The following is a 57,671-nucleotide window of genomic DNA, read 5'->3' as shown; positions in this document are numbered from 1 at the left end:
AACTCGTCATCGTCGCGGCCGGCGCCAAGTCCGACCTCGACGACATCGCCGGTGCGCGCCGACTCATCGAAGCCGAGGACTTCACCCAGAAGCCCGGCGGCGGACTGGTCCGTCTCATGGCCGCCTACGCCGAGGTGCTGCGCATCGACGGCGAAACGGAACTCGCCGACAAGTACGAAGAGCTCTCCCGCCGGACCGCCAAGGCGACCGGCACCCTCTTCGGCGACGAAGAGCCCGACCTCAACGCCGGCGTCGAAATCGAAACGGTGGAAGAAGTCGAGGACGAGCCCGAAGCCGCCGAAGCCGAGGAGCCGCAGGTGGAATCCGACGCTGTTGACGCTTCCGCGGAGGGAGCAGAAGCTGGGGCCGACACCGAGGCTCCAGCCGCAGCGCCGAAGTCGAAGACACATGTCTCGGCAAAGGAACTGAAGTCGGTCAAGGTCTCCGACGATGAGATCGAAGCCGAACTCGACGAGATCCTCGCCGATGCAGAAGCCGACGCCGACACAGGCTCCGAGCCCGACGCAACAGCAGCCGAGGCCGACGGAGAGCAGTGACACTGACCGCCGAACAGCACAACTCAGCAGATGGGCGCCTGCCCGAATCATCGGGCACGCCCATCGACTGCGTCCTGTTCGACCTGGACGGAGTCGTCTACCACGGCACCCACGCCGTCGATGGCGCCGTCGACGGCATCAATTGGCTCCACTCCCAGTCGATCCCGGTCAACTACGTCACGAACAACGCCACTCGCACGGCCGCAGCCACCGCCGAGAAGATCACCGGAATGGGCGTCGACGCCTCTGCGGACGAAGTGACCACCTCGGCGCAGGTGCTCGCCGAACGCTTAGCCGAACGTTTCGGGCCGGGCGCCCGCGTCCACCTCCTCGGCACGACCGGACTGCGGGTCGCACTCGAAGAGGCGGGTCTCGAGATCACCGACTCACTCGACGCGTCACCCGTTGCCGTCGCTCAGGGACTCGACCCGGAGATCGACTACGCGAAGATCGTCCGCACCTGCGAAATCATCCGCTCGGGCGCCGAATGGTGGGCGAGCAACCCCGACTTCTCCCTCCTCACAGAAACCGGGAAAGTCCCCGGCAACGGTGCCTTCGTCGATCTCATCGCCCGACTCACCGACGCCGCCCCAGTCATCGTCGGCAAACCTGCACCGCACATGATGAACTTCGCAGCCGGCCGCCTCGGCGCGCACCGGCCCCTCATGGTCGGCGACCGCCTCAACACCGATATCGCAGGCGGCTGTGCCGCCGGCATCGACACCGCCCTCGTCCTCACCGGAATCCACGACATCCACGATGCCCTGCGTGCCGGCCCGGAGCGTCGACCGACGTTCATCCTGCCGAATCTGCGCGGACTCGAAGCGCTCATCACCGGCACCGACCGCGGCGAGTCCGCACGGATCGAAGCCGAACTCCGCCGAGTCTGGGCAGCCATCGATGCGGTGGACACCGACGCCGAGACGGTCCTGGCTGAAGGACGCCTGCCCCGCCGGATCGGAGGGGACGAATGAGCGAGACCCCGACACCCGGCCCAGGACCCGGAACGACTCCCGGCACGAACTCGACTTCGATACTCGGCCCTGCTTCTGCCCCGACGCCCGCCTCGGTGAGCGGGGACGTGCCGATCGAGACCTGGCGGTCCAGCCTCGCCGAGGCCAAAGAAGCACCGGCGGCCGAGCGGCACGAACTTCTCAACTCCCTGCTGGGCGACCTCGACGCGCAGGTGGGCTCCTTGTGAGCAGACTCGACCGGGCACTCGTCGATCGCGGGCTGCTGAACTCGCGCTCTCGCGCCGCCCGCGAAATCGCCGCCGGTCGCGTCAGCGTCAACGGCCGCACCGCGACCAAGGCCTCCCAAGACGTGAGAGCCACCGACGATGTCTCCGTCACCGAACCCGACCCCTGGGTCGCCCGCAGCGCCCACAAACTCCTCGGCGCGCTCGAGGCTTTCGACCTCACCGACCGACTCAATGATCTGACAGCCCTCGATGCAGGCGCCTCCACCGGAGGCTTCACCCAAGTCCTCCTCCATCACGGTGTCGCACACGTCTGGGCCGTCGACGTCGGCCACGATCAACTCGCGACTGTCCTCCGCGACGACCCGCGCGTCCACGTCCGCGAAGGACTCAACCTCCGCGAACTGACCGACTCCGACGTGCCGACCGTCGACCTCGTCGTCGCCGACGTCTCCTTCATCTCTCTGCGCCTGCTCATCGGACCGCTGCTGGCCGCGACCGCCGCGACGGGGGAACTCCTCCTCATGGTCAAACCCCAATTCGAACTGGCACGAGCATCGCTGGACAAACACGGCGTCGTCGCCAGCAGGGAGAAACGCCGCCGTGCCATCGACTCCGTCCTCGACGCCGTGAGACAACACGCCGGACGCGTCACCGACATCGCACCCTCACCGCTGCCGGGCCCCAGCGGGAACCGAGAGTACTTCCTGCGTGTTCGCCCAGGCCGAACACATCACCAGTCCGATAGGCTCGATCAAGCAGACATCCCCGCCCACCTGGACGAAATGATGAGAGGAGAGTCGTGACCAGACACATCATGGTGCTGCTGCACCCCCAACGTGATGAGTCGGCCGTGGCCGCCGTCAGCGTGTTCAAGGCCCTCCTCGACGACGGAGTCACCCCCGTCGTCCTCTCCGACGAGATCGTCGGCATCCGCGCCCGTCAGGCCGAGGCCGTCGACGACGAACCCATCCTCAACCACTGCGTCATCATCGACCCCTCCGAACTCGGTGAGTGGAAGAACGCCTGCGAACTCGTCATCGTCCTCGGCGGCGACGGCACGATCCTGCGCGCCGCCGAACGCTTCCACGGGTCCGGTGCCCCGCTCATGGGCATCAACTTGGGCCATGTCGGCTTCCTCGCCGAAAGTGAGAAGGAAGACCTCGCCGAGGCGGTCCACCGCGCCTCCCAACGTGACTATTCCGTCGAGGAGCGGCTCGCGCTCGACGTGTCCGTGTGGCACGAAGGCGAGAACATCTTCAATGCCTGGGCACTCAACGAGGTAACCATCGAGAAGACCTCGAAATCCCGGATGATCGACGTCGTCCTCGGCGTCGACGCCCGCCCCGTGTCCTCCTTCGGTTGCGACGGCGTCATCCTCGCCACCCCCACCGGCTCGACCGCGTACTCGTTCTCCGCCGGCGGACCCATCGTCTGGCCCGAAGTCGAAGCACTCATCCTCGTCCCGATCTCCGCCCACGCCCTGTTCTCCAAACCGCTCGTCGTCAACCCGACCTCCCGCCTCGGCGTGGAGATCTCCCAGATGAACCCCGAATTCTCAGCCGTGCTGTGGTGCGACGGCCGCCGCGCCCTCGAACTGCCGTCCGGGGCCCGCGTGGAAGCCACCCGCTCGAAGTCACCGATCCGACTCGCCCGCCTCCACACCGGCCCCTTCACCGACCGACTGGTCGCGAAGTTCCGCCTGCCCGTCTCCGGCTGGCGAGGACCGATCAAGGAGGCCTGAATGATCTCCGAACTGCGCATCTCCCACCTCGGCGTCATCGCCGAAGCCGCCGTCGAACTCGACACCGGCTTCACCGTCGTCACCGGTGAGACCGGTGCGGGAAAGACCATGTTCGTCTCCGCCCTGTCCCTGCTCATGGGCCGCAAGGTCGGCTCCGGAGTCGTGCGCAAAGGCGCAGAGAAAGCCGAAGTCGAAGGCATCTTCACCGATGTGGCCGAACCCGTGCGCGAACGCATCGAAGAGGCCGGCGGCAGCGCCGACGACGAAGCGATCATCTCCCGCACCGTCGCGCTCAAGGGCCGCGCCCGAGCCACGGCCGGCGGTCGCACCGTGCCGATCTCCGTGCTCACCGACATCTCCTCAGACCTCATCACCCTCCACGGCCAGTCCGAACAGCTGCGCCTCAAAGGCGCCGCCCAACAGCGTCACCTTCTCGACGCCGCCGGTGGCACTGCACTCGCCGAGGTGGCCGACCGTTACCGTGCCGCCTTCGAGAACTGGCGCGAGACCGAAGCCCGCGTCAGCCGCATCAAAGACTCCACCGCCGCCCGCCGCGAACGCATCCTGTGGCTGCGCGGCTGCCTGGAGACCATCGACAAGGTCCGCCCCGAACCCGGCGAAGACGAGACCCTGGCCGCACAGTCGGCGAAACTCGGCGCCGCCGCCGAGATCACCCGCGCCGTCGGCGCCGCCCACGACCTGCTGCTCGGTTCCGAGATCGACGATGCCGGCGCCGCCGTCGACCTCGTCCACCAGGCCATCAGCACGATCGCCGATGTCGAAGGCTCCGACAAAGAACTCGTCACCATCCGCGAAGCCCTCGGCGACGCCGTGCTGCGCCTGTCCGACTCCGCCGCGGAACTGTCCTCCTACCTCTCCGGATTCGACGAACTCGGCGAAACCTCGCTGGAAGAGACCGAAGCACGCCGCGCGGAACTCGGCACCCTGGCTCCCTACGGCCAAGACGTCGCCGAAGTCCTCGACTTCGAAACCCGCTCGGCCGCGGAGCTCGCCGAACTCGAAGCCGAGGACCGCGACCTCGACGGACTCGACGCCGAACTCGACGGGGCTCGCGAGACCATGGAGGCGGCCGCCTCGGCGCTCACCGAGATCCGCAAGGCCACCGCGGACGAATTCTCCGCAGCGGTCAGCGAAGAACTCACCGCCCTGTCGATGCCGAAAGCCACGGTCGCCTTCAAGATCTCTGAACGTGAACCCACCACCCACGGGGCCGACGACGTCCGGCTGACCTTCGCCGCCCACGAATCCTCGATCCCCGACGACATCGCGAAGATCGCCAGCGGCGGTGAGCTCTCCCGTGTCATGCTCGCCATCGAAGTCGTCAGAGCCGCCAGCGAATCCATCCCCACCTACGTCTTCGACGAAGTCGACGCCGGAGTCGGCGGCAAAGCGGCCGTGGAGATCGGCCGCCGGCTGGCCAAACTCGCCCGGAACGCCCAGGTCATCGTCGTCACCCACCTGCCGCAGGTCGCCGCCTGGGCCGACACCCATGTGACCATCGTCAAGGACGATGACGCCGAGACCGTGCGCTCGGGCGTGCAGGAACTGACCGACGAAGAACGCGTCGTCGAACTCTCCCGCATGTTGGCAGGCATGGACGACTCCGCCTCTGCGAAGGCCCACGCGGCCGAACTGCTCGACAACGCTCGGCAGGTCAAGGAGGCCGGCGTTGGCAGCAGATGAGAGAATGGGCGGACCATGAAAGTGCGCAGACACCGTGAGAACCTCACCGCACCGACCAGGTTCGGCCCCGCCCCTGCCCGCTTGGACCGACGCACGAAGAATCTGACGAAACGCCTCCAAGCAGGCGACATCGCCATCATCAAACACTCCGACATCGACCGCATCTCCGCCGAAGCCCTCGTCGCCTGCCGGCCGGCCGCGGTGATCAACGCCGACAAGTCGATCTCCGGCCGCTACCCGAACCTCGGCCCGAGCATCATCGTCGACGCCGGCATCCCCCTCATCGACGCCGCCGGAGCCGATATCTTCGACGCGGTCGACGAGAAAGCCGAGATCTCCATCGAGGGCGCCACCGTGTACGCAGGTGAAACCGAGGTGGCCACGGGAGTCCTGCAGACGTCGGAGACGATCTCCGCGGACATGCACGCCGCCGAAGCCGGAATGAACTCCGTGCTCGTGGACTTCATCGACAACACGATCGAATACATCCGCAAGGACTCCGACCTGCTCTCGGCCGAACTCGTCGTGCCGGAGGTGAAGACGAAGTTCACCGACCGGCATGTGCTCATCGTCGTCCGCGGGTACCACTACAAGGAGGACCTGGCGATGCTGGCCTCCTACATCCGCGAATACCGTCCGCTGCTCATCGGCGTCGACGGCGGAGCCGATGCCATCATCGAAGCCGGCTACCGACCGGACATGATCGTCGGGGACATGGACTCCGTGTCCGACACCGCCCTGACTTCGGGCGCCGAGATCGTCGTCCACGCCTACCGCGACGGCACCGCCCCGGGCACCGAGCGGGTCGAAGCCCTCGGAGTCGAATGCGTGGCCTTCGCGGCCTCGGGCACGAGCGAGGACATCGCCATGCTGCTCGCCGATGACAAGGGTGCCGAGCTCATCGTCGCCGTGGGCACCCACGACACCGTCATGGAGTTCCTCGACAAGGGCCGCAAGGGCATGGCCTCGACCTTCATCACCCGGCTGCGTGTGGGCTCGAAGCTCATCGACGCCAAGGGCGTGTCCCTGCTCTACCGGCAGCGCATCTCCAGCCTGCAGCTGGCCGTGCTCATCATCGCCGGACTCGTCGCTCTCGGTGTGGCGATGACCGCGACCTCGGCCGGACAGACCTTCCTCGGCCTTATCGGCGCCCAACTCGACGGCCTCTTCGGCTGGATCGGCTCCCTCTTCGGCGGCGACCCCGCAGCATCCACCGACTCCGCCGGACTCATCCAAGGACTGACCAGTGATTGATTTCCGCTACCACCTCGTCTCCCTCGTCTCGGTGTTCCTCGCCCTTGCCGTCGGCATCGTCCTCGGTGCGGGACCGCTGAAGGAACCGATCGGGGAGTCCCTGCAGAGCCAGGTCGACGCGCTGCGCTCGGACCGCGACAACCTGCGCTCCGACCTCGACGCCGCCAAGGGCAATATCGACAAGCAGAACGAATTCGTCACCGCCGCGGCCCCGGAACTCATCGACGGCACCCTCGACGGGCAGGAGGTGAGCATCATCGCCGCCCCCGAGGCTGACTCCGAACAGGTCGAAGAGGTCAGCAACCGGGTCAAGGAAGCCGACGGCACCATCGCCGGCGACGTGTCGTTCGTGCCGAACACGCTCAGCCTCGATGATTCCACCCAGTTCCTCAAGCGGCTGCGCACCGTCGTACCGAACCTGCCGAAGGACGACTCGACCGCGATCCGCGCCGCCCTCGTCATCGCCCTGACCGGTGACGCCTCGATGCTCGAAGACGAAGACGATCAGGCCGATGCGGAGAAGCAGGCGGCGAAGCTCTACGACGTCTTCGTCGAAGCCGACCGTCTGCGCACCGACACCGACCACAAGACCACTTCGCTGTTCATCGTCATCGACGATGAGAACTCGAAACTGGCCGAGGACACCGAGCCCAGCCCGAAGGCCACCGACGACAAGGGAACCCGGACCCTCGTCACCGACTTCATCACCGCACTCACCGCCGAAGCGAACTCGGTGGTTGTCGCCGGCGATGCCGGATCGGCGCAGAACGGACTCGTCAACGTGCTGCGGACGGAGAAGTCCCGCGCCAGCACCGTCGACGGGCTCGGCCTCGGCGCCGGTCCCGTCATCACCGTGCGAGCACTGGCCTCCGGAGAAGCCGGAAAGCACGGTCACTTCGGATTCGCCGAGGACGCCGAAGGCATCCTGCCGGGCAAGATCGAAGAGAAGTCGTCCGACGACACTTCGAAGGGAGACGAGAAATGATCCGCTCCATCGTCAGCACCGCCGTCGCCGGGCTCGCCGGCTTCGCCGCGACGAAAGCCGTGCTCAGATCACGGCTGCGCACCCACGATTCCGTGGTGCGCACCAACCACGCCGGACACGACGTCTCGCTCGCCGAAGGCCCTGCCGTCGCGGCGGGACTGGTGGCCGGCAGCCTACTCATCGAAGATACTCGGCAGCGGTCGGCGACCCTGTTGGCCACGGCCGCGGCGGGCAGCCTCGGTGCCGTCGATGACTTCTGCGAATCCGGATCCTCCAAAGGGCTGCGCGGTCATCTGTCGGCCCTGGCCCGCGGGGAGATCACGACCGGGGCCATCAAGGTCACCGGCATTCCGCTCGCCTCGATCGCGGCCGCCGCGATCCTGCGCAGCCGCACCCGCCCGTCCGGGCTCTTCGGCTCCACGCACTCAACTTCTGACCGACCCTGGTACGCGGCCACCGCGGATGTCATCGTCACCGGGGGAGTGATCGCGGGCTCTGCGAACCTGTTCAACCTCCTCGACCTGCGGCCCGGCCGGGCACTCAAGGCCGGAGCACTGACCCTGGCCTTCACCGACCACGATCGCCGCGTGTCCTGGGCACCGTCGGGAGCGATCGCCGGCGCCACGGCGGCTGCCTGGCCCGACGACCTCGCCGGTGATGCGATGCTCGGCGACACCGGAGCCAATGCTCTGGGAGCGGCGATCGGCGTGATCCTCGCCGAAACGGCCACACCGGCACAGCGAACCCTCATCCTCGCTGTGCTCGCCGGGCTCACCCTGGCCAGCGAGAAGGTCTCCTTCACCTCCGTCATCGAATCGACTCCGGGACTGCGGGAGATCGACTCGTTCGGCCGCGAGGATAAGTGAACAAGCTCGTTCGAGTCCTCGCCTCCACGGCGCTGCTCGTATCGATCATCACCCTGCTGACCCGACTGGTCGGCTTCTTGCGCTGGCTGGTGTTCTCGGCAAACGTGGGCGCCGGCACCGTCGGCACCGCCTACCAGAGTGCCAACCAGGTCCCGAACATCCTCTTCGAGGTCGTCGCCGGAGGTGCCCTGGCCGGCGCGGTCATCCCGCTGCTTGCAGTGCCGCTGGCCAGATCGGACCGGGAGACCGCCGGACGCATCGCCTCCGGCCTGCTGACCTGGGCGGTAAGCGTCACCTTGCCCCTGTCGATCCTGCTGGCCGTGTTCGCCCCGCAGATCGCGAGGATCCTCGTCGACACGAAGACGAGCGCCGCGGGAGTGCAGGCGACCGTGGAGCTGCTGCTCATGTTCTCCCCGCAGCTCGTCCTCTACGGAATCGGCGCCGTGCTCACCGGAGTGCTGCAGGCCCACCGGAAGTTCCTGTGGCCGGCGTTCGCCCCGCTTCTGTCCAGCCTCATCGTCATCGGCAGCTATATCGCCTACAACGCCGTCGGCGGCAGCGACGATACCTGGCAGACCCACCTCGGCTGGCTCGGCTGGGGCACCACCGTCGGCGTCGCAGCCCTCGCGCTGCCGCTCGCCCTGCCGATGGCCACGACCGGGCTGAAGCTGCGTCCGACCTTCTCCTTCCCACCCGGAGTCGCCCACCGTGCGCTGCGCCTGGCCGGAGCCGGAATGTCGGCCCTGCTCGCCCAGCAGGCCGCCGTGCTCGCAACCCTGAGCCTGGCCAACCATGTCGGTGGGGACGGCACGCTCGTCCTCTTCAGCTACATCAATGCCGTCTACCTGCTGCCCTACGCGGTGCTCGCCGTGACCGTGGCGACGGTGGTCTTCCCGACCCTGTCGACCTGGGTGGGACGATCCACCGACCCCGAGGCGACCGAGCACAGACGTGCGGAAGCCGGGGTGCGGATGCGGTCGGTGACCTCGACGACGACGGCGCTCATCATCGCCATCGGCGGACTCGGTGCCGTCATCCTGCTCTCGGCCGCGGGCCCCCTGCAGACCTTCTTCATCGCCATCGACGCCGAAAGCGAATCCGCCGCACCCTTCGACTCCATGGCCACGGCGATCATGGTCATGGCCTTGGCCGTGCCCGGGTGGTCCTTCGTGGCGTGGGGCACCCGTGTCTTCTACGCGGTGGAACGCTCCCGCTATTCGGCTGCCGCCACGACGACGGGATGGATCCTCGTCATCGTCGGCATGGTCGGAGCCATCCTCGTCACCGGCTCGAACGGCAATCCCGGACTGACCCTCGTCTGCATCTGCAGCGGATATGTGCTGGGCATGACCGTCGCCGGAGTGTTCCTGCTCGTGAACATGCGCCGCGTCCTCGGCCCCACCGGACTCGCTCTCGTCGGACGTCGGTCGCTGCTCGCGCTCGGGTCCGCCGTCGTCGCAGGCACCGCCGGGGTCGTGACCTCGCAGTGGTTCGGGGGACTCCTCGACAACTCGGCAAGCTCCGCGGTCATCGCCGGAATCGTCGCAGCCCTCCTCGGCTGCATCGTCTTCGGAATCATCGTGCTCGTCGTCGACCGCGGGTTCCTCGGCGAGGTCCGCGGCCTGCTGGCCGACCGAAACCGGGCCGTCGTCAATGACGAGACGACCGTGCATGCCGTCGAAGCGAATTCGGCTGCATCAAGCACCGACAGCAGACCCGGCACGCACAATGGAGACCACGGACCCAGCGACACCGACAGAACCAGCGACACCGACAGGTTCAGCGACACCGACAGGGAGGAAGACTCATGAGAATTGTCTTCACCATCGGCACCTCGACCGGGGGAGTCGGCACCCACGTGCACGCACTCGCCCGTGACCTCGCCGCCGCCGGACATGAGATCGGCGTCATCGGACCGGCCGCCACCGACGAACACTTCGGCTTCTCGCTGCTGCCCGGAGTCCGGTTCGGCGTCCTCGAACTCGGCACCGGAATCGGCGTTTCCGACGCCGCTCTTGTCCGCAGACAGCGCACACTGCTGCGCAGCTTCGCCCCGCAGATTGTCCATGCCCACGGCTTCCGCGCCGGGCTCATCACCCTGTTGACCCTGCGCACGCTGAAGACCCGACCGAAGTTCGTCCTCAGCCTCCACAACCAGGCCAGCGGACAGGGACTGCGCGGACGGGTCGAAACCCGAGTCGAGACGATGCTCGCCCGCGGGGCCGACCTCGTCCTCGGCGCGAGCACCGACCTCGTCGACCGCGCCCGCGAACTCGGTGCACAGACCGCCCGGTTCCTCCCCGCCGCCGCCCCCGAGGTGACCCAAGTGTCCACCGAGGCGGCCGCCGCCACGCGTGCGGCACTGGCCGAGGAATTCGACTTCGATCCCGGGGCACTCATCGTGCTTGCCGTCGGTCGCGTCGCCGAACAGAAGAACTACCCGATGCTCGTGCGCGCACTCGCCCGCCTCGGCGAGGAGAACCGGCAGGGCAAGATCGTCGCCCTCATCGCCGGTGCCGCCGACGAGGAGGTGCTCGCCGGTGTCCGCGCACAGTACGACGCCGTCGCAGCCGCCTCGGCGGTTCCGGCCCTGCATTTCCTCGGACCCCGCGATGACATCGCGGAACTCGCGGCGGCTGCGGACATCTACGCACTCACCAGCGTGTGGGAGGCTCGGGCGCTCGTGCTCCAGGAGGCGCTCATCTCCGGCAAGGCGATCGTGGCCACCGCCACCGGCGGCAGCGCCGAACTCGTCGGCGACGCGGGGATGCTGATCGACCTCGACGACGATGCCGCCTTCGCCGCAGCCGTGGCCGAACTCGCCGTCGATCCGGCCCGCCGCGCCGAACTCGGTGCCAGGGCCCGGGCACGCGGAGCGGAGCTTCCCGATGAGAGGGAAGTTGCCGGAGAACTCGCAGGTCTTTACACGGAACTCGTGCCTGCCCAGGTAGGCTAGAACCAGCGTCGAACGAAAGAAGAGGATGAGGAAATGAGCGAATCCGGCGAGGTCAACCCACTGAGCGCAGACACGAGGATTCTGCACGTGCTCGCCGATACCACCGGTCCCGTCGTCGAAGTGGCGAAGCTCGCCGTGCTCGGTCACCTCCGGGCCGGTTACAAGGTCGCCGTCGCCGCGCACCGGTCACTGCTGGGCACCTTCGGAGTCCCTGAGGAACTGGCCGGCGAATTCCGCGAGATCGAACTCGCAGCACGCAGACGCTTCTCGATGGCCGACCCCAACACCGCCTTCACTCTTCACAAGTACTACCAGCACGTGGACATCGTCCACGCGCACGGACTGCATGCGGCGACGCTCGCCGGACTGGCCTTCACCGGTCTGCCCGCCCGCCTGCACCCGAAGGTCGTCGCCACCATCGAATCCTTCGACTCCGCGAACGTCATCGAGAAGACCGGAGCCGAGATCGTCGGCCGCACGGCCACCGCGGTGCTCGGCACGACCGAACCCGTCGTCGACTACTACGGCGGCCGCGTCCCGGTCGTCGAACGCGCTGAACTCGTTCACCCGGACATCGACGTCGATCTCACCGTGCGCACCCCGCGCGCCGAGGTCCGTCGCGAACTCGGCCTGTCCGAAGGCACCTGGATGGTCGCCAGCCCCATCGCGCTGCGTGACCACACTGCCCTGGCGACGGTCCTCGACGCCGCCGACCAGATCAACCAGCGTCGCCGTGACCGCAAGGTCGTCTTCGTCCTCACCGGCACAGGCAAGGACCGTTCGACGATCTCCCGCGAATTCGCCGACCGCGGCGTCCTCGTGGCACCGGCCGGAGACCTCGTCGATGTCGCGGCCGCCTCGGACGTCGTCATCGCCAGCGAGACGATGACGGGACTGTCCCACGAAGACCTCATGCAGCTGTCGAAGCCCGCGGTCTTCATCGGCAGCGAACGCCGCGCCGGCATCTGGGGAGAGGCCGCGAAGGCCGTTCCCGCCGACGACACGGAAGCGCTGCTGCGTGAGATCAATCATCTTCTCGACGACCCGGCCGGACGCGGAACCTCCGCTGTGGCAGCAAAGAAGCGGGTCATCGACGTGAGCAACGGTGCGGCGATCTCCGAGACGCTGCTCGATCTGTACGCCGAGGTCGACGCCGTCTCGGATTCGTGAGCCGGACTTTGATAGAATCAAATTCCGTGGTGAATCGAACTGGCCCAGGCGGCACACATACGGCAAAGCACATCTTCGTCACGGGAGGCGTCGCCTCCTCGTTGGGCAAGGGTCTGACGGCATCGAGCCTCGGCCATCTGCTCACTCAGCGCGGCCTCACCGTGGCCATGCAGAAGCTGGATCCCTACCTCAACGTGGATCCCGGCACGATGAACCCCTTCCAGCACGGTGAAGTCTTCGTCACCGAAGACGGTGCCGAGACCGACCTCGACATCGGTCATTACGAGCGCTTCCTCGACAACGACCTCGACGGTGCCGCGAATGTGACCACCGGACAGATCTACTCCTCGGTGATCGCGAAGGAGCGCCGTGGCGCGTACCTCGGCGACACCGTCCAGGTCATCCCGCACATCACCGATGAGATCAAGGCACGCATGCGTGCCCAGGCCGAACGCCCCGAGGCGGACCGCCCCGATGTCATCATCACCGAGATCGGCGGCACCGTCGGCGATATCGAATCCCAGCCCTTCCTCGAGGCGGCCCGTCAGGTCCGTCACGACATCGGCCGGGACAACGTGTTCTTCATCCACGTCTCCCTCGTGCCCTACCTCGGGCCCTCCGGAGAGCTGAAGACGAAGCCGACTCAGCACTCGGTGGCGACCCTGCGCTCCATCGGCATCCAGCCCGATGCGATCGTGCTGCGCTCCGACCGCGAGCTGCCGGATTCGATCCGTGCGAAGATCGCCGGTGCCTGCGACGTCGAGACCGAAGCGGTCGTGTCCTGCGTCGACGCCCCGAGCATCTACGACATCCCGAAGGTCCTCCACGACGGCGGCCTCGACGTGTTCGTCATCCGCAACCTCAACCTGCCCTTCCGCGACGTCGACTGGACGAAGTGGGACCGGGTACTCGAACGCGTGCACAACCCGTCCCGGGAAGTCACCATCGGCATCGTCGGCAAGTACATCGACCTGCCCGACGCCTACCTCTCCGTCACCGAGGCGCTGCGCCACGGCGGCTTCGCCAACGACGCGAAGGTCACAATCAAGTGGATCCAGTCCGATGACTGCTCCACCGAAGCCGGCGCCGCGTCGGCACTGTCCGGCCTCGACGCGATCTGCGTGCCCGGCGGCTTCGGCATCCGCGGCATCGAAGGCAAGCTCGGCGCACTCGAATACACCCGCACCAACGGCATTCCGACCCTCGGTCTGTGCCTGGGTCTGCAGTGCATGGTCATCGAGTACGCACGCAATGTCGCCGGCATCGAGGCGGCTTCGTCGTCCGAGTTCGACCCCGAGACCACGGTTCCGGTCATCGCGACCATGGCCGAGCAGCTTTCGATCGTCGAGGGCGAAGGCGACCTCGGCGGCACTATGCGCCTGGGCACCTACGAGGCCAAGCTCACCGAAGGCAGCGTCGTGGCCGGCGTCTACGGCGACACGACGATCAGTGAGCGTCACCGTCACCGCTACGAGGTCAACAACACCTACCGGGATCAGCTCGCCGAGGCGGGGCTCGAGTTCTCCGGGACCTCACCGAACGGTGAGCTCGTCGAATTCGTCGAGCTTCCGCACGATAAGCACCCGTTCTACGTCTCCACTCAGGCGCATCCCGAGCTGAAGTCGCGTCCGACCTCACCGCATCCGCTGTTCGCGGGTCTGGTCGCCGCCGCGCTCGAGCGTCAGTGACCGTTGTCCATCTTCACAACGAATGCCGTCGGCCAGAGCGCCGGCGGCATTCGCCGTTCCACCACCGTCGAGTTTCGAGAGGCAGCCGATGAGCACTCAGCACGATGAGATCCTGCAGGACGATCCGGTGATCCCGCCGATCACCCACTCCGAGGTCGTCTACGAAGGCGCGGTGTGGGACATCCGCAAGGAGACCTTCGACCTGCCCGAGGCGCCCGGACTCGTCCGCGACCTCATGGCGCACACCGGTGCCGTCGGCGTCGCCGTCGTCGATGACCAGCAGCGGATCCTGCTGGCCCAGCAGTACCGGCACCCAGTCCGGGCCAGGCTGTGGGAAGTCCCGGCCGGTCTGCTCGACGTGCCCGGCGAGGACCCGCTCGAGGCGGCGAAGCGGGAACTCGTCGAGGAGGCCGACCTCACGGCCGACCACTGGGACGTCCTCAGCGACTCCTGCCTGACACCGGGCGGCAGCTCGGAGACGATGCGTCTCTACCTGGCCCGCGGGCTGTCCTCCGTTCCCGAAGCCGACCGTCACGAACGCGGCGAAGAAGAGGCGGGCTTCCGTTACGCCTGGGTCGGCATCGACGACGCACTCGAAGCCGTGACCGATGGACGGATCACCAACGCGATCGCCCAGCTCGCGATCTTCCAGGTCGACCGGGTGCTGCGCGCCGAAGCGGCGGGAGCACCGGTGGAGTTCCGTCCCGTCGATGCGCCGAGGCGACTCGTCGACGGCCGTCCCGAATTCGGTCGTGGTGCCACCGTCGAGACGACTGGTTCGGCGTCGGCGGAGACGACCGGTTCCGCTGGTGAGGATGGCCTGTTCACGCAGGTCGGCACGGGCGAGGACTGATAACCCGTGGCCCGGCACGGTGCTGAACTGCTGCCAGAGAATCTGCCTGACGATCTGCGTCGCGGTTTTGCGTCCTATCTGTCCTCCCTGCGTTTCGAACGGGGACTGTCGATGAACTCGATCGATGCCTATGCTCGTGACCTCGCCCGGTACGGAACCTGGCTGACCGAGGACGGGGTGAGCCGCCTCGGCGAGGTCGATCGACAGAAGGTGGAGAGCTATGCGCTCCACCTGCTCGATTCGGGATTGGCACCGCGGAGTCGTGCCCGCGCACTCGTCGCGGTGCGACGATTCCACACCTTCGCCCTCGGGGAGAACCTCGCGCCCTCGGACCCGGCCTCCGAGGTCAGCCCACCGCAGGAAGGACTGCGCCTGCCCAAAGCCTTGGCCCTCGACGAGATCGAAGCGATGATCGCGACCACCGACGGTGACGAACCCGTGCAGATCAGGGCCGCGGCCCTGCTCGAACTCCTCTACGCCACGGGAGCGCGCATCTCCGAGGCCGTGGGAGTCGACCTCGACGATCTCGACCTCGACTCCGGACTCGTCCGGCTCTACGGCAAGGGCGGGAAGGAGAGGATCGTGCCCTTCGGATCCCACGCCTCCCGAGCCCTGGGAGCGTGGGTGTCACGGGTGCGCCCGTCGATGGCGGCGAAAGCGAGATCCTCGGCTCCGGCCGGGGCGCTGTTTCTCAATGCACGCGGAACCCGGCTCTCCCGAGTCTCGGCGTGGCAGATCGTCAAGGACGCCGGAGAGGCTGCGAAGATCGACGCCGAGGTGTCTCCGCATACGTTCCGGCACTCGTTCGCCACGCATCTGCTCGAGGGCGGTGCGGACATCCGCGTCGTCCAGGAGCTGCTCGGCCATGCCTCGGTGACGACGACGCAGATCTATACGAAAGTCTCAGAGGAGACACTGCGGGAAGTGTACGCGACCTCGCACCCCCGGGCGCGGTAGGGTTGGACGTAGAGCAACGAAAGGTGGCCATCCGAGAGATGAATACGCAAGAGGCGTTGGAGATCCCCCAGCAGCGGACCGCAGACGAGCCCCAGGACTTCCCGGAGCCGGCACCCCTGGCTTCGCACGGACCCGCCCGCATCATCGCGATGGTCAACCAGAAGGGCGGGGTCGGCAAGACGACCTCGTCGATCAACCTCGGTGCGGCTCTGGCCGCCTACGGCCGCAAGATGCTGCTCGTCGACTTCGACCCGCAGGGCGCACTGTCGGTCGGACTGGGACTCAATCCCTATGAGCTCGACATCAGCATCTACAACCTGCTGATGAACCCGCGACTGGACCCGCACGAGGTCATCGTCGAAACGGAATTCGACAACATCGACATCCTGCCGGCCAATATCGACCTCTCCGCCGCCGAAGTCCAGCTCGTCGGCGAGGTCGCCCGCGAGCAGGTGCTCGCCCGAGCCCTGTCGAAGGTCGCCGACGAATACGATGTCATCCTCATCGACTGCCAGCCCTCGCTGGGACTGCTCACCGTCAATGCTCTGACCGCCGCCCATGGTGTCGTCATCCCGCTGGAGACCGAGTTCTTCGCCCTGCGCGGTGTCGCCCTGCTCGTCGAGACCATCGAGAAGGTCCAGGACCGGCTCAACCCCTCGCTCGAGGTCGACGGAATCCTCGCCACGATGTTCGACTCGCGGACCCTCCACTCGAAGGAAGTCATGTCGCGAGTCACCGAAGCCTTCGGTGACAAGGTCTTCGAGACCGTCATCAACCGCACCGTGAAGTTCCCCGACGCCTCCGTGGCCGCCGAACCGATCACGAGCTTCGCCCCGAAGCACGCCGGCTCCGAAGCCTACCGCCGACTCGCCCGGGAGCTCATCGCCCGCGGAGGCGCACCCTGAGCGACTCCGTAACAGATGTGGAGGAAGCGGCGTCTGCCTCGAGTGGTGGCGTCGCCTCGGAGGACGCACCCGCGAATGCCGACGTCGTCGTCGGCGATGGCGCTGATTCCGTCACTGACAATGTGCCCGGCGATGACACGGCGCCCGGCGATGACATGGCCTCCGAGAATGACTCTGCGCAGGGTTTCCAGGTGCGGTTGGACAACTTCACCGGCCCTTTCGACCTGCTGCTCGGACTGATCTCGAAGCGCCGCCTCGACGTCACGGAGATCGCGCTGGCCGAGGTGACAGATGAGTTCATCGCCTACACCACTGAGCTGAAGGATCAGGCGAATCTCGCCGAGATCTCCCAGTTCCTCCTCGTCGCCGCGACCCTGCTCGACCTCAAGACGGCACGCCTGCTGCCTCACGAAGACGGTGAAGAGGTGCTCGACCTCGAGCTGCTCGAGGCCCGCGATCTCCTCTTCGCCCGGCTGCTGCAGTACAAGGCGTACAAGTCCGTATCCGGGTACCTGGCCGAAGCGATGGCAGCCGGGTCGATCCGGGCCCCACGCGATGTCGACCTCGAACCGGAGTTCCAGGATGTGCTGCCGCCGCTGGAGCTGAACATCGGTCCCGGTGAGCTTGCCGGAATCTTCGCCACCGTGCTCCAACGCGACCACACCCCGCCGAGTGTGGCCGTCGACCACATCCACCTGCCGCTGGTGAGCGTCTCCGAACAGCGCGGGCACATCCTGTCCCTGCTGCGCGCCGGAGACGTCGACTTCCAGGATCTGCTCGAGTCAGCCGAGAACACCCTGGTCGTCGTGGCGAGGTTCCTCGCTCTGCTCGAACTGTTCAAGGTCGGCCTCTGCGACTTCGACCAGCCCGAACCTCTGGGACGGCTGCTCATCCACCGCACCGAGATGAACGAAGACGGAGTCGACCTGCGCACCGAAGGCGACTGGAGCGGAGACGAAGTGGCCGCAGACAGTGCGGGCGAACTCACTGCAGAGACAGGCGACGACGAAGCGGGCGACGAAGACGCAGATGACGACGACGATGGGGGAGCACAGAATGATCGATGACGAGATCCTCGCCGGCATCGAAGCCGTACTCATGATCACCGATTCGGCCGTCACTGCCGAAGACCTCGCAAGTTCCCTCGGCCTCGATGCGGACACCGTCGAAGAAGCAATCCAGACGCTCAAGGCCGACTACGACGGGGATGAGCACCACCGGCAGCGCGGGTTCGAGATCCGCCATGTCGCCGGCGGCTTCCGCATCTTCTCCCGCGGCGACTACCACGAGGTCGTCAAGGACTTCCTCACGGCCGGGCAGAGTGCGAAGCTCTCCCAAGCCGCGCTCGAGACTCTGGCAGTCATCGCCTACCGGCAGCCGATCTCCCGGCCCCGCATCGCAGCCATCCGCGGAGTCAGCGTCGACGGCGTCATCCGCACCCTGCTGCTGCGCGGACTCATCGTCGAAGCCGGCAAGGAGGCGTCCACCTCGGCGCTGCTCTATGCCACCACGCGTACGTTCCTCGACACGATGGGCATGAACGCGATCGACGACCTGCCCGATATCGCCCCCTACCTGCCCGAAGACGCCGACGTCGCCGAACTCGGCGCCGAGGACACCGAGGTGCTCGCCGAGATCGGCGGCGCCCTTGATGACGATCTCGACGAAGACTCCGATTCGGCCGCCGAGATGTCACGAGTCGCTGATTGATTTGAGAGAATGGAAGTATGAGTCCCTACCGTGATCACCGCGCCCCCGGCGGGCGCCAGAACCGACCCAGCCGAAAACAGCGCGCAGCGACGGCGAATCAGGCCTCCAGCAAGGGCGGTTCGGGAGCCGGTCAGACATCAGACGCCCACGTCAGCGGGGGTGTGCGGCTGCAGAAGGTGCTCGCCGAGGCGGGTCTGGGCTCACGCCGTGCCTGTGAGCAGCTCATCGCCGACGGCCGTGTCGAGGTCGACGGGTCCATCATCACCGAACTGGGCACCCGGATCGACCCCGAAACACAGTCCGTGTACGTGGACACAGTGAGAATTTCGACACAGACCAAGAAGGTCTACCTCGTGCTCAACAAGCCCGCGGGAGTCGTGTCGACCATGAGCGACCCCGAGGGCCGCCCCTGCCTGGCCGACTATGTGCGCAGCAACACCGAGCGCCTCTTCCACGTCGGCCGTCTCGACACCGAGACCGAGGGCATCATCCTGCTCACCAATGACGGGGAGCTGAGCAACCGCCTGGCCCATCCGCGCTACGAGATCCCGAAGACCTACCTCGCGAAGGTCAAGGGGCAGCTGGCGAAGGATGCCGGTGCCATCCTCAAGGCCGGAATCGACCTCGAGGACGGCTTCGTCAAGGTCGATGATTTCAAGCTCGTCGATTCGACTCCGGGGAAGTCCGTCGTCGAACTCACCCTCCATTCCGGCCGCAACCGCATCGTGCGCCGCCTGCTCGCCGAGATCGGCCACCCGGTGGAGCGACTCGTGCGGCTGAAGTTCGGTCCGATCGTCCTCGACGAGCAGAAGCAGGGCAAGATCCGCCCGCTGCGCTCCGATGAGGTCGGCGCACTGTTCGAGGCCGTCGGTCTGTGAGAGTCCACATCATCGGCACCGGCCTGCTCGGTGCCAGCCTGGGGTTGGCGCTGAGCGCAAAAGGCCATCAGGTGACCCTCGAAGACACCTCGCCGACCGCGCAGCAGCTAGCCGCGGACCTCGGTGCCGGTCAGGTCGGTTCACCCGACCACCCGGACATCGTCGTCGTGGCCACTCCGCCCGATGTCGCCGCACGGGTCATCGCCTCGGCGCTCGAGGACTACCCGAACGCCACGGTCACCGACGTCGCCAGCGTGAAGACCCGCCTCCTCGAGGCGGTGCGAGATTTGGTCACGGGACCTCAGCTCGATCGCTATATCGGATGCCATCCCATGGCCGGACGCGAGAAGTCCGGAGCGATCGCCGCCCAGTCGGACCTGTTCACAGCCCGCCCCTGGGTGATCTGCTCGGATGAGGACACCCCGGCCGACCGCCTCGGCGAGGTCATCGCCATGGCCGAGGACACGGGCGCCTCGGTGCTCCACCTTGATCCGCGCATCCATGATGCCGCGGTTGCCAAGGTCTCGCATGTGCCGCAGATCGTGTCCTCCCTCGTCGCCTCCCAGCTGCGGCACGCGCCGCTCGAGGAGATCTCGCTGGCCGGGCAGGGACTGCGTGATGTCACCCGTATCGCCGCTTCGGACCCGGGTCTGTGGACGCAGATCTTGACCGGGAACGCCGAAGAGGTCCGTTCGGTCCTCGTCGATCTGCGCACCGAGCTCGACGAGGTCATCGGTGCACTCGAACTCGGACCCGGGTCGACGGGGCTGCTCGCCAAGGCGATCGCCTTGGGAAACGAGGGGCACGACCGGATTCCCGGCAAGCACGGGCAGCCGCCGACCACCTATGCTGTTGTCACGATCCTGGTTCCGGATACGCCCGGAATGCTGGCCCGGTTGTTCAAGGACATCGGCGACCTCGGCGTCAATGTCGAGGACTTCCGGATGGATCACGCCTCCGGTCGGAAACTGGGCATGGTCGACGTGTCCGTGGTCCCGGCCATCCAGCAGGAGCTGGAGATCGGATTGCTGTCGAAGGGATGGCAGATCCCCGAATCCGCCATCGAGAAAGAAGGAACTGCATGAGCGTCGTAGCCATTGACGGACCGTCCGGAGTGGGCAAGTCGAGCACCGCCAAGGAGGTGGCGCGTCGACTGGGCTGCCAGTACCTGGACACCGGTGCGATGTACCGGGCGATGGCGTGGCTGTGCCTCAACCGCGGAGTCACCGACCCCGTCGACGTGCTCGAACAGGTGCGCGGAGCGGATCTGGAGATTTCGCTCAGCCCCGACGAATTCTTCGTCTCCGTCGACGACATCGACGTCACCGAGGACATCCGCGGTGAGGACGTCTCGGCGAACGTGCAGACGGTCTCCGGTGTCATCGACGCCCGCGAGGAGCTCATCGAGATGCAGCGGGCCTATATCGCCGCCGCACCCGAGGGCATCGTCGTCGAGGGCCGGGACATCACGACCGTGGTGGCCCCCGATGCCGATGTGCGCATCCTCATGACCGCCCGCGATGAGGTCCGCGTGGCCCGCCGGGCCAAGGAAGTGCACGGCAATGCCGACGCCGAGGCGATCGCCGCCACCCAAGACCTCGTCACGGGCCGTGACGCCAAGGACTCCGCCACGACGAGCTTCCTAGAGGCCGCCGACGGAGTGTTCACACTCGATACCAGCGACATCGACTTCGACCAGGTGGTCGAGACGGTGCTGCAGCTGGTGAAGGACTCACAATGAGCGAATCCGAATTCCACGAGACACCCGACGAAGACCTCGTCGATCGTGTCGAGAGCATCAGCGACGAGGAGGCCGAGCAGCGCGCGACCGCGCTCGAGGCCGGACTCGAAAGCTACGAGCTCGAAGACGAGGACCGTGCGCTGCTGCGCGCCTACGGCTTCGACGAAGACGACGATGAAACGCTCGGTGCCGCACCTGTGCTGGCCGTCGTCGGCCGTCCCAACGTCGGCAAGTCGACGCTGGTCAACCGCATCCTCGGCCGCCGCGAAGCCGTCGTCGAGGACGTTCCGGGAGTCACCCGTGACCGCGTGAGCTACCGGGCGGAGTGGAACACGAAGGAATTCACCCTCGTCGACACCGGCGGTTGGGACCAGGATTCGAAGGGCATGGCCTCGCGGATCGCGATCCAGTCCGAGGTCGCCGTGGACATGGCCGATGCCGTGCTCCTCGTCGTCGATGCCACGACCGGCCCGACCTCGACCGATGAGATGGTCGTGAAGATGCTGCGCCGGAAGAAGAAGCCGGTCCTCCTCGCTGCAAACAAGGTCGACGACGAGCGCGGCGAGCTCATGGCCGCCGAACTCTGGGGCCTGGGCCTCGGCCAGCCGTGGACCGTCTCGGCTCTGCACGGTCGGGGAGTCGCCGACCTGCTCGACGAAGTGCTCACGATCCTGCCGGAGGTCTCGGCCGTCGACACCCGTGTCGAAGAAGGCGGACCGCGTCGGGTGGCCCTCGTCGGTCGCCCGAACGTCGGCAAGTCGTCCCTGCTCAACCAGCTCATCGGCTCCGACCGGGTGCTCGTCGACAATGTCGCAGGCACCACTCGTGATCCTGTCGATGAGCTCATCGAGCTCGGTGGGAAGCAGTGGCGCTTCGTCGACACTGCCGGTATCCGCCGTCGTGCCCATCAGGCCAGCGGCGCCGACTTCTATGCAGCGCTGCGCACGCAGACCGCACTCGAACGCGCCGAGGTGGCTCTCGTCCTCATGGAGGTTCAGGATCCGCTGAGCGAGCAGGACGTCCGCATCGTCACGACCGCCGTCGAGGCGGGACGTGCCGTGGTGCTGGCGTTCAACAAGTGGGATCTGCTCGACGACGAACGTCGTTTCTATCTGGAGCGGGAGATCGAACGGGATCTCGGCCATGTGGCATGGGCACCGCGCGTGAACATCTCGGCGAAGACCGGACGTCATGCGGAGAAGCTCGTGCCGGCGATGGAGACCGCTCTCGAAGGCTGGGACACTCGCATTCCGACGGGACGACTCAACGCGTTCCTCGGCGAGCTCGTCGCAGCCAACCCGCACCCGGTGCGCGGAGGTAAGCAGCCGCGCATTCTCTTCGGCACTCAGGCGCAGTCGCGTCCGCCGAAGTTCGTGCTCTTCACCACCGGCTTCCTCGACCCCGGTTACCGCCGGTTCATCATCCGCCGCCTGCGCGAGACCTTCGGATTCAAGGGCACCCCTATCGAGGTGTCGATGCGCATCCGCGAGAAGCGTCGGGGACGCTGAATGAACGAGGACGAGCAGGCGAAGGCGTCGGGCGCCGCTGACGGTGCGGCCGGATCAGCCGGCGATGCCGCGCGCCCGGCCGAGCCTGCGCCGTCCTCACGATCGGCGGGGGACCGGACCGGTTCGGCCGCCTCGGTGACGGTGGGATCCACTTCTTCCGATGCAACGGCGGGCACGGCTTCTGGAACTGTGGCGGGCACGGCGGCCGATGAAGCAGCTGGTGCCGACTCCGGCGCAGCGGGCGAGGCGCGGCCCTGGCACACGCGGCCACCGGCGCGAGCGCTGATGATCGCGGTGACGCTGGCAGGGCTGGCGTACGCGCTGATGTTCTTCCGCGGACTCCAGGACATCGTGGCTCCGGTGTTCCTCGCGCTCAACTTCTACATCGTCGTCTACCCGGTGCAGCGGGCGCTCACCCGGATCAAGGTGCCGCGGGCGATCGGGGCGTGCATCTCGGTCGTGCTCGTGCTGTGCATGATCTTCGCGTTCTTCGGCCTCACGGCATGGTCTGTCGCCGAGCTCGTCATCCTCATCCCCAGCTACAGCAACGAACTCGTGGCCACCTACCAGAGCACTCTGGCGCTGCTGTCGGACATCGGGGTGACCTCCTCGGTGATCCAACAGCAGCTCTCGGCTTTTGACGTCCGCTCCGTCCTCGACGCCGTCTACCCGCTGCTGACGAACCTGTCGTCGGTTGCGGGCCTGCTGACCACGGTGATCATGGCGGTGTTCTTCGTGGCGATGGACTCGATGGGCATCGACAAGCGGATGGCGATGCTGCTCGATGTGAAGCCCTCGCTGTCGGCGTCGATCGGCGACTTCGCCAGTGGCGTCCGCCGCTACTGGGTGGTGGCCACGGTCTTCGGCCTCATCGTCGCATTCCTCGATGTCATCGCCTTGGCGATCATCGACGTCCCGCTCATCTGGGTGTGGGGAGTGCTCGCATTCCTGACGAACTACATCCCGAACATCGGCTTCGTCATCGGCCTGATCCCACCGGCTCTGCTGGCGCTGGTCGACAGCGGCTGGCAGTCGGCCCTGTGGGTGGTCATCGCCTACAGCGTGCTCAACTTCGTCATCCAGGCGATCATCCAGCCGAAGTTCACGGGTGAGTCGGTGGGTGTGACCCCGCTGATCTCGTTCCTGTCCCTGCTGTTCTGGGTGTGGGTCCTCGGTTGGCTCGGCGCTCTGCTGGCGCTGCCGGCGACTCTGCTGATCAAGGCTCTGCTGGTCGACGCGGATCCGAGGGCCAGGTGGGTCAATATCCTGCTCGCCTCCGATCCGCGCACTGGTCGAGCCGAACTGGTCAAAGGCCTGAAGAAACCAGTGACCTCGGCCTGACGAGGCCCGCGGGCCTGGGCAGAACGCCTGACGTTTCGCCTGGGCATGCACGTCGTTTCGGTCGGATGAGGCCTGCGATCCTGTGCTGTGGGGTCGGTCGTCCGTCAACCCCTCGCACTGTGCCGGCAGAGTGGTTAGCATGAAGTATGGCGACACTACTGAATATCCATCCGGAGAACCCACAGGACCGACTGATCGAGAAGGCCGCTGAGTCACTCAGGAACGGTGGCCTGATCGCCTATCCCACGGATTCCTGTTATGCCCTCGGCTGCGCTTTGGACAACAAGGAAGGCATCGAGCGGATCACCCGCATCCGGCACCTCGGTTCGAAGCACCACTTCACGCTGATGTGCCATGACTTCGCTCAGCTGGGTCAGTTCGTCATCGTCGACAATTCCGATTTCCGAGCCATCAAATCGATGACGCCGGGGCCGTACACATTCATCATGAAGGCAACGAAGGAAGTCCCGCGCCGGATGATGCACCCGAAGAAGCATTCGGTCGGCGCTCGGATTCCGCAGAACGTCACGGCACTCGCCCTCGTCGAGGCGATGGGGGAGCCGATCCTGTCCTCGACGCTGCTGCTGCCCGGCGATGAGGATCCGCTGACCCACGCCGAGGATGTCATGGACCAGCTCGGCAATGACCTCGACATCGTCATCGAGTCCGGTGTCCCCGGAGTCGTGCCGACCTCGGTCATCGACTTCACCGGCCGATACCCCGAGGTAGCTCGCGTCGGAGCCGGGGACGTCTCCCGGTTCCAAGACGAATGAGACAGCTGGAACGTTGGTCGCTTTGACCGGGTCGGGCTGAGGGCACCGACCGTGCCTGCCGGGCTGAAAATGCGTGACCGATATCCAGAACGACAGGACAGATCAACTCAATGAAATCTCGCCGAGGTGGCCAAGCCGCCTCGGCGAGATTCTTGTTCTGCGCTGCCTCCCTGAACGAATGGGTGGCGTTCACTTGTCAGAGACCGAGGTAGGCCGCCTGCACTTCGGGGTTGTCGAGCAGCCGGGAAGCATCATCAGCGAGGACGATCCGCCCCTCCGCAAGGACGTATCCTCTGTGGGCGATCGCCAGTGATGCCTTCGCGTTCTGCTCGCTGAGCAGGACGCCGATGCCGTTTCGATTGATCTGAGCGACTGACTCGAGGACCTGCTCGACGACGATGGGAGCCAGGCCCATCGACGGCTCATCCAGGATCAGCAGGCTCGGGTCTGACATCAGTGCTCGTCCGATTGCGACCATCTGCTGCTGACCGCCGGACAGGGAGCCTGCCGGCTGCTTCGCCTTCTCATTGAGGATCGGAAACATATCGAGTACCTCAGCGTAGACCTCTTCCGTCCGCGATCTGTTCCGGTGCGGATAAGAACCCAGACGCAGATTCTTCTCCACCGACATCTTGCCGAACAGATGGCGACCTTCGGGGCAGTGCGCGATACCGGCCTTGACGATGGCATTCGGGCGAGCTCGATGAAGCTGACGTCCCTCATAGGTGATCGACCCGGCACGAACACGCATGAGTCCGCTGATGGTTTTGAAGAGCGTCGTCTTGCCGGATCCGTTCGCACCGAGGACCACGGTGAGCTCTCCTGGGTTCGCCGTGATGCTCACCCCATGGAGCACATCGGTGGCATCGTACCCGGTGCTGACATTGTCGAGAGTGAGCATCAGTTCTCCTCCTGTGCTGTCGAACCGAGATAGGCGCGGATGACATCCGGATTCGATTGGATCTCCGCAGGTGCGCCGAGGGCCAGCTTCTGCCCGTGGTCGAGAACGAGGATCGTGTCCGCGAGGTCCATGATCATCGTCATCTTGTGTTCGACGAGGAGGACGGAGACGCCTCGCTGTGGCAACGACCGAATGAGATTGCCGAAATCGACAGTCTCCTCTTCGGGGATGCCGCCGGCGGGTTCGTCGAGCAGCAGCAGCTCGGGCTCTGTGGCCAGTGCCATGGCCACTGCGGTGCGCTTCTGCACCTCCTGAGGAACGTTGGACGCGAGATCGTGCCGATATTCCGCGACGCCGCAGAACTCAAGAGATTCCATCGCCTTGTCTTCGTTGATGCGTGATTCACGACGGTGGCGAGGCGTGTGGAAGACCGCGTCGAAGACGTTGGATTTCGAACGGACGATTCGACCAGCCAAGACGTTTTCCAACAGAGTGCTGTCATCGAACAGGTTCGTTGTCTGGAATGTGCGGGCAATGCCGCCGGCCACAGTCCGGTGTGGAGACGAATGTGTGATGTCCTCACCTTTGAAGCTGATGGTCCCGGCTGTGGGCCGATAGAAACCATGGACAAGGTTGAACAGCGTTGACTTGCCTGCTCCATTGGGACCGATCACTGCGGTGATCTGACCTGCCTCGACGTCCAGACTGACGTCCTTGACCGCATCGAGCCCGCCGAAGCGCTTACCGAGACCGCGAATTTCGAGCAGAGTCATTTCTTCTCCTCGGAGTGGGGGCCGACTGAGGCAGCTGATTCCGGCGATGTGGGCTCGTCGTGTTCCGAGCGGCGGGCTTCTGCGCTCCTGCGCCGTCGATTGCGTTTATCGACGAACCCGCCGAGGTATCCGACGATTCCCCGCGGCGCGAAGATCACGAGGGCGACGATGATGGGACCCAGCACGATGAATCGATAGGCCTGGAAGTCTTGGAAGAGTTCGAACAGGAATGTCACGATCATGCTTCCGAGCAGCGGACCCGCGACAGTGCCCATGCCTCCGACGAGAATGAACATGAGGAATTCGAAGGTCTTGTCGATCGATGCCGCATGGGGGCCGATGAATCCGACCACAGTTGCGTAGAGTCCGCCGCCGATTCCTCCGAGGACAGCCGAGGCGGCGAATGCGAGCTGTTTGCTGAATCCGACGCGCACACCTATCGCATCCGCCAGATCTTCGCTCGTCCTGATGCTCAGCAGTGTGCGGCCCACACTCGAGCGCCGAATCGCGTACGTCGTGTAGATGCACACGAGCAGGATGGCGAAGACGAGGTAGAACATCGCAACCGGAGATTCGAAGTCGATGAGTCCTCCGCCTTCGGGGAATTTCACGTTGTTGACGCCGGAATGTGCGTGGGTGACGGACTCCCAACGGCTGATGACGAGGAAGATGATGAAGCCGATGGCCATTGTGAAGATGGCGAAGTACTCATCCTTCGTCCGCAGGGCGATCAGCCCGCAGAGGTAGCCGATGACCGCAGTTCCGATGACGGTTGCGACGAATGCGGTCCAGAAGCTCCAATCGTAGTCGGTGGTGAGCAGCCCGACTCCGTAGGCGCCGATGCCGAAGAACCCGCCTTGGGCGAGGTTCAGCTGTCCGGTGAAGCCGAGGATGATGTTGAGGCCGTAGACAGCGATCGCCGCGCACATGCCGACGGTGATCACTCGCATCGCGTAGTTCTCCTGCGCAAACGCCAGGGGCGTCAGGCCGAGCAGGACGATGACGGCGATGGTGCCGATGATCCGAGGATTCTTCATTGAGCTCATCGCTGCACCGCCTTCGTGAACAGTCCATTCGGTTTGATGGCCAGCACAGCGACGAGAACGACGAATGCCACGGCTTCTCCGACGGCTGAGGAGATGTAGGTCGCCGTCATCGTTTCTGCGATGGCGAGTGCGAATCCGCCGACGATGGCGCCGGGAAGCGAACCCAGACCACCGAGGATGATGATGGCGAACACTTTGAGGTTGAGCGCATCGCCCATCGTCGGAGACAGGAGATTGATCGGTGCGACGAGGCCCGCCGCGATCGTGGCCAGCAGGGCGGACAGCCCCAGCGTCAGCATCGATACCATCGACGGGTTGATGCCGACCAGCGATGCACCGACGCGGTCCTGTTCGATCGCTTCGATCGTCTGGCCGTGGATGGACCGCTTGATGAACAGCGCCAACAGCGCCAAGACGATTACCGCAGTGACGATGATGACGATCCGCTGAGCAGAGATCTCGGCACCGAGGATGCGCAGTTCGCCGGTGATAAGTGTGTCCATACGTCGGAAGTCAGCACCCCAGATCGCTTGAGCCAGTGCTTGGAAGAAGAACATCGCACCGACGGCCGCGATCATGTGGTGGGTATGCGGGGAGTTGCGCAAGGGGTGGAATACGAGGCGTTCGAGCCCAACACCGACGAGGAAGAGCATGATCGCCGCGATGCCGATCGCGGCGATATAGGGAACGCCGACGGTCGTGAGGAAGAAATAGGTGATGTAGGCGCCGAGCATATACAGCGCACCGTGAGCCAGGTTGGGAATGCGCAGCACTCCGAACACCAATGTCAGACCGATCGCAGCGAGGCAGTAGACGCCGCCCAGCGCGAGGCCGTTGAAGAGCTGTTGGATGAAGAGGGTCATGATTTTCGGGTCCTCTGCAGGCATGAGTTCGGCCGGGTGAGGCGCACTCGTGCGCCTCACCTTCAATACAGCCGCTGACGGAAGTTACTTTTCGTCGGATACCTGTTCGATCGGCACCTTGGTGTATTTGCCGTCCTCATTGAGGAAGGTTGCCTCCAGATCGGGATTGAGGAGGTGTCCCTGTTCCGTGATCTCGTTCGGGAAGCCATTGACCTTGTACTTGTCGTCGACCTCTGGCAGCGCTTCACCGATGGCTTCGCGAATCTTCTCAGGGTCGTCGGTTGTCCCAGCGGTTTCCATCGCCTTCGCGATGATCGCAATTCCCTGGTAGTTCAGCGCCGTTTCACTGGTCGGAACCTTCTTCTCTCCGGCCTTCTCAGCAAATTTCTTCAGGAAGTCCTTGGTACCGGGATCCTCATATTCGGAGACCGGCAGGACGCCGACCGAATTCTTGAGATTGTCGAGCTTCGTCACCGTGGCCATTTCATCCAATTTCGCCTGGTCCATGACGAGGAAGCTGCCCTTGAAGCCCTGCTTTCGAGCTTCCTCCATGATCAGCGCCGTCGGTTGGGAAGGTCCGCCGACGAAGATGGCGTCGGGCTTCTCTGACAGGGCTTTCGAGACGGGGCCCGCAAAGTCGGACACGGTGGCGTAGTCGACGCTGTTGTCGCCGCCGATCTTCCCACCGGCCTCACTCCACGCATCCTTGATCGACTTGGTCCACTGTTGTCCGTACTCACTCTGAGTTCCCAGCAGAGCGAGCTTCTTGCCTCCGTGCTCCATGGCAGTTTCGGAGAATTCCTCGGCATAGGACTCGAAGTTCGGAGGAATCATCATCGTCAGAGGGTTGTCGGCCTGCACGATGGCCGGGTCAGAGGTGTAGGCGGAGATGAGGAAGTTCGACCTGCCGCTGTTGATCTGCTGAATCGCCTTGATGGCTCCGGCGTTCGGGGAGACGACGACCGGCGCCTTGTCCTGATCTGCTAATCGTTGAGCATTGCTGGCGGCAGTGGATGGTGCGTATTTGTCGTCGAGGGACTTCAACTCCAGAGTCACGGGATTGCCGTCGACCTCTACGCCGTCTGCATTGAGATCGTCGATGGCCATTTCGAGACCGATCTTCACGTTCTCACCGTATGCGGCGCCACCTCCGCTGAGCGGCCCGGTATAGCCGATGACGACCGTGTCGCCCTCACCTGATCCACCACCGCCTCCACAGGCTGTGGCAGTCAAGGCGATTGCACCCATAACTGCGGCTGCCGAAAGTCTGCGGCGGCGACTTCGCGAGACAGAGTTCATCTTTTCTCCTTTGAAAAGCTCCTGGAACGGGTTCGCTCCACACGGTGTCCGAGACGTCGTCAATGACAGTTCTCAGAGTCGTCGTCAATCCGAAATGGACTTCGACTGATGTGAACAATTCCAAATCATCCTGGTGAAGTCAATGGTTTTGCGCTAGATTTTTGAACGTTCGTTAATCTGCCGGGTCGAGCCGGAGAGGAGAACAAAAGGCGAGGTCGGGGTGCTTGCGAGCCGAGCCTCGCAGAACCGCGTCGAGGTTCTGAGGCGCTGGACTCGGCTATCTGTCTGAAAGGTGAGCAAACAATCGTTCAGTGGCGGAATTGGTCTACAGTGGCCTTAGCTGTATGGGAGAGCTGTGTCACATCGGTTCCGGTGCAGACGCGAACCGCAGTCGACCACTCGGTTCCCCACGGCAATGACGCAACATCAACTTTAGGAGCTTGTTCATGACTCGTACAGCAATCGTCACCGGTGGAGGCCGCGGCATCGGAGCCGCCATCGCCAAGCGACTCGGAGCCGACGGACTCAAGGTCGCCGTTCTTGATATGGGCCCCACCGATGAGACCGTTGCCGCCATCAAGGAAGCCGGCGGCGAAGCGCTCGGCCTCGAAGCCGATGTCTCCGACGAGGACTCGGTCAACGCTGCGGTCAAGCAGGTCGCTGAGACCCTCGGCGCGCCGACCGTTCTGGTCAACAATGCAGGCATCCTGCGTGACAACCTTCTGTTCAAGATGACGCACGAAGAGTTCAACAAGGTCCTCTCCGTCCACCTCGGGGGAGCGTTCCTCATGGCGCGGGCCGTCCAGTCCTACATGGTCGAAGAGAAGTTCGGCCGCATCATCTCGATGTCCTCCACCTCGGCTCAGGGCAACCGCGGACAGACGAACTATTCCGCCGCCAAGGCCGGTATCCAGGGAATCACGAAGACCTGGGCGATCGAGCTCGGCAAGTTCGGCATCACCGCGAACGCCATCGCTCCCGGCTTCATCGAAACCGACATGACCAAGGCCACCGCCGAGCGCGTAGGTATGGGCTTCGAGGAGTTCGTCGAAGCCTCGGTCCAGCAGATTCCGGTGGCACGATCGGGCAAGCCCGAGGACATCGCCCACACCGCATCGTTCCTCGCCTCCGAGGGTGCCGGGTTCGTCTCCGGTCAGGTCATCTACGTCGCCGGCGGTCCGAAGGACTGATCGCCACCGTCCTCACGACGAGTTCACGAACATCTTCGAAAGGTGAGTCCCATGAGAGAAGCAGTCATTGTGTCGACGGCGCGCACGCCGATCGGCAAGGCCTACCGTGGTGCGTTCAACGACACCCAAGCTCAGGAGTTGGCCGGCCACGCGATCAAGCATGCTGTCGAGCGTGCCGGTCTGGAAGGCGGTGAGGTCGAGGATGTCGTCTTCGGTGCCGCCCTCCAGCAGGGTAGCCAAGGTACGAATGTCGCTCGTCAGGCGGCGCTGCGAGCCGGCCTGCCTGTGACGGTTCCGGGAATGTCGATCGACAGGCAGTGTGCGTCCGGGCTGATGGGCATTGCGACCGCGGCGAAGCAGGTCCTCTTCGACGGCCAGGAGATCGCCGTCGGCGGTGGCGTGGAGTCGGTGTCGCTGGTCCAGAACGACAAGATGAATATGTTCCGGGCCAAGGATCCGTGGCTTGAAGAACGCATTCCGGGCATCTACTACCCGATGCTGGCCACCGCCGAGGTCGTCGCCGAACGCTACGGTGTCAGCCGTGAGGCTCAGGACGAGTACTCCCTGTCCTCGCAGCAGCGTACGGCCGCCGCTCAGGAAGCCGGCAGGTTCGATGACGAGATCGTGCCCCTGCCGACGACGAAGGTCGTCGTCGACAAGGAGACGAAGGAGACCTCGCGTCAGGATGTGCTGCTCGAAGCCGACGAGGGAAACCGCCCGTCGACGACTCTGGAGAGCCTGGCCGGACTCAACCCCGTGCTCGAGCCCGGTGTGGCGTCGAAGGTTCCGAGCATCACCGCCGGCAATGCTTCGCAGCTCTCCGACGGAGCATCCGCTTCGGTGGTCATGTCGAGCGATGAGGCCAGCCGACGCGGACTCGAACCGCTGGGCATCTATCGCGGCATGGCTGTGGCCGGTTGCGAGCCGGACGAGATGGGCATCGGTCCCGTCTTTGCCATTCCGAAGCTGCTGAAGAACCATGGTCTGTCGATCGACGATATCGGCTTGTGGGAACTCAACGAAGCCTTCGCCGTCCAGGCACTGTACTGCCGTGACCGCCTTGGCATCGACCCGGAGAAGTACAACGTCGACGGCGGTGGCATCTCCGTCGGACATCCTTATGGGATGACCGGCGCTCGTCTCGTCGGACACGCACTCATCGAAGGACGTCGCCGCGGAGTGAAGTACGCCGTCGTCACGATGTGCATCGGCGGCGGGCAGGGCGCTGCCGCACTGTTCGAAGTCTGCTGAGGGTTTCAGCCAGCCGTTCAGCCGGAACAGTGAAACTATGCCGCTGAGCTGAGAAGGCCGACGGTACTCGGATCGATTCTGATCCGAGTACCGTCGGCCTTCGTTGTGTCTGACAAACACGTGAGGTGAATCTTCGTCACTGTGAGACCCGGGTGAAGCGGTGCTCCTCGCCTCGCCGGATGAATGCCGCCTCAGAACGGCGGAGCTTCGCCCGAGTCCCAGAACCAGTCGCGCAGCTCGGAGTTGTCCTCGTCTGCTTGCCCGGCGCCGGATGCTTGATCGGGGGTGCACGTCGCAGGCTTCAGTGTGAATGTGTAGAGATCCCCGGCAACGAGTTCTCTCCAGCCGGGGGTTCCAGGGGTGGCAGCGGGTTCAGGGCATTCCCTCGCTTGCTTCCGGCCGCCGGGAACAGGGTGGTCCGCATCTGCTCTACCGCCGTGAGCACCAGATGGCTCAGCGTGAGCACTAGGCGGCTCCGCGTCAGATCCACGGTCAACGTCAGGTTCACGCTCGATGTCAGAATCGCGTTCGGGCGCCGGGACGTACTCGTGGGCAAGCAGATCCTCTGTGCTCGACCGCTCCGGTGTGACTGCTCGGACCTGTCGAGACAGGCCGCTGCCGAATCGTTCGAGGAACAGCCGCGCATGCTCGACGCTGATGGGGTTGTCCGGGGAGATGACCTCTGCGGTGACACCCTGCCGGAACACGTACTCGAGGTGGCCGGGCTCAGTCATCCGCACGTCGAAATTGCCGTTGGTCTTCTGCAGGTGGTGGGCCTTGCACAGGCAATGGAGATTTCCGAAGCGGGTGAGACCACCTTGGGTCGGGTCGGAGTGATTGAACGCATCAATATGGTCGACCTCTGTCACTTCAGCGGGCTGTGTGCACCCGGGGAATGTGCACGTCACGAACTGGGCGACGAGAGTTTTGCGCACACTGTTGGGAATCGCGTAGGAGGTTGCCTTCGCATCGAGCGGTGTTCCGGTCGCGGGGTCGGTCAGCAGCCTAGTCCAGGTGGTGGAGTAACCCGCGACCCGTCGTGCCATATCCGCAGGTATCGGTGAACCGTCTGGAAGCATGCCCGCCAGATCACACACCTCTTCTGAGGTCAGCGGTGCGTCGGGAGATGTCGACGCAGAATCAGACGGGGGATCTGTGAGCGGTGAAATTGGGTCGGTTGGCTCTGGTATCGGTGGTGTAGTGGGCGATGACTGCTGATCTGGGGGATCGACGGTTGGCAGCGGCGAACCCGATGGATCGACGGTCGGTGGTGGCGATCCATTGCCGTCCGGCTGGAACTGACTGAGCAGAGTCAGCATAGGAACCGTGATGAAGGTGCTGGCCTGATTCGCCAACCAATACTCGCTGGTCGGCATGTCGAGCAGGAATTCGAAGCTGATGCGGCGCTCGCCGGTATCGAGGATGGGATTGTCGAAAGCGTCGACACTATTCGCGGTTGCGGCAGCGGTGCCCTCGGCCGTGGGGCGAGCTCCGCTGGCACGCGAACCGACGAGAGCCGAGAGCCCGTCTGCCTTGACGCGATCCGTGGTGTTGTTGCTGCTGAGGATGGCCTCGAGCAGCTGTGATTCGAAGACGCGGTCGGCCGGTGTGGTGCGTGCGGGTGCCTGGTAGAAGGGATCATCGTGCAGCGGGCGTGCTGCGCGGTCGGAATCACCGTGCGACACGGGCGTCTGGCGGCTGGATCCATCTGTCTCGGCGATACGTGAACCGGTCGGTCCTTCGTCACCGTTCGTGTCCATATCGTCGAAGACCCGCTCGATGTAATCGAGCAGCGACTCGCCCTCGTGCATCGGCACTCCATCCGGTCCAGCGAAGAGTCCGTCGAGGGAGAAGTCGGAGCTCGTCGACGAGCCGTCTGCCTCGTTCGTGCTGATGATGCGCAGTTTCAGCTGAGGACGGGTGCGCGTGAGGATGTCGAACATCAGAGCGGAGACCGAACGCTCCTCATCAAAGCAGTCGCCTGCCTTGAGCTGGTTCGAGAACGCACTTGTATTGTTCTTGTGCACTGCACGAGCGAATGCATCGAGCCTCCTGAAACAAGCTTGAAGCTCCGGGGCGGGACCGGTCAGCGTGAGGTAGGCAGTTCCGTCGTCACCGGTGCAGAAGTCAACTCGGCGACGCAGCGAAACACTCTTCAACGTATCCTCACTCGGTTGAAGCACTGCAATGTGCAGGGCGAGCGAGCGCTTGAAAGTTTCGATCGTGATGTCGGCGCGCCTGTGCGCGAGGTAGTCGTCCATCGCAGGCAAGTGCTTGAAGTGCAGGTCGCGGCATGCACGAGTCACACAGTCGACATGTTCGATCGTGAAGTCTCCAGCCAGGCAGCGCTTGAGGAACCGCGGAAGACCATGCGCCAGCGTCATCGACGAGGTCATGTGTTGAAGCGACTTGCTCGTGGTCGTGCCGAGGAGACTTGAGTACACGCCTGCCTCGGTCGGCTCGATGCTGCCGCGCAGCCATGTGAAGAAAGTCAGTTCCGGGTCAAAACCGGGAAAGTCAGGCAGCAGTGCGGGGTCGGACAAGAGCTCTTCGGCCAACTTCCGGACTCGGCGGAGGCGGCGACCGGCGGCGCGGTCCTTCTTCGGACCGGCGCTGACGCCGATTTTCGTTCCAGATTCCGCTTCGACCTGAGCCGCAGCCTGGGCCCATGCCAGATTCTCTCTGTTGGTCCAGGTCCTGCGAGTGGAGAAGAGATCCTCGGAGGGAATGTCGACGGCGCAGATCTTCTGGTCGATGGCTTCGTCGCTGATGCCTTGGCGCGTGACGGGACTGCTGTCGGCTGCTTCGGTCTGAGCCTTCCTCTCGTGGCGAGCGGCAATTGTGCTGCGTGATTCTGGAGAGGAGTAACGGGTCGACGTTTCCGTGAACGACGCGAACTCGTAGACCGCGTCGAGCTGACCGTCCTTGAGCCCGAGAGCGTAGGCGACGTCCTGCGCCACGACATGACTGGTGGCGATCAGGGAATTGACCTGCGCGAGGCTGCTCCGCGTATAGGCATCCAGCAGGTCGACGAGTTCGTAATCCTCGGCGACCTCCACGCGAAGTCCGTGAGCGCGGCGGAACTGGGACAGAGTTCGGCCGTCCGCCTCCGCAGGGGGAGCGGCGGGCAGGCCGAATACCCGTCCGTCGCTGTCTCCGATGTTCTTCATCGGCCTCTCACCTCTCCACGCCTCTGTGGAAGTCAGTCGTCAGGGAAGTCGCCTGTCTCAATTATATGGTCTATCGCCATGAATGGATGTCACAATCCGATTACAAATAGAACAAAAAAACTATTAGGATTGTGAAAAACTAATTCGCTCTCAAAGTAATCAAGACTGATCTGTTTGTCCCCTGACTCTACAGTTCGGCACTGACATGACATTTCGATCGGGCTTGAACCCACAACTGCTGTGCAGTGATCCATCGCGACGGACTCACCGCACCGCCGGTTCGCGACAGGCTCACGGCACAACTGGTTCCTGACGGACTCACCGCACAACAGGTTCGCTAGAATCGGGGCGTGGCAGCGATCGACAAAGACATTCTCCGTTTGGCTCTTCCCGCACTCGGAGCCCTGATCGCCGAACCCATTTTCCTGCTCACGGACACGGCCATGGTCGGCCACCTCGGTGCCGGTGCTCTGGGATCGCTGGCGATCGCCTCGACGATCCTGCAGACGGTGCTCGGTCTGATGATATTCCTTGCCTATGCCACCACACCGCGGGTGGCGAAACGGATGGGATCGGGGGACCGACCGGGCGCAATCACGGCCGGATTCGACGGAATCTGGCTGGCACTGGGAACCTCCGTCCTGCTCATCATCATCGGACTGCCCCTGCTGAATACGGCGATCGAGGCCTTCGACCCGGATCCGACCATCACCGCTGGCGCACACTCCTATCTGGCGATCTCGTGGTGGGGTCTGCCGTTCATGCTCATGGTCATCGCGGCCACCGGACTGCTGCGCGGTCTACAGGACACGAAGACCCCGCTGATCGTCGCGGCCGCCGGCTGCATCGTCAATATCGGCCTCAACGCCCTCTTCATCTACGGCCTCGACATGGGAGTCGCGGGATCGGCGATGGGCACGGTCATCGCGCAGGCCGGAATGTGCGCGGTCTACCTCACCATCTCCATCCGCGCGGCGCGTCGCCTCCACGCCAGCATCCGCCCTGACTGGACAGGTGTGTTCACCTCCGCGAAGACCTCCGGATGGCTGTTGGTGCGCAACGCCTCGCTGCGCGCGGCCCTCATCCTCCTCGTCCTCCTGGCCACGGCGATGGGCACGACGGACCTCGCCGCGATCCAGGTCGCTCAGAGCATCTTCTTCGCTCTCGCCCTCGCCCTCGATTCCTTGGCCATCGCCGGCCAGGCGATGATCGGCCTCGAACTGGGGGCGAAGAACACCGAGGCGGTCGCCGCGATCAACCGCCGCCTGTGCCTGTGGGGGATCGTCTTCGGCATCGTGGTCGGCGTCGTCCTGTTCGCGGGCTCCGGAATCATCCCCCGCGCCTTCGCCTCCGACCCGGCGGTGGTCTCGGCCCTGGCCGCACTCCTGCCGGTCCTCGCCCTGAGCATGCCGATCGCCGGGTACGTGTTCGTTCTCGACGGAGTGCTCATGGGAGCTGAGGACGCGAAGTATCTGGCTCTGGCACAATTGGTCGCTGTGATCGGATACGCGATTCTGCTCATCCCGATCATCAACATCTGGCCGGGAGCACCCGGGCTCTGGGCCGGCTTCTGCATCGGATTCGTCGGTTTCCGCGCCCTGACACTGGGCTGGCGAGTACGCAACCGGGCGTGGATCGAACGCGCCGTCGAGAAAGGAATCTCATGAACGCTGCACACACTGACGCTCATGATTCTCAGAACACCTCCGCTGATTCGCAGGACACCTCCGCCGATTCGCAAAACCCTTCAGCTGATTCTCAGAACACTTCCGCCGAGGCGGCCGCCGCCTCCCTGCGCGGACGGATCCGTCCGCTCCCGGCCGAGACCGATGACGAGACTTTCCTGCCGTTCCTCGACCTGTGCTTCAACTGGTCGATGGACAGGCCCCGAATCGAACTCGAGGACCTCCGATACCGCAGCGATGCCGTCTTCTACTACCGCGGCTGGGGACGCGAGGGAGATATCGCCGTCGCCGTGCACGCCGAAGCCGATGCGCAGTCACCGATCGTTGGGCTCGCCTGGGTGCGACTGGCGAATATCGACGACGTTGTCGGGAAAGCCGACGAACGGGTGGGCGAAGACTTCGCCGCCGCCCTGGATAAGACCGGCAACGAGGTCGTCCGCAGCGAAGTTGTGCCCGAGGACGCGGCAGATGAAGCCGAGCACGATTCACGGACTGTGAAAAGCGCCGATAACTCCGAGTCAGCCGGAGAAAGCCCCGCAGCTGGTGATGCAGACGAGGGCACCGCATCGAGCACGGCCGCCGATCTGACGCCGACGGATGACCAGATGCCTTTCACCGGATATGGCTGGGTGGCGGCCGACATCCCTGAACTCTCGATGGCGGTGCTGCCCGACCACCAAGGCCAGGGAATCGGCGGCGCCCTTCTCGACACGGTCTGTGCTCTGGCGCGGATGAGCGGCTTCCCCGCGGTCAGTCTGTCCGTCGAAGACGGCAATGGGGCGGCGAAACTCTACGCCGACCACGGATTCGTGTCCGTCGGACGTAACGGTGACTCGGACGTGCTCGTCCGCAAGCTCGGCTGAAGTGGCAGTGCGGCCGGACCCGGCTGAGGCGCAGCCAGGCCCTTACTGAAGCTCCGGCAGCTTCGGGAGTTCGAGCTCCTCGAGCCAAGGACGGACCACCTCGGCGATGTCACGGTCTGCCGCCTCCGAGACGCACTGGATGAACTCCTCGGTGCTCACCGACGAATGACGGTACCGCTTCGTCCACTCGCCGACGGCGGTGAAGAAATCTGCATCGCCGAGTTCGAGGCGCAAGGCATGCAGACACAGGGCGCCGCGCTTGTACACGCGGTCGTCGAACATGTCCGGCCCTCCCGGATCACCGAGCAAGATGTCCTGCGGCTGAGAGGACAGCTCGTCCCACCACTGCCGCGCACGTTCATCGGCACTCGCACGCCCGGACTCCTCCGACCACAGCCACTCTGCATAGCAGGCGAAGCCCTCGTTGAGCCAGATGTCCTTCCACCGCGACGGCGTGAGCGAGTTTCCGAACCACTGGTGCGCCATCTCGTGGGCGACGAGGCGTTCGGCCTCCCACTCGGGCCCCAGATGATTGGGCCCGAGCACGGACAGCGGCTGCGACTCGAGCGGGATCTCGAGCACATCATCGGTCACGACCACGTCGTAGACGTCGAACGGGTACGGGCCGAAGCGTTCGATGAACAGGTTCATCATTCCGTGCTGAACGCCGAGGCGCTCGACGGCCACATCCCAATGATCGTCGGCATAGACGCCGAGGGGAACGGGGGACTCGGTCCGGCTGTGCGTGGTGCGCTGGCCCGATGAATCGTGAACAGACACGTCCTTGCCGGCAGCGCCGGCGACTCCTCGGACGGCGCTCGAGAGGGCATCTCTGGCCGATCCGGCGACGGCATCCTTCGCAGCGCCCCGCATCGCAGCACCGAATCCCGAGGTTCCGGAACTCAGCGGGATCTGCCCGTATTTGTAGCGACCGATCTGCACCGTCGCCAAGTAGGTCGCCAGGGGAGTCGTCGACTCATACGTCCAGCGGGTCCGCCCGGCCTTGCGGGTCTTCTTCGTCAGCGACCCATTGGACACCACCGTGTACTCGGACTCGACGAGCACCGAGATCCGGTACTGAGATTTGTTCGAAGGATGGTCATTGCACGGGAACCAGGTCGAGGCACCGACGGGCTGGCCGGCCACGAGCACACCGTCTTCGAGCTCCTCCCAACCGACATCTCCCCAGGTGCCGATCGTCGGTTCCGGATTGCCCGTATAGCTGATGTCGATGACCACCGGCTGGTCACTCTTCAGCGCCGGGGTGGTCAGCCGCAGCTTCTTCCCTTGTGCGGAGAAGCGGACCTTCTTGCCGTTGACGCTGGCCTTCGTCACCCGCAGGCCCGTGAGATCGAGGACGATCGACGAGGTGTCCGTGAGCACGCGGCCCTTGAGCACCGCCCTGGCCGAGAGACGGTTCGGACCGATCCGGTAGTCGAGGTCGAGATCGTAGTGGTCGATGTGAAGATCCGCGTTGCCGACGCCTTGCGTATAGGAGTCAAGCATGCGATCGGCTCGATCGGTCTTCGTCTCGGCCTTCTTCTTGGAGTGAGGGAAGTTCTGGGGCATCCACCCAGGGTATGACAGGATTGCCGCTGAAGTAGGCATGGGCCGGCACGAACTCGCCGCGCATGACCAGCGACGTCGCTCCCACCGTGGCGTTCTCGCCCAGGGTGGAGGCTGGGAGGATGACGCTGTTGGGCCCCAAAGTGGCACCGGGATCGAGCTGAACGGTATCGAGGCTCATCACCCGATCATGGAACAGGTGAGTCTGGACCACACAGCCGCGGTTGACCGTCGAGTTGTCCCCGAGATCGACGAGGTCGGCCTCCGGCAGCCAGTAGGACTCGCACCACACGCCGTGACCGATCTTCGCACCCATCGCCCGCAGGTACCACACGATCGCAGGAGTGCCCACGGCATTCCGGGCGAACCAGGGGGCCGCCACGAGCTCGACGAAGCAGTCGGCGACCTCGTTGCGCCAGATGAATGACGACCACAGAGGATGCTCCCCGGGCCGGATCGGACCGGCGAGGATCCATTTCGCGGCCACGGCCAGTCCCGCCGCCACCGCACCGGCAGCCATCATGACGATCCCCGAGGTGAGCAGGGCCAACAGCACGGAGGCGAGGAACGTCGTCGACTGAGCTGCCACCCCGCCCGGCAGACCGAGGAAGAACCAGATGGTGAGCACGACGGCGGTGATGAGCACACCGCCGGCGATGATCGATGAGATCCGCAGGGTCTCCCAGAAGGCACGGGCGGTCTTCACCCCGAAGGTCGGAGCGTAGGTGAGTGACTCGTCGGATTCCACGGCGGCGCGGCGCAGCTGCATAGGGGGAGAGCCGAGCCACGACGATCCCTTCTTCGCCTTCGCCGGAGCTGCCGAGAGCACTGCCACGAGGGAGTTCTTCGGCACCCTGCGACCTGGGGAGGCGATTCCCGAGTTGCCGAGGAAGGCGCGTTTGCCGACCTTTGCGCGACCGGCTCGCATCCAGCCGTGGCCGAGCTCGTAGCTGGCGACCATCGTGTCATCGGCAAGGAAGGCACCGGCCGCGATCGTCGTCATCTTCGGTACGAAGACGACCGTCGAGATCTCAGTGCCCGGCCCCACCTTCGCACCGAGGAGGCGCAGCCACCACGGGGTGAGCATCGACGCGTAGAGGGGGAACAGCAGGTCCCGCGCCATGTCGAGCAGCCGCTCCGTCGCCCACACCCGGTAGCCGCGGGCCGAGCGGACGGGGAACTCTCCCTCCTCCATGCCGATCGCCAGGATCCGCACCGCAATGAGGATGAACAGTGCAGTGGTGAAGAACCACAGACAGGCCACCACCGGTGACCACGCCACCAGCAGCCAGGGCGACTCGACGACCTCGATCCCGGACAGCGCGAGCATCAGGGCGACGCCCGGCACCACAGCGAGATACGGCAGCAGCGCATTGATCTGGGAGCCCACAGCATAGAACAGGAACGGCAGACGCCGCCTGGGCGGGGGAGCAGGCCAGGACTTCTTCGCCTTCCCGACGCGAACGGCCGGCGATCCCGAGTAGATCTGATTCTTCCGCACCCGACCGGTCACCGCAGACCCGGCTTCGACGAGGGCACCGACGCCCACCTCCGCGCCGGGCATGAGGGTCGACCTGGCACCGATCGTGGCATTGCGACTGATATCGATGCGTCCGATGCGCAGCAGATCACCGTCGACCCACCAGCCCTTGAGATCGACCTCGGGTTCGACCGCCGCACCCTCGCCGAGGGTGAGGAAACCGGTCACCGGCGGCACCGAATGCAGATCCGCATCGGGCCCGATGCGGTTGCCCAGCAGCTTCGCATACCAGGTCACCCAGGGTGCGCTCGCCACCGAGACCGCCGCAGCGAGATCGGCGATGTGCTCGGCCAGCCACAGCCTTTTGTGCACCCAGCCCGAGCGCGGATAGTCCCCGGGCCGGATCCCGATCATGAGCAGACGCGCTGCTCCCGCCGAGATGAGCATCCGTCCCCAGGCGGTGACGAAGACGAGGAAGAGGACGGCGACGACCGGCCACGGAGTCAGCGGCAGATCCGCGCCGAGTCCGACACCGATATTGGCTGCCAGCATCGCCAGCACCACCCACCGGATCCCGCCGAGGATGTGCACCGGGATCCCGAGCAGAACCTGGAAGGCCTGCATCCCCCGGGAGGTCCGTGTGATCGTGCGCTTGGGTCCCGTCGGTCCGATGCCGGACCCTTCTTCGCCGAGGCAGAGTCTGGACAGGGCGCCGAAGCGCGGATGGGCGTAGATATCGCCGACGGTGACGCTGGGATGGCGGGTGCGCAGTCGGGACACGAGCTGCGCCGCACCGAGGGAACCGCCGCCGGCGGTGAAGAAGTCCGTATCGCTGCCGGGGCGGGCACCGAGGACCGCGGCCCACTGCTCGGCGACCCACTCCGTGTCCTCGTCGAAGACCTCATCGGATCCGGCCGCCTCGGCGCCGTCATCGAGCGGCCAGGGCAGAGCATTGCGGTCGACCTTGCCCGAGGTCTTCGTAGGCAGGTCCTCGACGAGAGCCAGACGGGGAACGAGCGCGGCCGGCAGCTCGTCACGCAGTCGGGCCTCCCAGGCGGGAAGGTCGGCCTCGCCCGAACCGGCACCGGGGGCCAGGTAGCCGATGAGGACGTCCGTGCCGGCGGCGGTCTTCTTCACCGCAGCGGCAGCGCCTTCGACACCGGGCAGGGCCTGCAGTGCAGCATCGATCTCGCCGAGCTCGATGCGCCTGCCCCCGAGCTTGATCTGCTCGTCGGCGCGACCGACGAAGATCAGTCCTGCCGGATCATTGATGACGAGGTCTCCAGATCGGTACGCCCGCTCCCAGCCGAGACTCGGCATGGGAGCGAACTTCTCGGCGTCCTTCGCCGGATCGAGATAGCGGGCCAGTCCGACTCCGCCGATGATGAGCTCACCGGTCTCACCTTCGGCGACGGGCGTGCCCTCGGCATCGACGACGGCCAGGTCCCAGCCCTTGAGCGGCAGGCCGATGGGCACCGGCTCGGATCCGTCGAGCATGGCGGCACACGCGACGACGGTCGCCTCGGTGGGGCCGTAGGTGTTCCACACCTCGCGGTCATCGTCGCTGAGCCGGCGCCCGAGCTCCGGCGGACACGCCTCGCCGCCGAAGATGAGGAGGCGGACATTGTCGAGGCTCTCCGCCGGCCACAGCGCGGCCAGGGTCGGCACGGTCGAAACGACGGTGATCTGCCGCGACGACAGCCACGGACCCAGATCCATCCCGGACTTCACCAGCGCACGCGGGGCCGGGACCAGGCATGCTCCGTTCCGCCATGCCAACCACATCTCCTCGCAGCTGGCGTCGAAGGCCACGGACAGTCCCGCCAGAACGCGGTCGCCGGGACCCAATGGCTCCTCGACGCAGAAGAGGGCCGCCTCGGCGTCGACGAAGGCCGCGGCCGAACGGTGGGTGACGGCAACGCCCTTCGGGGTGCCCGTCGACCCGGAGGTGAAGATCACCCAGCAGTCGTCATCGGGAGTGGGGGACCGCAGCTCGGAACGGTCGAGGGGTCCGCGGTCGGTGCGGGATTCGATGTGTGGTCCGGCGGTGATCACTCCGGTCACGGCCGCCTCGGTGAACACAGTGCGCGCCCGCTCATCCGGATCGTCGACGTCGACGGGAACGTAGGCCGCGCCGAGCATGAGCGTGGCGAGGATCGCCAGGTACAGATCCACCGACCCCGAAGGGACACGGACGCCGACCTTGTCACCGGGGCCGATCCCGGTCTCGGCCATCTCCAGTGCGAGATCGCGAATCGCGGTGATGAGCTCCGAATAGCTGAGCACCCGGGTGCCGTCGTCGAGGGCCGGCTGATCGGGATGCGCGGCGGCCGACTCGAGGAGGACGTCGATGAGGGTGCGGTCCTCACGGGGCCGTACAGGGGACGGGAACTGCGGTGCGTATTCTCTCACGTGTCTTCCGGGTCGTTCGGGAGATGATCGGCGCCGGGCCGACCGGTACCGCCGGTGACCATAACCCAGGAAGGTGTCGCGGACGTGAACACGGGTCGGGGCGCGAACAGTGCGCGTTCCGGTTCCGATATCTGATCTTAAGTCACTGTTCTCCGTGTCACCGCCCTGATCGTCACGGAGAGGTCGTCCGTGATAGATGTGAGGGGACGGCCGTCCACGGTCGACCAGCTGATTTTCAACGATGAGGAGCACGCCCATGGTCACAGTTCTCACCCACGCCACGGTCTTCGACGGAACCCGCTTCCTGCCCGGCACCCGGGACGTCGTCATCGACGGCGGACGGATCGCCTCGGTGGCGGAAGGAGGGCAGGGTTCGCACAACGCCGGAGACGACCACATCGACTGCACGGGGAAGACGATCATCCCCGGAGTCATCGACTGCCACGTCCACCTCACGAGCAGCGGCGCGGCAGCCACCTCGAACTTCCACGACCCGTTCTCGCTCCAGTTCTATAACTCCGTGAAGAACATGGAAGCCACCGTCAAGGGCGGAGTCACGACCGTGCGCGACGCCGGCGGCACCGACCTCGGTGCGAAGGTGGCGGTGGAGACCGGAGTGGTGCGCGGGCCGCGGCTGACCATCGCCGTCAACATCATGTCCCAGACTGGAGGGCACGGAGACTTCCACCTCGTCTCCGGGGCGGAGTCTCCCTTCCTGGCCCCGCACCCGGGACGGCCGTCGGGAGTTGCCGACGGACTCGAAGAGGTGCAGAAGAAGACCCGTGAGCTGCTGCGAGCCGGGGCCGACCACATCAAGATCTGCTCGACCGGGGGAGTGCTCTCCCCGCGCGACGATCCGCGCCACTCCCAGTTCACCGAAGCCGAGATCGCCGTCATCGTCGCCGAGGCGGCCGCCCAAGGTGCGCATGTGATGTCCCATGCGCAGGGCGCACCGGGAATCAAGAACGCCGTCCGCGCCGGGGTGCGTTCGATCGAACACGGCATCTATCTCGACGACGAAGCCATCGACCTCATGCTCGAACACAGCACCTACCTCGTCCCGACCCTGCAGGCCCCGCAGGCCGTCATCAAAGCCTCCAATGCCGGTGCCGGACTGCCCGCCTCCGTCGTGGACAAGGCCCGGCGCGTCGTCGACGCCCACCAGGAGTCGATCGGCCGGGCCCACGAAGCAGGAGTCCCGATCGCGCTGGGCACCGATGCCGGAGTCGGCCCGCACGGGGAGAACCTCGAAGAGATCAGCCTGCTGGCCGAGGTGGGACTGTCCACGACAGAGGCGCTCGCCGCCGGAACCTCGGTGGCGGCCCGCCTGCTCGGTGACGATCGGGTCGGCCGAATCAGCGAGGGCGGACTGGCCGACCTCGTCGTCGTGGACGGCGACCTGCGCACCGCCGACGTCCGCGGAATCGAGAACCGGGTCGACGCGGTCTACCTCGACGGTGAGATCGTCTGAACGGTTCACCGCCTAGGTGGGTGAGATCGGTCTCGACCGGCCGCGCTGTGAGGGAAACCTAACCTAACGGGGCTATGATGGGAGCGACCGATCCGTGAAGCCGCAGCGCGGCCGCGCAGCCGAATGCCCAGAGAGAGGAGTGCGCCCCGACGATGAACCCGCTCGACTGGTCGTTTCCGATCGCAGTGACATGGCTGATCATGTTCGGCATCATCGTCGTCCGCGCCGGCGGCACCTTCCTCCTCGGCCGCTTCGCCCGCAAGGGGATCCGCAAGTTCCACCGGGTCGAGAAGATCATGGCCGGACCCAAGTACCGGCGGGCCGAAGACACCATCGACCGCTTCGGGGCGCCCGTCGTGGCCCTGAGCTTCCTCACCGTCGGACTGCAGACAGTGGTCAATCTGGCTGCCGGAACCACGGGGATGCGCTACCGCCGCTACGTCCCGGCGCTCGCCGTCGGCGGATCGCTGTGGGCGCTCATCTACTCGACCGTCGGGTTCCTCGGCTTCAAAGCAGTGGCCAAGGCCTACCAAGCCGAACCGGGACTGACCGTCGGGCTCGGCCTCGTCTTCGTCGTCGCGATCGGCGGTCTGCTCATCGGACTGCGCAAGGATCGCACTCCCGCCGAGGAGTCGACCTCCGCCTCGGCGAACTGACCGGCACCCCTGCTGACTGACCGGCACCCCTGCCAACTGACGGGCCGCCTCGGCGAACGTGCGTCCGCCCCTCTGTTCTCACCGCGCCCGTGAGTCAAGGCGCGTCCATTCGGCATAGCAGGTTCGGGGAGAGGACAATGTCCGCGTGGGAGACAATGTCCGTGTGGCAGACCGCGGACAGAGGGCCTTCGCAGGTTCAGTAGAGTGGGACAGCGGCAGAGTCGATTGGGCGAGGACGCTCGTCGACGGTGAGTAGAGGAGTCCCCGGATGGTTGTGGCTTGGTGGAGCATCATTCCGTTCGTTCTGCTGCTCGGATGCATCGCAGTGCTCCCGCTCATCCCGGCCACGGAGAAGATCTGGGATCGCAACCTCGTCAAACTCATCGTCGCGCTCATCCTCGGTGTGCCGATCGCGCTCTGGTTCCTGCTCAGTGGAGAGTCGACGACCGTCATCCACGCGCTGCTCGAGTATTTCCAATTCATCGTGCTCATCGGCAGTCTCTTCGTCGCCTCGGGCGGAATCTTCCTCGTCGGCGACATCAAGGCGACACCGCGGAACAACACGATATTCCTCGCCGTCGGCGGTGTGCTCGCCTCGTTCATCGGCACCACCGGTGCGGCGATGCTGCTCATCCGCCCGATCCTCAATACGAACCAGGACCGCAAACACCGCACACATACGGTCATCTATACGATCTTCATCGTTGCGAACTGCGGTGGTCTGCTCACACCGCTGGGCGACCCGCCGCTGTTCCTCGGCATGCTGCGCGGCGTGCCCTTCGAGTGGACGTTCGGGCTCTGGCCGTACTGGCTGTTCGTCAACGCTCTGCTGCTGATCAGCTACTTCGCCCTCGATAAGAAGATGTATGCGAAGGAACCGGCCGAGGCGCTGGCCAGGGACGCCGAGTATGCGACGAAGCTCGGCCTGCGCGGCGCCAGCGGTCTGCTGTTCCTGGCGATCATCATCGTGGCCGTCGCGTTCATCCCCTCGGTCGACATGCACGCGATCGAAACAGGACATGCGAGCGCCTCGGACTTCGTGCCGTGGCGTGAGCTCGTCATGCTCGGCTCCGCGGTGGCGTCGTTCCTCATCGGTGACCGCGGTGCCCGGTTCAACCTCAACAAGTTCACCTGGACGCCGATCCTCGAAGTCGGGTCGCTCTTCATCGGCATCTTCCTCACGATGATGCCGGCCCTGCAGTACCTGGGGCAGATCGCCCACAAGATCCCGCTGGGCGAGATCTCCCTGTTCATCTTCACCGGCGGCCTCTCCTCCGTCCTCGACAATGCTCCGACCTATGTCACCTTCTTCGAGATGGCGGCCCAAGTGCCGGGCGAACCGAAGGTGGCGGGAGTGCCCGAGACGCTGCTCATCGCGGTCTCGCTCGGCGCCGTCATGGGTGGAGCCATCACGTATATCGGCAACGGACCGAACTTCATGGTCAAGTCCGTCGCAGATTCGGCGAACGTGGCGATGCCGAGCTTCGGCGGCTACGTGTGGTGGTCGCTGCGCCGTCTGGCGCCGATCCTCGCCTCGATGGTGCTCATCTTCATGACCGGTTCACTGTGGTGGATTCTGCTCGGAGTCCTGGCCGCGTTCGTGATCCTCGGGCAGGCCGGGCGTGACCTGCGCGCGGCGAAAGCCGTGAAGGCAGAATGAGGGCCGCGGCCGGGGTCGGCCTCTACTTCACCGGCAACGGCGCGGTCTTCGCCGCCCTCCTGCCGTGGTATCCGCTGCTCGTCGACCGCCTCGGATTGAGTTCTTGGCAGTTCGGCCTCGTCGTCGCCTGCTTCGCCGTCGGATCGCTGCTGTCCTCGGCTCTGCCTGCCGCTCTCATCGCCCGATTCGGAGCCCACCGCGTCGTCATCGGCGGGACGGTGATGCTCGGTGTGGCCGCCTCGGCGACGGCGTGGTCGGTCAACGGCGTGATGATGGCGATCTGCCTGCTCCTGTTGGGATGCTGCGATGCGATCGTCGATGTCGCGCAGAACGTCGTCGGCATCTCCGTCCAGGAGCGGGCCGGACGCACGATCCTGTCGTCGATGCATGCGCTGTGGAGCCTCGGCGGTCTGCTCAGCGGAGCTGCCGCAACTGCGGCCGCCAGCTCCGGTGCCGACATGCGAATATGGCTGGGACTCATCGGCGTCGCAGCCGTGGTCATCACGATCGTGGGGCGCCGGCTGATCGGGGACTATGCCTCGCCGAGGCGGGTCGCCGATTCCGACGCCGCACCTGAAGGCCGTGGCGGAGACGGAACCGTGGGGCGATCGAAACGGATGGTCCTCTGGGCTGCGCTGCCCTTGGCGATCGTCGCGATCTGCGGGGCCGCGGTCGAAGACATTGCGAACAACTGGGCGGGGCTGGCCGCGGTCGAATTCGCAGGAGTTCCGGCCGCCTCGGCGGGGATCGCCTTCAGCGTCGTCATCGGCAGCCAATGCCTCGGACGATTCAGCGGGGACGTGCTCGTGACGAGGTTCGGGGCCGGTCGGATCGCACGCCTCGGAGGCGGACTCATCGCCGTCGGCGGAGTCGGCGTCATCGCAGCCCAGGAACCCGTTCTGCTGCTCGTTGCGATGGGAGCACTCGGATTCGGCTCAGCGACGCTCGTGCCCGGTGCACTGGGAGCGGCAGGTCGTCTGCCCGGGGTCGGCCGTGCCGGGGGAGTGACGCTGGTGAACTGGCTGATGCGGGTGGGATACCTCGGGACGAGTCCGACGGTCGGGGTCGTCGCCACGGGAGCGGGACTGCGGTGGGGACTCGGCATCCTCGTGCTCGTCGGACTCCTGACGGTGGTCTTTGCAAACCGCTTGGACGTGCGTCGGGCTTGACGGATGTGGGCGAGATGTTCCCTGGCTCGGACGGGGGATGTTCTCTGGCCTGAATTGAGTCCCCTGGCCTGAACTGAATTAGCGACGCCGCAACGCGGGTCTTATAGCTGCGGGGAACGAAAAATGTGCCGCTCCTTCGTCTCAGCGAAGTGGCGACACGTTCTATTGCAAGCGGGTGATGACCCCGGTGGTCGGGCTAGCGGGATTTGAACCCACGACCTCTTCACCCCCAGTGAAGCGCGCTACCAAGCTGCGCCATAGCCCGTTACCGTACTCCCTCGTGGGCAACGAGAACTAGCTTATACCGATCAGTGGCCAACTGCCAAAACCGCGTTCCGTGACCTTCGAAAAACAGGTATCATCCCAGGTAGATACCGAAGAAGCGGGACGTGCAGATGCCTGTCAGGGTGACTCAGTAACATTTCCGTTTCGTGATTGTTATGAAAGTGGCCCAGGCGGCTATGCTTGGTACACCGACAAACTAGAGGAGTCGACATGGCAGATCTGGATTATCCAGTGTCTTTGCGGTACTCGCGCGACCACGAGTGGGTTGCGACCACGGAAGACAACGCAGTAGTCCGTGTGGGTATCACTGATTTCGCCCAGGAACAGCTGGGTGACGTCGTCTATGTCGACCTGCCTGAAACCGGGGATTCGGTCACCGCAGGGGAGTCCTGCGGTGAAGTCGAGAGCACGAAGAGTGTCTCCGACCTGATCGCACCTGTGTCGGGGACCGTCACAGAGGTCAACGACTCACTCGACGATTCACCGGAGACCGTGAACTCGTCTCCCTTCGAAGACGGGTGGATGTATCTCGTCGAACTCAGTGACCCCGCACAGCTCGAATCGCTGATGGACAGCGAAGCGTACAAAGAGCTCATTCAGAGCGAGGAGGCGTAATGTCGCAGAACCACGATCAGAATCGTCCGACCCCCTCGCAGCCCTGGTATGACAACGGACAGGTCCCGCAGTCGAAGAAGTTCCCGTTCGGAGCCGGAAACGGCAACGGCGCTGACGAGTCGGCGACTCGGATGAATCCTCAGGTCGACCAGAGCGGTCAGGGGAACACCCCTCCCTACGGTCAGCAGCCTGCCGACGGCGCCCCGCAGGCACCGCAGTACGGCAACGGCCAGAACCATGGCGCCACGCCGCAGGGCGGCCAGAATCACGGCAACGGTCAGCAGTTCGGCGGCGCCCCGCAGGGCGGCCAGCAGTACGGCAACGGTCAGCAGTTCGGCGGCGCCCCGCAGGGCGGACAGAACTATGGTGCGTCGCAGCCGGCGAATCAGCCGTATGCCGGACAGGGTCAGGGCAGCCAGGGGCAGCCTCAGTATCAGCCCCAGCAGCATCAGTATCCGCCGCAGAACTACGGCCAGCCGCAGAGCGGCCAGCCGCAGGGCGGTCAGGGTCAGCAGCAGTACGGCTCCAATGGGGCCGGTCAGTTTGCGCAGCCTCAGGGCAGCCAGGGTCAGCAGCAGTACGAGAACCATCCGCAGCAGGGCGGCCAGCAGCAGTACGGTTCGAACGGGGCTGGCCATTACGGCCAGTTCGATCCCAATCAGCAGCAGGGCAGCCAGCCCGGCCCCGGCCAGTATGGTCAGCCGCAGTCCGGTCAACCGCAGGGCGGCCAGCCTCAGTCCGGTCAGCCGCAGGGCGCGCCGACGAACGGCGGACAGGACGCGATGAACGATTCGGGCAGCCAGCAGTTCCAGGGAATCCTGGATCCGCACACCGGTGAGATCCACCCGGTTCCCGACCTCGACGGTCTGCAGGATGCCGATGCTCTGCTCGTCGTGGTCTCCGGACCGGACTCCGGTTCGCAGATCCTGCTCGACACGGACGTGGTCACTGTGGGCCGCAGCCCGAACGCCGACATCTTCCTCGATGACGTCACCGTCTCGCGTAAGCATGCCGAGTTCATCCGCACACCCAGCGGGTTCACTCTGCGCGACACGGGCTCGCTCAACGGCACCTATGTGGGCCGTCAGCTCATCGACTCCATCGAACTGCAGAACGGAGCCGATGTGCAGATCGGCAAGTTCCGAATGATCTTCCAGCAGCGTCCGCGCTCCTGACCGGGGGATAATGTCAAAAGTCCAAGTCGAGGTTGTCGGCGTCCGCATCGAAATGCCCGCCAACCAACCGATTCTGCTGCTCAAGGCCAGCGAACCTGCGTACTATCTGCCGATCTGGGTCGGTGCGATCGAGGCCAATGCGCTCTCGATCGCGCAGCGGGGGCTGACCCCGCCACGCCCCATGTCACATGCTCTGCTCCTCGACGTCCTCGAGAAGTACGGGGCCGAGCTGCAGGACGTGACGATCACCGGCAAGGACGGTCAGATCTTCCTGGCGGAGCTGCACACGAATGACGGGAAGTCGATCTCCGCGCGCCCTTCGGACGCGGTGACTCTGGCGCTGACAGCCGACTGCCCCGTGTTCGTCGAAACACAATTGCTTGAAGAGTCCGGAATCGAAGCCCCCGAGGCCGATGAAGAGGAAGTCGCACAGTTCAGAGACTTCCTCGACAATGTGTCGGCCGAGGACTTCGAGACCGGTACCGAAAACCCATGAAAGTGAAACATTGAGTCTCCACACCGATCCGGTCCTGTCCAACAGAGAAATCGCCGCCGCCGGCCACGACAATCTCCGCGGTCTCGACGACTGGCGAGAGATGGATCCGAAGCAGCAGCCGACGTATCTCGACAGTGCCGCGCTCGACGAGGTGCTCACCGATCTGCGCAACTCACCTCCGCTGGTCTTCGCCGGTGAAGCCGATGTGCTCAAGCAGCGGATCGCCGCCGCCTCGCGCGGAGAAGCCTTCGTCCTCGCCGGCGGCGACTGCGCCGAATCATTCGACGGAGCCCAGGCGGACAAGATCCGGGCCCGTGTGCAGACGGTTCTGCAGATGGCGGCCGTGCTCACCTACGGCGGATCGATGCCCGTGGTGAAGATCGGCCGCATGGCCGGTCAGTTCGCGAAACCGCGTTCGGCCGACATGGAGACCCGTGACGGAGTCACCCTGCCGTCGTTCCGCGGAGACATCGTCAACGGCTACGAGTTCACCGAGGAATCCCGCCGCCACGATCCGGAGCGTCTGCTCAAGGCGTACCACATCTCCGCTTCCACGCTGAACCTCATCCGTGCGTTCACCCAGGGCGGCTTCGCCGATCTGCGATTCGTCCACGATTGGAACCGCGGTTTCCTCGCATCGAACCCCGGCTACCAGCGCTACGAGCAGACCGCTGCCGAGATCGACCGTGCCATCCGCTTCATGGATGCCTGCGGAGCCGACTTCGATGCACTCAAGACCACCGAGTTCTACGCCGCCCACGAGGCGCTGCTGCTCGAATACGAACGTGCACTGACTCGTATCGACTCACGCACCGGTGAAGCCTACGACGTGTCCGGCCACTTCCTGTGGATCGGCGAACGCACCCGCGAGATCGATGGTGCCCATGTCGACTTCCTGTCCAAGGTGCGCAACCCCATCGGCGTCAAGCTCGGCCCCACTGCCACGGCAGATGACGCCCTGGCCCTGGCCGAGAAGCTCGACCCGGACGCCGAGCCCGGCCGCCTGACCTTCGTCACCCGCATGGGTGCCGGTCAGATCGGTGAGTCGCTGCCTGCTCTGCTCAAAGGCATCGGCGACCGTCTGCCGCATGTGACCTGGGTCTGCGACCCGATGCACGGCAATACGATCACCTCGAACACCGGGTACAAGACCCGCCGCTTCGAAGATGTGATGGCCGAGGTCGAAGGATTCTTCAACGCCCACGCTGACGCGGGCACGATCCCCGGTGGACTGCACATCGAACTCACCGGCGATGACGTCACCGAGATCATGGGCGGAGCCACCGAGATCGACGACGAAGGCCTGCGTCGCCGCTACGAGACCCTCGTCGACCCGCGCCTCAACCACGATCAGTCGCTGGAGATGGCGTTCCAGGTCGCCGAGTACCTCACTCGCCGGCAGTAACCGCCACAACTGACTGAGCCGGGGGCTCCGCAGAATCTTCTGCGGAGCCCCCGGCTTTGTCGTCTGACCGACGAGTCCTATTTGTCTTTGTCGTCCTTCTTATCGTCGTCAGACTTCTTGTCCTTGGAGTCGTCCTTCTCGTCCTTCTTGTCGTCCTTCGAGTCGGAGTCTTCCTTCTTCTCCTCGCCCTTGGACACGCGGACGATGATGAGCGAGTTCGCGGGCTTCGCCTCGGTGCTCTTCGGGAACTGCGAGACGACCTTGCCCTTGGGGACATCGTCGGAGAAGACCTCGTCCTTGCCGACGCGGAATCCGCGCTTGGCCAGAGTCGCATAGGCGGCGTCGAAGGTCAGCCCCTCGACGTTGGGAACCGGGATCGGCGCGACGCCCTTGGACACGACGAGGTCGATCTTCTCGCCCTTCGACAGCTTCGTCCCGGCCTTCTGCGAAGCCGAGATGACGGAGTTCCTGGCGACGGTGTCGCTGTACTTCTCCTCGACCTTGCCGACCTCGAGGTTGACCTTCTTCAGCGCGGCTTCCGCATCGTCGCGGCTCGTGCCCTCGAGCTTCGGAACCGCGAACTTCTCCTCACCCTTGGACACGACGACCGTGACGGACGAGTCGGGGGCCAGCTCCGCACCACTGACCGGTTCGGTGCCGATGACAGTGCCGGCGGGAACCTTGTCGTCGAAGACCTCTTTGGGCTCGGCCTTGAGGTCGTTGTCCTCCAGCTGCGAGGTGACCTCCTCGACGGGCTTGCCCGCCAACTCACCGGGGACGATGGATTTCGGTGTGGGCAGGTTCGCCACAACGAACCAGGCGACCAGCGCGAGGACGGCGACCACGGCGACGAGCCCCGTGAGGACGCGCCGTCGGCGACGTCGGGCGGGAGATGCCACCGCCGAGGCGGCCGCGGAGCCGGCGACGACCGCGGCCTTATCGTTGCGGTCGGAATCCGAATCCTGCGACTCCGGTTCGTCGTCGGAGTCCTCTCGGTCGGAGGAGTCGTCCGAATCGTCCGAGTCTGCAGCGGCGTCGGCAGCGCCTGCGGCTTCGGCGCTTGTCGTGTCTGCGTCGGGGGAATCGGCGGTCGCACCGGCCCCGGCAACCGCGGCGCCGGCCACTCCGCCTCCGGCCGCAGCGACGGCGGCCGCGCCGGCAGCACCGGCCGTGTGGTCGTCATCGTCACGATGGGCGTCATCGGAGTCGGCGTCATCGTCAGGATCAGAGTCGTCCGACTCGGTGCCGTCGACCCCGTCGGCATCGTCGTGGGCAGCCTCCTCGGCAGCCGCCTCGGCGGAGGACTCGTCGTCATCGGCAGCGTCCGGACCGGCCGCACCGGTGTCCGCCTCGGTGTCGTCCTCTTCGCCTTCGAGATACGGGATCTCGTCGGTGCGGGAGCGCTTCTCCTTCGGCACCTCTTCGCCGAGGTCGATGCTCGCGGTGAGCGCGGGGGAGTGCTCACCGGTGGCGATCTGCGGATCTCCGAGGTCGAGATCGGCCTCGGACATCTCCGCGCGCGCTTCGGCCAGGGCCAGACGGAATTCGGCGGCATCGGCAGGGCGGTCCTCGGGGTCCTTCGACGTCGCCCACAGCACGAGTGCGTCCAAGCGCGGACTCAGGCGGGTGACGACGTCCGACGGCGGCGGAACCGTGTCGTGGACGTGACGGTACGCGACCTGGATCGGTACGTCGTCGGTATACGGCTGAGCGCCGGTGAGCATCTCGTAGAACATGATGCCGACCGTGTACAGATCGGTGCGGGCATCGGCTCCGGCTCGGGTGACGAGCTCTGGAGCAACATAGCCGACCGTGCCGATGAGGGTCTTCGTCGTCGTCGCCGTGGTCACGGCACGGGCCAGACCGAAGTCGGCGAGCTTGACCTGACCGTCGGTGCCCAGCAGCACATTGTCGGGTTTGAGATCCCTGTGGATGATCCCCGTCGAGTGCACGGCCTCGAGCGCGGCGAGGATCGCATCGAGGACGACGATCGCCTGTCTGGGCGTGAAGGTTCCGCGGTGCTTGAGCTCGCGGCGCAGCGTCACCGACGGCAGGTATTCCATGACGAGGTAGACGATGTCGCCGTCGCGCGCCTGATCGTGGATGGCCACGAGGTTCGGGTGGGTGAGCCGACCGGCGTTGATGGCCTCCCGGCGGAAGCGTTCGACGAAGGTGTCATCGGAGATGAGGTGCTCGTGCATGACCTTGATCGCGATCTCTCGGTCGAGTCGCAGGTCGGTGCCTCGGTAGACCATGGCCATACCGCCGCGGGCGATCTTGGCATCGATGCGGTAGCGGTCATTGAGCACCGTGCCGATGAGGGGGTCTCGGCGGGCGGTCACAGGGCCTCCTCCGAACGCGCACGCTGCAGCTGGACGGCGCGGACGAAGGTCTTCGTCTCCGGCAGCAGTCCGTCGGCGCGAACCGAGCGCAGGTCCTGGTAGTAGCCGGCGATGGCTTCGTTCTCCGATTCGGCGGTTTCGATGAGCCAGCCGAGGATGACAGTGCCGGCGACGATATTGTCTTCGATGTCGAGCAGGTCGAGTCCGCGACCGACGATATCGGACGCCCAGCGACCGGATCGGGGCGTGATCTGCATGATTCCGATCGCATTGCCGGCCGAGACCGTCGTGTGCTGGAATCCGGATTCCGCGGCGGCGACGGCTTGCATGAGGGCGGGATCGGCGCCGAGTTCGACAGCCAGTGAGGCGACGAGCAGCTTTGCCTGCGCCGGGGCCGGATGGCGGCGGTGCAGCAGGGTGTATTTGTTCAGTCGCGCCGCGTGGAGCACCGAGGGGCGGATGCCCTCGACCTGCGCGCTGGCGGCGACGCGGGGGATGTCGCGTGGCGCTTCGGGGGCTGTGCGACGCGGGCGGGCCTTCGACGGGCGCAGCAGGAGGAGTTCGCCGACGGTGATGAATGAGTCATCGCCCATGGCGTTGGCCTGCCGCAGGGTCGCCGGCGAGATTCCGTGCCGCGCCGCGATTCCCTGCAGGGTGTCACCGGGAACGACGACGTGGGAGGGATCATCGTCGGGCAGATCGTTCTTCTCCGGCAGGGACAGGACCTGACCCTGGTGGAGGTTCTGACGCGGCGAGATGCGGTTGAGTTCGGCCAGCGCGGGCACGGAGACGCCGTGTTTGCTGGCCACACCATAGAGGGTGTCGCCCTGCTTGACCTTGTACGTGCGGCCGCCGTGGGTGACGGGAACGGTGGCACTCGCGGTGCCCGAGATCCACTGCGGGCCGGTGCTCGAAGTCGCTGCGTCTTCGTCAGCGGAAGGGCGGTCGGATGTGCCCTCGACGGCGTCCTCGGACTGATCGTCGGGGGATTCGGTAGTGGGGGCTGCCTCGGTGGGGGAGTCGTTTTCGGGGTCGACCCGTTCGGCTCCTGGGATCGGACCGGTCGAATTCACCTTCGATGCGGCGCGGATGTCAGGAGCGGCGGTGACGGGCCTGTGCCGTCGCGGTCGTGTCATCTGTCACCTGTTGACTTCATGTCGAGTGGGGAAGCTACGGTCCCCAGCCTAACGAGTAGCCGGGCCCGACCCGAGCATTCGGCACCGCATGGCGGGGTGTTTCTGCCGAATATTGCTACGCTTGACGGCGTGAATACCGAAGAACTCGTCCAGGACTGGGCCACGCTGCCCGACATCGCAGAGCTCACCGGGCTCGGCATCTCCCAGGTGCGGAGGATGCTCGAAGACGGCGCCATCTGCGGAATCAAGATTGGCAATCCGAAGGTTCTGCGGGTTCCGTTGGCCTTTTTCGTCGACGGCGAGGTCGTCAAACCGCTCAAGGGCACCCTGCACACCCTCTATGACGCCGGATTCGACTACGAAGAAGCCATCGTGTGGCTCTTCACTCACGACGAGTCCCTGCCCGGCCGACCCATCGATCTGCTTCGCGCCGGCAACAAGAAGGAAGTGCGCCGCCGCGCTCAGGCCCTCGCGTTCTGATCTGGGCTGCCCGCGCAGAGTGAGCGCTTTCAGCCGTAAGCGCCGTGAGCGAACTGATCCGTCGGGTACGCCTGAAGCGGTCCGGCGGATTCAGCTGGAGCGGTAGCTCAGGGCTTTCGCGAATCCCTTGAGCCGCTCCTGCGCGGCCGACCCGATGCGCACCTGCGCCGAGGCGGTCGACCCTGCCGCTGAACCTGCACCGGCCTCTGCCCACGTATCGACGACCGTCGCTGCGTGGGCATGCTTGTCCGCGATGAAGGATTCGACGGCGGCGAGTCCGCCCGAGTCCGTGATCATGTCAACGCATTCGGCCACCTCGGCGTCGCTGAGATCCGGATCGCCCAACCGTGCGGCGAGGATCTCGAGCTGGTCCGCCGAGATCCGGGCCGCGGTCTCGGCGATGAGCACGGTCCGCTTGCCCTCCCGGATATCGTCGCCGGCGGGTTTGCCGGTGGCCGCGGGGTCACCGGCAATGCCGAGCACATCGTCGCGCAGCTGGAACGCCTGTCCGAGCGGAAGGCCGAAAGCGGAGATCTCCTGCAGCTGCTCAGAGTCCGCTCCGGCCAGGGCCGCGCCGAGGAGGAGCGGCTGTTCGACCGAGTACTTCGCGGACTTATAGCTCAGGACCTCCCATGCGCGTTCGGCGATCCGGTCGTCGCTAAGCGGGATGACCTCGGCGAGCACGTCGAGGTACTGACCGACCATGACATCTCGGCGCACGGTTCCGCGCAGCTCGAGGGCCGTGCGGCTGTTGCCCAGGGCCTCCTGGGAACGTTCGAAGAACTCCTCGCTCAGCGCCAGACAGATATCGCCGATGACGATGGAAGCGGAGACGCCGAAGGACGCGCCGTCGCCATGGAATCCGGAGCGCTGATGGCGGGCCTCGAACTCTCGGTGCAGGGCCGGACGGCCGCGACGGGTGTCCGAATTGTCGATGACATCATCATGGATGAGCGCGGCGGCGTGGAGCAGCTCGAGCGAACCGGCTGCCTGAGCCAGACCCACGGTGACGTCGGCTGCAGAGCCGGTTGCCCGGTCGGCTGCGGCCCCGCCTGCCACGCCGGCGCGGACGTCACCGCCGGCGAGCTGGAAGCCCCACCACAGCAGGACGGGACGGATCCTCTTGCCGCCGCGGGTGAACTCGATGAGCGCATCGCCGATCGCTGTCGCATCGGGTGAGATCGCCTCGAATTCGGCAGCCTTCTCAGCGAGGAAGGCCTCCAGCTGAGCGGACACCTCGCCAGCGATTGACTCGGGAGAGTCGAGGGACTCGACGAAGGTGGGACAGGCATCGGCCGAGCTGGGAGCGTCGGACGGGGCGGGCGCGGTGGACGAGGCGGACTCAGGGGAGTCGGACGGGGCGGACTCAGGGGCGTCGCCGGTCAACCCTGATCTGTGCGAGGTCATGAACCGATGTTTCCGCCGACGGTCACGATCGAATTCGCTTTGTCCTCCGAATCCTCGGCGACCGTGACGACGAGGACGCTGTCATTG

At 65.3% G+C, this 57,671-nt stretch carries 49 protein-coding genes and 1 tRNA gene (2 of these 50 only partly in view); 37 read left to right on the top strand and 13 right to left on the bottom strand.

What is annotated here, in order from left to right; genetic code table 11:
- The 24 genes from SB749_RS18550 to SB749_RS18435 all read left to right on the top strand — a co-directional run.
- A protein-coding gene (locus SB749_RS18550) for a hypothetical protein (RefSeq protein WP_410711598.1) crosses the window boundary here: on the top strand, positions 1 to 557 show its 3' end. 1,147 nt of this gene lie to the left of the window's left edge; only the last 557 of its 1,704 coding nucleotides appear in the window; its start codon lies beyond the left edge, outside the window; it ends in the stop codon at positions 555 to 557.
- Positions 554 to 1,531 (top strand): HAD-IIA family hydrolase, encoded by a 978-nt coding sequence (locus SB749_RS18545; protein WP_410711597.1) that lies wholly within the window; start codon positions 554 to 556, stop codon positions 1,529 to 1,531. The genes SB749_RS18550 and SB749_RS18545 overlap by 4 nt, the downstream gene beginning before the upstream one ends.
- Positions 1,528 to 1,758 (top strand): hypothetical protein, encoded by a 231-nt coding sequence (locus SB749_RS18540; protein WP_410711596.1) that lies wholly within the window; start codon positions 1,528 to 1,530, stop codon positions 1,756 to 1,758. The genes SB749_RS18545 and SB749_RS18540 overlap by 4 nt, the downstream gene beginning before the upstream one ends.
- Positions 1,755 to 2,561, top strand: coding sequence for a TlyA family RNA methyltransferase (locus SB749_RS18535; protein WP_410711595.1), 807 nt, complete (start codon positions 1,755 to 1,757; stop codon positions 2,559 to 2,561). Before SB749_RS18540 ends, SB749_RS18535 begins: the two co-directional genes overlap by 4 nt.
- A complete protein-coding gene (locus tag SB749_RS18530) occupies positions 2,558 to 3,499 on the top strand; it encodes an NAD kinase (protein ID WP_180345671.1) in 942 nt (313 codons plus the stop codon). The genes SB749_RS18535 and SB749_RS18530 overlap by 4 nt, the downstream gene beginning before the upstream one ends.
- Positions 3,500 to 5,203 (top strand): DNA repair protein RecN, encoded by a 1,704-nt coding sequence (recN, locus tag SB749_RS18525; RefSeq protein ID WP_410711594.1) that lies wholly within the window; start codon positions 3,500 to 3,502, stop codon positions 5,201 to 5,203.
- A gap of 15 nt (positions 5,204 to 5,218) precedes the next feature.
- On the top strand, positions 5,219 to 6,457 hold the full coding sequence (gene steA / locus SB749_RS18520; protein WP_410711593.1) for a putative cytokinetic ring protein SteA: 1,239 nt from the start codon (positions 5,219 to 5,221) through the stop codon (positions 6,455 to 6,457).
- Positions 6,450 to 7,442: a copper transporter gene (locus SB749_RS18515; protein WP_410711592.1), complete on the top strand. Its 993-nt coding sequence runs from the start codon at positions 6,450 to 6,452 to the stop codon at positions 7,440 to 7,442. Before steA ends, SB749_RS18515 begins: the two co-directional genes overlap by 8 nt.
- Positions 7,439 to 8,308 (top strand): hypothetical protein, encoded by an 870-nt coding sequence (locus tag SB749_RS18510; protein ID WP_410711591.1) that lies wholly within the window; start codon positions 7,439 to 7,441, stop codon positions 8,306 to 8,308. Before SB749_RS18515 ends, SB749_RS18510 begins: the two co-directional genes overlap by 4 nt.
- A complete protein-coding gene (murJ, locus tag SB749_RS18505; protein WP_410711590.1) occupies positions 8,305 to 10,119 on the top strand; it encodes a murein biosynthesis integral membrane protein MurJ in 1,815 nt (604 codons plus the stop codon). The genes SB749_RS18510 and murJ overlap by 4 nt, the downstream gene beginning before the upstream one ends.
- Entirely contained in the window at positions 10,116 to 11,264 is a 1,149-nt protein-coding gene (locus tag SB749_RS18500; protein ID WP_410711589.1) for a glycosyltransferase family 4 protein, read from the top strand. The genes murJ and SB749_RS18500 overlap by 4 nt, the downstream gene beginning before the upstream one ends.
- Before the next feature lie 33 nt (positions 11,265 to 11,297).
- The gene (locus SB749_RS18495; RefSeq protein WP_410711588.1) at positions 11,298 to 12,434 is read left to right on the top strand and encodes a group 1 glycosyl transferase; all 1,137 of its coding nucleotides are present in this window, start codon (positions 11,298 to 11,300) and stop codon (positions 12,432 to 12,434) included.
- Positions 12,435 to 12,442: 8 nt separating this feature from the next.
- On the top strand, positions 12,443 to 14,122 hold the full coding sequence (locus SB749_RS18490) for a CTP synthase (RefSeq protein WP_410711587.1): 1,680 nt from the start codon (positions 12,443 to 12,445) through the stop codon (positions 14,120 to 14,122).
- Positions 14,123 to 14,210: 88 nt separating this feature from the next.
- Entirely contained in the window at positions 14,211 to 14,975 is a 765-nt protein-coding gene (locus SB749_RS18485) for an NUDIX domain-containing protein (RefSeq protein ID WP_410711586.1), read from the top strand.
- Between the two features lie 6 nt (positions 14,976 to 14,981).
- The gene (gene xerD, locus SB749_RS18480; RefSeq protein WP_410711585.1) at positions 14,982 to 15,932 is read left to right on the top strand and encodes a site-specific tyrosine recombinase XerD; all 951 of its coding nucleotides are present in this window, start codon (positions 14,982 to 14,984) and stop codon (positions 15,930 to 15,932) included.
- Between the two features lie 38 nt (positions 15,933 to 15,970).
- Positions 15,971 to 16,837: a ParA family protein gene (locus SB749_RS18475; RefSeq protein ID WP_139908278.1), complete on the top strand. Its 867-nt coding sequence runs from the start codon at positions 15,971 to 15,973 to the stop codon at positions 16,835 to 16,837.
- 17 nt (positions 16,838 to 16,854) lie between these two features.
- Positions 16,855 to 17,904: a segregation and condensation protein A gene (locus SB749_RS18470; protein WP_410711584.1), complete on the top strand. Its 1,050-nt coding sequence runs from the start codon at positions 16,855 to 16,857 to the stop codon at positions 17,902 to 17,904.
- Positions 17,894 to 18,547: an SMC-Scp complex subunit ScpB gene (scpB, locus tag SB749_RS18465; protein ID WP_410711583.1), complete on the top strand. Its 654-nt coding sequence runs from the start codon at positions 17,894 to 17,896 to the stop codon at positions 18,545 to 18,547. Before SB749_RS18470 ends, scpB begins: the two co-directional genes overlap by 11 nt.
- Positions 18,548 to 18,564: 17 nt before the next feature.
- Positions 18,565 to 19,425 carry a pseudouridine synthase gene (locus tag SB749_RS18460; protein WP_410711582.1) on the top strand — a complete coding sequence of 287 codons (861 nt, stop codon included), beginning with the start codon at positions 18,565 to 18,567 and terminating at the stop codon, positions 19,423 to 19,425.
- Positions 19,422 to 20,510 (top strand): prephenate dehydrogenase, encoded by a 1,089-nt coding sequence (locus SB749_RS18455; protein ID WP_410711581.1) that lies wholly within the window; start codon positions 19,422 to 19,424, stop codon positions 20,508 to 20,510. The genes SB749_RS18460 and SB749_RS18455 overlap by 4 nt, the downstream gene beginning before the upstream one ends.
- Entirely contained in the window at positions 20,507 to 21,166 is a 660-nt protein-coding gene (gene cmk / locus SB749_RS18450) for a (d)CMP kinase (protein ID WP_410711580.1), read from the top strand. Before SB749_RS18455 ends, cmk begins: the two co-directional genes overlap by 4 nt.
- Positions 21,163 to 22,674, top strand: coding sequence for a ribosome biogenesis GTPase Der (der, locus tag SB749_RS18445; protein ID WP_376906538.1), 1,512 nt, complete (start codon positions 21,163 to 21,165; stop codon positions 22,672 to 22,674). The genes cmk and der overlap by 4 nt, the downstream gene beginning before the upstream one ends.
- A complete protein-coding gene (locus SB749_RS18440) occupies positions 22,675 to 24,015 on the top strand; it encodes an AI-2E family transporter (RefSeq protein ID WP_410711579.1) in 1,341 nt (446 codons plus the stop codon).
- A 146-nt stretch (positions 24,016 to 24,161) separates the two neighbouring features.
- Entirely contained in the window at positions 24,162 to 24,788 is a 627-nt protein-coding gene (locus SB749_RS18435) for an L-threonylcarbamoyladenylate synthase (protein WP_101546252.1), read from the top strand.
- A 196-nt stretch (positions 24,789 to 24,984) separates the two neighbouring features.
- Here the strand turns inward: SB749_RS18435 and SB749_RS18430 are convergent, their stop codons facing one another.
- The 5 genes from SB749_RS18430 to SB749_RS18410 form a co-directional block, all read right to left on the bottom strand.
- Positions 24,985 to 25,689: an ABC transporter ATP-binding protein gene (locus SB749_RS18430; RefSeq protein ID WP_410711578.1), complete on the bottom strand. Its 705-nt coding sequence runs from the start codon at positions 25,687 to 25,689 to the stop codon at positions 24,985 to 24,987.
- The gene (locus SB749_RS18425) at positions 25,689 to 26,462 is read right to left on the bottom strand and encodes an ABC transporter ATP-binding protein (RefSeq protein ID WP_410711577.1); all 774 of its coding nucleotides are present in this window, start codon (positions 26,460 to 26,462) and stop codon (positions 25,689 to 25,691) included. Before SB749_RS18425 ends, SB749_RS18430 begins: the two co-directional genes overlap by 1 nt.
- The gene (locus SB749_RS18420) at positions 26,459 to 27,508 is read right to left on the bottom strand and encodes a branched-chain amino acid ABC transporter permease (protein WP_410711576.1); all 1,050 of its coding nucleotides are present in this window, start codon (positions 27,506 to 27,508) and stop codon (positions 26,459 to 26,461) included. The genes SB749_RS18425 and SB749_RS18420 overlap by 4 nt, the downstream gene beginning before the upstream one ends.
- A complete protein-coding gene (locus SB749_RS18415) occupies positions 27,505 to 28,371 on the bottom strand; it encodes a branched-chain amino acid ABC transporter permease (RefSeq protein ID WP_410711575.1) in 867 nt (288 codons plus the stop codon). The genes SB749_RS18420 and SB749_RS18415 overlap by 4 nt, the downstream gene beginning before the upstream one ends.
- An 84-nt stretch (positions 28,372 to 28,455) precedes the next feature.
- On the bottom strand, positions 28,456 to 29,604 hold the full coding sequence (locus SB749_RS18410) for an ABC transporter substrate-binding protein (protein WP_410711574.1): 1,149 nt from the start codon (positions 29,602 to 29,604) through the stop codon (positions 28,456 to 28,458).
- Positions 29,605 to 30,116: 512 nt separating this feature from the next.
- On the opposite strand from SB749_RS18410, the gene SB749_RS18405 reads away from it, so the two are divergent.
- Together SB749_RS18405 and SB749_RS18400 are read left to right on the top strand one after the other, a co-directional pair.
- On the top strand, positions 30,117 to 30,860 hold the full coding sequence (locus SB749_RS18405; protein WP_262774934.1) for an SDR family oxidoreductase: 744 nt from the start codon (positions 30,117 to 30,119) through the stop codon (positions 30,858 to 30,860).
- A 51-nt stretch (positions 30,861 to 30,911) separates the two neighbouring features.
- Positions 30,912 to 32,111: an acetyl-CoA C-acyltransferase gene (locus tag SB749_RS18400; protein ID WP_410711573.1), complete on the top strand. Its 1,200-nt coding sequence runs from the start codon at positions 30,912 to 30,914 to the stop codon at positions 32,109 to 32,111.
- 191 nt (positions 32,112 to 32,302) lie between these two features.
- On the opposite strand, the gene SB749_RS18395 is transcribed toward SB749_RS18400, so the two are convergent.
- A complete protein-coding gene (locus SB749_RS18395; protein ID WP_410711572.1) occupies positions 32,303 to 35,281 on the bottom strand; it encodes an HNH endonuclease signature motif containing protein in 2,979 nt (992 codons plus the stop codon).
- 350 nt (positions 35,282 to 35,631) lie between these two features.
- Here SB749_RS18395 and SB749_RS18390 point away from each other — a divergent pair, with 350 nt between their 5' ends.
- Together SB749_RS18390 and SB749_RS18385 are read left to right on the top strand one after the other, a co-directional pair.
- Entirely contained in the window at positions 35,632 to 36,948 is a 1,317-nt protein-coding gene (locus SB749_RS18390) for an MATE family efflux transporter (RefSeq protein ID WP_410711571.1), read from the top strand.
- Positions 36,945 to 37,829 (top strand): GNAT family N-acetyltransferase, encoded by an 885-nt coding sequence (locus SB749_RS18385; RefSeq protein WP_410711570.1) that lies wholly within the window; start codon positions 36,945 to 36,947, stop codon positions 37,827 to 37,829. Before SB749_RS18390 ends, SB749_RS18385 begins: the two co-directional genes overlap by 4 nt.
- 42 nt (positions 37,830 to 37,871) lie before the next feature.
- On the opposite strand, the gene SB749_RS18380 is transcribed toward SB749_RS18385, so the two are convergent.
- Together SB749_RS18380 and SB749_RS18375 are read right to left on the bottom strand one after the other, a co-directional pair.
- A complete protein-coding gene (locus SB749_RS18380; RefSeq protein ID WP_410711569.1) occupies positions 37,872 to 39,398 on the bottom strand; it encodes a M1 family metallopeptidase in 1,527 nt (508 codons plus the stop codon).
- On the bottom strand, positions 39,328 to 43,287 hold the full coding sequence (locus SB749_RS18375) for a Pls/PosA family non-ribosomal peptide synthetase (RefSeq protein ID WP_410711568.1): 3,960 nt from the start codon (positions 43,285 to 43,287) through the stop codon (positions 39,328 to 39,330). The genes SB749_RS18380 and SB749_RS18375 overlap by 71 nt, the downstream gene beginning before the upstream one ends.
- Before the next feature lie 256 nt (positions 43,288 to 43,543).
- Between SB749_RS18375 and SB749_RS18370 the strand changes: the two genes are divergently transcribed.
- The 4 genes from SB749_RS18370 to SB749_RS18355 all read left to right on the top strand — a co-directional run bounded on the left by SB749_RS18370 (position 43,544) and on the right by SB749_RS18355 (position 48,243).
- Entirely contained in the window at positions 43,544 to 44,758 is a 1,215-nt protein-coding gene (locus SB749_RS18370) for an amidohydrolase family protein (RefSeq protein ID WP_410711567.1), read from the top strand.
- A gap of 152 nt (positions 44,759 to 44,910) precedes the next feature.
- Entirely contained in the window at positions 44,911 to 45,414 is a 504-nt protein-coding gene (locus SB749_RS18365; RefSeq protein WP_410711566.1) for a DedA family protein, read from the top strand.
- Between the two features lie 268 nt (positions 45,415 to 45,682).
- Positions 45,683 to 47,074, top strand: a complete 1,392-nt coding sequence (locus SB749_RS18360; RefSeq protein ID WP_410711565.1) for a sodium:proton antiporter — start codon at positions 45,683 to 45,685, stop codon at positions 47,072 to 47,074.
- Positions 47,071 to 48,243, top strand: a complete 1,173-nt coding sequence (locus SB749_RS18355; RefSeq protein WP_410711564.1) for an MFS transporter — start codon at positions 47,071 to 47,073, stop codon at positions 48,241 to 48,243. Before SB749_RS18360 ends, SB749_RS18355 begins: the two co-directional genes overlap by 4 nt.
- Before the next feature lie 188 nt (positions 48,244 to 48,431).
- Here SB749_RS18355 and SB749_RS18350 read toward each other — a convergent pair.
- Positions 48,432 to 48,508 (bottom strand) — tRNA-Pro (locus SB749_RS18350).
- 230 nt (positions 48,509 to 48,738) lie between these two features.
- Here SB749_RS18350 and gcvH point away from each other — a divergent pair.
- Genes gcvH through SB749_RS18330 form a run of 4 tightly spaced genes read left to right on the top strand, consistent with a single transcriptional unit; the run spans position 48,739 to position 52,219 of the window.
- Entirely contained in the window at positions 48,739 to 49,143 is a 405-nt protein-coding gene (gcvH, locus tag SB749_RS18345) for a glycine cleavage system protein GcvH (protein ID WP_101546267.1), read from the top strand.
- Positions 49,143 to 50,318: an FHA domain-containing protein gene (locus SB749_RS18340; RefSeq protein WP_410711563.1), complete on the top strand. Its 1,176-nt coding sequence runs from the start codon at positions 49,143 to 49,145 to the stop codon at positions 50,316 to 50,318. Before gcvH ends, SB749_RS18340 begins: the two co-directional genes overlap by 1 nt.
- A 10-nt stretch (positions 50,319 to 50,328) precedes the next feature.
- The gene (locus SB749_RS18335; RefSeq protein ID WP_410711562.1) at positions 50,329 to 50,814 is read left to right on the top strand and encodes a bifunctional nuclease family protein; all 486 of its coding nucleotides are present in this window, start codon (positions 50,329 to 50,331) and stop codon (positions 50,812 to 50,814) included.
- Positions 50,815 to 50,824: 10 nt separating this feature from the next.
- Positions 50,825 to 52,219 carry a class II 3-deoxy-7-phosphoheptulonate synthase gene (locus tag SB749_RS18330; protein WP_410711561.1) on the top strand — a complete coding sequence of 465 codons (1,395 nt, stop codon included), beginning with the start codon at positions 50,825 to 50,827 and terminating at the stop codon, positions 52,217 to 52,219.
- Positions 52,220 to 52,296: 77 nt separating this feature from the next.
- On the opposite strand, the gene SB749_RS18325 is transcribed toward SB749_RS18330, so the two are convergent.
- Together SB749_RS18325 and SB749_RS18320 are read right to left on the bottom strand one after the other, a co-directional pair.
- Positions 52,297 to 54,561, bottom strand: coding sequence for a protein kinase domain-containing protein (locus tag SB749_RS18325; RefSeq protein WP_410711560.1), 2,265 nt, complete (start codon positions 54,559 to 54,561; stop codon positions 52,297 to 52,299).
- Positions 54,558 to 55,697: a LysM peptidoglycan-binding domain-containing protein gene (locus SB749_RS18320; protein WP_410711559.1), complete on the bottom strand. Its 1,140-nt coding sequence runs from the start codon at positions 55,695 to 55,697 to the stop codon at positions 54,558 to 54,560. Before SB749_RS18320 ends, SB749_RS18325 begins: the two co-directional genes overlap by 4 nt.
- A 129-nt stretch (positions 55,698 to 55,826) precedes the next feature.
- On the opposite strand from SB749_RS18320, the gene SB749_RS18315 reads away from it, so the two are divergent.
- Positions 55,827 to 56,177, top strand: a complete 351-nt coding sequence (locus SB749_RS18315) for an Rv2175c family DNA-binding protein (protein WP_410711558.1) — start codon at positions 55,827 to 55,829, stop codon at positions 56,175 to 56,177.
- A 90-nt stretch (positions 56,178 to 56,267) separates the two neighbouring features.
- On the opposite strand, the gene SB749_RS18310 is transcribed toward SB749_RS18315, so the two are convergent.
- Positions 56,268 to 57,584, bottom strand: coding sequence for a polyprenyl synthetase family protein (locus SB749_RS18310; protein ID WP_410711557.1), 1,317 nt, complete (start codon positions 57,582 to 57,584; stop codon positions 56,268 to 56,270).
- A protein-coding gene (locus tag SB749_RS18305; protein WP_410711556.1) for a hypothetical protein crosses the window boundary here: on the bottom strand, positions 57,581 to 57,671 show its final stretch. The gene runs 455 nt beyond the window's last position; 91 of the gene's 546 nt are visible here — the last part of the coding sequence; its start codon lies beyond the right edge, outside the window; the stop codon is at positions 57,581 to 57,583. The genes SB749_RS18310 and SB749_RS18305 overlap by 4 nt, the downstream gene beginning before the upstream one ends.

The sequence above is a fragment of the Brevibacterium sp. SIMBA_078 genome (genome assembly GCF_046534565.1).
In the GTDB taxonomy this organism is placed as follows: Bacteria; Actinomycetota; Actinomycetes; order Actinomycetales; family Brevibacteriaceae; genus Brevibacterium.
The sequence above is the reverse complement of the archived record's forward strand: the minus strand, read 5'-3'. Positions and strand labels throughout refer to the sequence as shown.

Coding starts and splice junctions, on each gene's coding strand:
- SB749_RS18540 (WP_410711596.1), top strand. CDS start 1,528: ATGAGCGAGACCCCGACACCCGGCCCAGGACCCGGAACGACTCCCGGC.
- recN (WP_410711594.1), top strand. CDS start 3,500: ATGATCTCCGAACTGCGCATCTCCCACCTCGGCGTCATCGCCGAAGCC.
- steA (WP_410711593.1), top strand. CDS start 5,219: ATGAAAGTGCGCAGACACCGTGAGAACCTCACCGCACCGACCAGGTTC.
- SB749_RS18510 (WP_410711591.1), top strand. CDS start 7,439: ATGATCCGCTCCATCGTCAGCACCGCCGTCGCCGGGCTCGCCGGCTTC.
- SB749_RS18500 (WP_410711589.1), top strand. CDS start 10,116: ATGAGAATTGTCTTCACCATCGGCACCTCGACCGGGGGAGTCGGCACC.
- SB749_RS18495 (WP_410711588.1), top strand. CDS start 11,298: ATGAGCGAATCCGGCGAGGTCAACCCACTGAGCGCAGACACGAGGATT.
- SB749_RS18485 (WP_410711586.1), top strand. CDS start 14,211: ATGAGCACTCAGCACGATGAGATCCTGCAGGACGATCCGGTGATCCCG.
- SB749_RS18475 (WP_139908278.1), top strand. CDS start 15,971: ATGAATACGCAAGAGGCGTTGGAGATCCCCCAGCAGCGGACCGCAGAC.
- scpB (WP_410711583.1), top strand. CDS start 17,894: ATGATCGATGACGAGATCCTCGCCGGCATCGAAGCCGTACTCATGATC.
- SB749_RS18460 (WP_410711582.1), top strand. CDS start 18,565: ATGAGTCCCTACCGTGATCACCGCGCCCCCGGCGGGCGCCAGAACCGA.
- cmk (WP_410711580.1), top strand. CDS start 20,507: ATGAGCGTCGTAGCCATTGACGGACCGTCCGGAGTGGGCAAGTCGAGC.
- der (WP_376906538.1), top strand. CDS start 21,163: ATGAGCGAATCCGAATTCCACGAGACACCCGACGAAGACCTCGTCGAT.
- SB749_RS18440 (WP_410711579.1), top strand. CDS start 22,675: ATGAACGAGGACGAGCAGGCGAAGGCGTCGGGCGCCGCTGACGGTGCG.
- SB749_RS18435 (WP_101546252.1), top strand. CDS start 24,162: ATGGCGACACTACTGAATATCCATCCGGAGAACCCACAGGACCGACTG.
- SB749_RS18430 (WP_410711578.1), bottom strand. CDS start 25,689: ATGCTCACTCTCGACAATGTCAGCACCGGGTACGATGCCACCGATGTG.
- SB749_RS18425 (WP_410711577.1), bottom strand. CDS start 26,462: ATGACTCTGCTCGAAATTCGCGGTCTCGGTAAGCGCTTCGGCGGGCTC.
- SB749_RS18420 (WP_410711576.1), bottom strand. CDS start 27,508: ATGAGCTCAATGAAGAATCCTCGGATCATCGGCACCATCGCCGTCATC.
- SB749_RS18415 (WP_410711575.1), bottom strand. CDS start 28,371: ATGACCCTCTTCATCCAACAGCTCTTCAACGGCCTCGCGCTGGGCGGC.
- SB749_RS18405 (WP_262774934.1), top strand. CDS start 30,117: ATGACTCGTACAGCAATCGTCACCGGTGGAGGCCGCGGCATCGGAGCC.
- SB749_RS18400 (WP_410711573.1), top strand. CDS start 30,912: ATGAGAGAAGCAGTCATTGTGTCGACGGCGCGCACGCCGATCGGCAAG.
- SB749_RS18395 (WP_410711572.1), bottom strand. CDS start 35,281: ATGAAGAACATCGGAGACAGCGACGGACGGGTATTCGGCCTGCCCGCC.
- SB749_RS18385 (WP_410711570.1), top strand. CDS start 36,945: ATGAACGCTGCACACACTGACGCTCATGATTCTCAGAACACCTCCGCT.
- SB749_RS18380 (WP_410711569.1), bottom strand. CDS start 39,398: ATGCCCCAGAACTTCCCTCACTCCAAGAAGAAGGCCGAGACGAAGACC.
- SB749_RS18370 (WP_410711567.1), top strand. CDS start 43,544: ATGGTCACAGTTCTCACCCACGCCACGGTCTTCGACGGAACCCGCTTC.
- SB749_RS18365 (WP_410711566.1), top strand. CDS start 44,911: ATGAACCCGCTCGACTGGTCGTTTCCGATCGCAGTGACATGGCTGATC.
- SB749_RS18360 (WP_410711565.1), top strand. CDS start 45,683: ATGGTTGTGGCTTGGTGGAGCATCATTCCGTTCGTTCTGCTGCTCGGA.
- SB749_RS18355 (WP_410711564.1), top strand. CDS start 47,071: ATGAGGGCCGCGGCCGGGGTCGGCCTCTACTTCACCGGCAACGGCGCG.
- gcvH (WP_101546267.1), top strand. CDS start 48,739: ATGGCAGATCTGGATTATCCAGTGTCTTTGCGGTACTCGCGCGACCAC.
- SB749_RS18340 (WP_410711563.1), top strand. CDS start 49,143: ATGTCGCAGAACCACGATCAGAATCGTCCGACCCCCTCGCAGCCCTGG.
- SB749_RS18335 (WP_410711562.1), top strand. CDS start 50,329: ATGTCAAAAGTCCAAGTCGAGGTTGTCGGCGTCCGCATCGAAATGCCC.
- SB749_RS18320 (WP_410711559.1), bottom strand. CDS start 55,697: ATGACACGACCGCGACGGCACAGGCCCGTCACCGCCGCTCCTGACATC.
- SB749_RS18310 (WP_410711557.1), bottom strand. CDS start 57,584: ATGACCTCGCACAGATCAGGGTTGACCGGCGACGCCCCTGAGTCCGCC.